The sequence below is a fragment of the Kosakonia sp. genome (genome assembly GCF_032104925.1).
GTDB lineage: Bacteria > Pseudomonadota > Gammaproteobacteria > Enterobacterales > Enterobacteriaceae > Kosakonia.
Genome location: NZ_DAMCGF010000002.1, coordinates 516,184 through 571,154 on the forward strand (window position 1 = coordinate 516,184; position 54,971 = coordinate 571,154).

Sequence of the window (54,971 nt, forward strand, 5' to 3'; positions counted from 1 at the left end):
CACGCCGAGCGTGGAACCCAGCCAGACACGATTTTCACAGCCGGGAATTTCCCGCGCCTGCGCTTTTAATTCGTCCGTCGCCGCAGGCAGTTGCTTGCCGAGCAGGATCAACTGGCGGTACTTCTCTTCCCACTGGTTAAGTGCGCCAAATGTCTGGCGCAGCGTCTCTTCGGTTATCACCGTGCCGAACGGATGTCCGGCAAAAGCAGGGCTGGTCATGCATCCCCCAGAATGTCGAGCGCGCGATCAACCGCGACTATCAGCGCATCAACATCGTGTTGCGTATTGTATGGGGCAAATGAAGCGCGCAGCGTACCACTGACCCCCAGCGCCGCCAGCAATGGTTGCGCGCAGTGTTGCCCGGCGCGCAGCGCGATACCGTAACCGGCAAGGAGCGTCACCATATCGCTGTGGTGAATGCCGTCGAAATCGAAAGCCAACAGGCTGGAATCCTGGCAGCGGAAAGAGCGGAAACCCGGACGCTGTGCCAGTTGCTCCTCCGCAAGCGTGGCTAACCCACGGCTGTAGCTCTCCGCCTGGACAATATCCATCGTGTCCAGCCACTCAAGCGCGGCGCTTAAACCAATCACCCCTGCGACGTTAGGCGTCCCGGCTTCCAGCTTGTACGGCACCGGTTGCGTGGTGAAGCCATCAAACGTCACTTCGGTAATCATCTTGCCGCCGCCGAGCCACGGTGTCATTTCATTGAGCAGTTCCGCTTTGCCGTACAGCGCACCGATGCCATTTGGTCCATACAGCTTGTGGCCAGAGAAGGCGTAAAAATCGATATCCAGACGCTGAACGTTCGCCGGGAAATGCACCACGCCTTGTGCGCCGTCAACCACCACGATCATGCCTGCCGCATGCGCCAGGGTAATGGCGCGTTCCAGATCCGGGCAGCCACCGGTGACGTTGGACATCTGTCCGAGCGCCAGAATCCGGCTACGTGGAGTAATTAATTGTGGTAACAGCGCGATATCCGGTAAGTGGTCGGCGCCCAGCGGTAATTTCACCACTTTTGCGCCGGTCTGCTGCGCGACCATCAGCCACGGCACCAGGTTCGCGTGGTGTTCCGCTTCACTGACGAGGATTTCATCCCCGGCTTGCAGACGCGGGCGGGCGTAGCATTGCGCGACCATATTGATGGCTTCTGTGGTGCCGCGCGTCCAGACGATATTTTTCCCGGAGGGCGCGTTAAGGAGGGCGGCAACCTGTTCGCGCGCCGCTTCATACCGGGCGGTGAGCTGTTGCGCCTGCGCGAACTGGCTGCGATGCACGTTGCCAGCGCTCAGGCTGTAGAACTGTTGCGTGGCGTCAATCACGGCTTGCGGCTTCAGGGCGGTAGCGGCGCTGTCGAGATAGACGCCCGCATCGGCAAGCGCCGGAAACTGCGCGCGAAAGTGCGCTGGGTTAAATGCGTTCATGCGATTCCTCATCTAATTACTCAGATCGTCGCGCAATTTTTCGGTCGTAGCAAGGCAGTTGATAACCATCGGAATTGTCTGTTTGTCCTGGCAGAGTCCGGTAAGCAGGTTATGCTGAATAGTGTTAGTTAATCGTTCGAGACTCTTCCGTGAAGAGTATTTCACAGCATTAATTGCCAGAAGGAGAAGAAGATGAAAAAGGCTGCCGCAATTATTTCTGCATGTGCTTTTGCTTTTGCCCTGAGCGCTTGTTCCAGCCCGAACTATGCATTACACACTAACGATGGTCGTACGATTATTTCGGAAGGTAAACCGAAAACCGACGATCAGACCGGCATGATCTCTTATAAAGACGCCAACGGTAACGAGCAACAGATCAACCGTACCGACGTCAAAGAGATGGTCGCGCTGGATAAATAACCCTGATTTCAGGTAAAAAAAAGCACCGCAATCTTGCGGTGCTACATTAATCACTATGGACAGACAGGGTAAATGTACAGGAAGTGAAAAAGGGGTAGCGTCGCTACCGGGGTCTGAATAGCAGACCAAATTGCAAACACAACAACACAACATCACAACCGTAAGCCAAAAGCCCTTCAGAACACACATTCCAAAAAAAGCTTCTCGTTCCGGCTCAGGAAGTGCCGCCACTATAGGTATTTGCTGGTAGAAGCTCAACGGACAATTTATAATGGCTCAGATAAAAAAAACTAATAGGTTAAACACTGTTTCCTGTTTGTTAAATTGCCTTTACATCTAAGCCTGATAACCATGTCCAAGCGATTACCACCACTAAATGCATTACGTGTTTTTGATGCCGCTGCCCGCCATCTGAGTTTTACGCGCGCCGCCGATGAGCTTTTTGTGACGCAGGCCGCAGTAAGCCACCAAATCAAGTCTCTCGAGGATTTTCTTGGCCTGAAACTGTTCCGTCGACGCAACCGTTCGCTGCTGCTTACCGAGGAAGGTCAGAGTTATTTTCAGGATATCAAAGAGATATTTTCCCAGCTCAATGAGGCCACGCGAAAACTACAAGCACGCAGTGCAAAAGGCGCGCTCACTGTTAGTTTATTGCCCAGTTTTGCCATTCAATGGTTGGTGCCGAGGCTCTCTAGCTTTAACTCAGCTTATCCGGGAATCGACGTGCGCATCCAGGCGGTTGACCGCGAAGAGGATAAACTGGCGGACGATGTCGACGTGGCGATTTTTTACGGTCGCGGCAACTGGCCAGGGCTGCGTGTTGAAAAACTGTACGCAGAATACTTGCTACCCGTCTGCTCGCCATTATTACTCACTGGCGATAAAGCATTGAAAAAGCCTGAAGATCTGGCGCATCACACCTTGCTGCATGACGCTTCCCGGCGCGACTGGCAAACTTATACGCGCCAGTTAGGTCTTAATCTTAATGTTCAGCAGGGACCTATTTTCAGCCACAGCTCTATGGTGCTGCAGGCCGCTATCCACGGACAGGGGATCGCACTGGCCAACAATGTAATGGCACAGTCCGAAATTGAGGCAGGTCGTCTGGTCTGCCCGTTTAATGATGTTCTGGTCAGTAAGAACGCGTTTTATCTGGTTTGTCATGACAGCCAGGCAGAACTGGGTAAAATAGCCGCCTTTCGTCAGTGGATCCTGGCAAAAGCGGCCAGCGAACAGGAAAAGTTCCGTTTCCGTTACGAACAATAATTCGCGCGCGTATGGCGCGTATGACTTTTAGGGTACTCACATGACCAGCCGTTTTATGCTGATTTTTGCCGCGGTAAGCGGTTTTGTGTTTGTCGCGCTGGGGGCTTTCGGCGCGCACGTGTTACGTAAATCTTTGGGCGTGGTGGAGATGAGTTGGATCCAGACCGGGCTCGAATATCAGGCGTTCCACACGCTCGCGGTGCTTGGGCTGGCGGTGGCGATGCAGCGCCGCATCAGCATCTGGTTTTACTGGAGCAGCGTTTTTTTGGCGTTCGGCACCGTGTTGTTTAGCGGCAGCCTTTATTGCCTGGCGCTCTCACATTTACGCCTGTGGGCGTTTGTTACGCCGGTCGGTGGCGTCTGTTTTCTCATCGGCTGGGTATTAATGTTAGTTGGCGCAATTCGTCTGAAACGTAGGGGCGTTGTTCATGAATAAAGTGGTATTGCTGTGCCGCCCGGGTTTTGAGAAAGAGTGCGCAGCAGAAATTACCGATAAAGCCGGTCTCCTTGAGGTGTTCGGTTTCGCGCGTGTGAAAGAGAACGCGGGTTACGTTGTGTTTGAATGCTACCAGCAAGACGACGCCGACAAACTGGCGCGCGAGCTGCCGTTCAGTTCGCTGATTTTTGCCCGCCAGATGTTTGTCGTCGGCGAGCTGCTGCGCGACTTACCGCAGGAAGATCGCATTACGCCGATCGTCGGCATGCTGCAGGGCGTCGTGGATAAAGGCGGCGATTTGCGTGTGGAAGTGGCCGATACCAACGAAAGCAAAGAGCTGATGAAGTTCTGCCGCAAGTTTACCGTTCCGCTACGCAGTGCGCTGCGTGAAGCGGGCATCCTGGCGCGTAGTGATTCAGCGAAGCGTCCGGTCGTTCACGTGTTCTTTATTGCGCCGGGTTGTTGCTACACCGGTTATTCGTACTCCTTTAACAACTCGCCGTTCTATATGGGCATCCCGCGTCTGAAGTTCCCGTCCGATGCGCCAAGCCGTTCAACGTTGAAACTGGAAGAGGCGTTTCACGTCTTTATTCCGGCAGATGAGTGGGACGAGCGCCTGGCAAATGGAATGTACGCGGTGGATCTCGGTGCATGCCCTGGCGGTTGGACCTATCAGCTGGTGAAACGCAACATGTGGGTAGCGTCGGTGGATAACGGCCCGATGGCGCAAAGCCTGATGGATACCGGCCAGGTAACCTGGCTGCGTGAAGATGGTTTCCGCTATCGACCGAACCGCAACAACATCTCGTGGATGGTGTGCGACATGGTGGAGAAGCCGGCGAAAGTCGCCGCGCTGATGGCGCAGTGGCTGACTAATGGCTGGTGCCGGGAAACCATTTTCAACCTCAAGCTGCCGATGAAAAAGCGTTACGAAGAGGTGTCAAACAACCTGGCGTATATTCAGGCGCAACTGGATGAGCATAACGTTGCCGCGCAGATTCAGGCGCGGCAGCTCTATCATGACCGTGAAGAAGTGACGGTACATGTGCGCAGAATGTGGGCTGCGGTAGGCGGGCGTCGCGACGAACGCTAGCCGCCGGTTGATCACTTCTACTGAACCCGGACGTGCGCAAAAATCTTTTCGTTTCGGTTTTTGCACACCGGTCGGGTTCGGGGGAGTTGCAAGATAACGCCAGCCATGCTGGCGTTAATTTTTGGTGGTTTTCGCCAGTTCGCTCACCAGCGGCAGCATGATGCGCACCACGTCGCGGCTGCGGCGCTCAATGCGTCCCGGCAATGCCTGATCGATATACTGCTGGTTATCCAGCCGGGCATTATGGTGGCTTACGCCTTCCGGGAAGGTTTTGGATTTGGCGCGCTGTTGGTTGCCGTCTTTCAGACCCAGAGACCAGTTTGTCGCTTCCACCGACAGCACCGGAATAGAGGCCTGATCAAACACCTGCGCATCATTAGCGCTGTGGTTGCTTTTGGTGGCTGTGACCGGGGCGCTCAGCGCCTGAATGCCGTGCGAACGGGCAATGGCCAGTGCCCGATCCCGCGTCAGTTTGCGCACTGAAGCCGGGGTGTTTTTCCCGCTGCTAAAGTAGAGCTTGTCGCCGACGATCAGGTTATTCATATTGATCACCAGCAGCGTGTTTTTGCGCTCTTTTTCGCTCATTCGTGCAAGATAACTCTCTGCGCCAAGCTGGCCTTCCTCTTCGCCGCTGGTGGCGACAAAACGAATACCGTATTGCGTTGGCGTCTGCTTCAGCGCTTGCGCCAGTTCCAGCATCACGCCTACAGCCGCCGCGTTATCATCTATACCCTGCAGCGTTAAACCGCCGAGGTTGTTGTCGACATCCGCATCGCTGCGCGGTGCGTAGGTATCGAGGTGCGCCATAATAATGATCTGCTGCGGCAGTTTGCCTTCATGCGCGGCAATCACCGTGCTGCCGGTAACGTTTTGCCAGTTCTGCTGGTTATCTTTCGCCGTATAGCGGTAACGGGTTTTGAATTTACGGATATCGCTCTGGTAGCCCATTTGTTCAAATTGTTGCTGAACGTAATCCGCAGAGAGCATTTCAGCGGGGGTGCCGGTCATTCGTCCCGGGAACAGGGTGGCAATGTGACGAGCCTGCTCAGTTGCAAAGTCGCCGGGTTGAGAGGTCCGGGCAGAAACCGGGAGGATAAAGCATACGCCGAGCGCCAGGGCAGCGGTACGGAGGCGCAATGCGGAAAACATAGGGAGTCCTTTAAGCAGCAGAATTTTTACCGCGCTTAGTATGAAACTGTGACCCGCTTTACACAATTTCATTTCTTCTTAACCTTCCGAAAATGTTGATGTTAAGCACTTTTTGATATTAGCTTTGCACAAGCGTTATTCCTTTGCGGAACTACTCATTCCAATTCGTAATTTCATTCGTTCTAAAGCGCCCCCTATAGTCCCTCTATTGCTGGCCTTGAGTGAGTTACCGCGTTGTGGATTACCTGCCGTTATTTGCTGCTGTAAAAGACCGCCCCGTTTTAGTGATTGGCGGCGGCGAAATCGCCGCGCGCAAGATTGCTTTTTTGCGTCGCGCTGGCGCACATGTGCAGGTGGTGGCGCAACGGCTGGAGCCGCAGTTGCAGCAACTTGCCGATGCGCAATCTCTTCACTGGCTGGCTACCGAGTTTGACGAATCACAGCTGGACGCGGTTTTCCTGGTGATTGCCGCGACCAACGATTCGGCGCTGAACCGCCGGGTGTTTGACGCCGCCAATGCGCGTCATCGGCTGGTGAATGTGGTCGATGACCAACCGCTGTGCTCCTTTATTTTCCCGTCGATTGTGGATCGTTCACCGTTACTGGTGGCTATCTCTTCTGGCGGTAACGCGCCGGTGCTGGCGCGGTTACTGCGTGAAAAGATAGAAGCGCTGCTGCCGGGTAATCTCGGGCGCATGGCGGAAGTGGCCGGGCGCTGGCGGACACGCATCAAGGCGTTTCGTCGTACTACCGATGAGCGGCGTCGTTTTTGGGAAACGGCTTTTCGCGGGCGTTTTGCCAGCCTGATGGCGGCGGGCGACGAACCGGCCGCGGAAAAAGCGCTGGAAGCAGAGTTAGCGCAACCGGGTTCCGGGGGCGGTGAAATCATTCTGGTCGGTGCCGGGCCAGGCGATGCCGGATTGCTGACGTTGCGGGGTTTGCAGGTTATCCAGCAGGCAGACGTCGTGTTTTATGACCACCTCGTGAGCGATGCGGTGCTGGAACTGGTGCGGCGGGACGCAGAGAAAATCTGCGTGGGCAAACGCGCTGGTTCGCACGCGGTGGCGCAGCATGATACCAACCGCATGTTGGTGGACGCGGCGCGCGAGGGGAAAACGGTGGTGCGCCTGAAAGGTGGCGATCCGTTTATCTTTGGACGCGGCGGCGAAGAGCTGCAGGCGGCGGCTGTAGCGGGCATTCCCTTCCAGGTGGTGCCGGGCGTTACGGCAGCATCGGGTGCGACAGCCTATGCCGGCATCCCGCTGACGCACCGGGATTTTGCCCAGAGCGTTACTTTTGTTACCGGCCATTATAAAGCCGACAGCGCGCCGTTTGACTGGTCGCAACTGGCGCAGAGCCGCCAGACGCTGGCGATTTATATGGGCACGATGAAGGCAGCTGAAATCAGCGAACAGTTGATTACCCACGGGCGGGACAAAACCACGCCGGTGGCGGTGATTTCCCGCGGTACGCGCGCGGATCAACACGTTGCTACCGGCACATTAGAACAACTTGAGGAACTGGCGAAAGCCGCCCCGATGCCTGCCCTGCTGGTGGTGGGCGAGGTGGTCGGGCTGCATCGCGAACTCGCCTGGTTCCGGCATACGACAGCGACGGAGGCGTTCGGCGCCGCCGTGATTAATCTGGCTTAAGGAATGGTTATGGATCAAAAACGACTCACTCACCTGCGACAACTGGAGGCGGAAAGCATCCATATTATCCGCGAAGTGGCCGCCGAATTTTCCAACCCGGTGATGATGTACTCCATCGGCAAAGATTCCAGCGTGATGCTGCATCTGGCACGCAAAGCCTTCTACCCAGGTACGCTGCCGTTTCCGCTGCTGCACGTGGATACCGGCTGGAAATTCCGTGAGATGTACGAATTCCGTGACCGTACCGCAAAGGCCTATGGCTGTGAGTTGCTGGTGCATAAAAACCCGGAAGGGGTGGCGATGGGCATTAACCCGTTCGTACACGGCAGTGCCAAACACACTGATATCATGAAAACCGAAGGGTTGAAGCAGGCGCTGAACAAGTACGGTTTTGATGCGGCATTTGGCGGCGCGCGGCGTGACGAAGAGAAATCGCGTGCCAAAGAGCGCATTTACTCCTTCCGCGATCGCTTCCACCGCTGGGATCCGAAAAACCAGCGCCCGGAGCTGTGGCACAACTACAACGGCCAGATCAACAAAGGCGAAAGTATTCGCGTGTTCCCGCTCTCTAACTGGACCGAGCTGGATATCTGGCAGTATATCTTCCTGGAAAATATCGACATCGTTCCGTTGTACCTGGCGGCGGAACGCCCGGTGCTTGAGCGCGACGGTATGCTGATGATGATCGACGATGACCGTATCGATCTGCAGCCGGGTGAAGTGATCGAAAAACGGATGGTGCGTTTCCGTACGCTTGGCTGCTGGCCGCTGACCGGCGCGGTGGAATCAAACGCGCAAACGCTGCCGGAAATTATCGAAGAGATGCTGGTTTCAACGACCAGTGAACGTCAGGGGCGCGTGATTGACCGCGACCAGGCCGGCTCCATGGAGCTGAAAAAACGTCAGGGATACTTCTAAGGAGCCGCCATGAACACCACGATTGCACAACAGATTGCCAATGAAGGCGGCGTCGAAGCGTATCTGCATGCCCAGCAGCACAAAAGCCTGCTGCGCTTTTTAACCTGCGGTAGCGTTGATGACGGCAAAAGTACGCTGATTGGCCGACTGCTGCACGATACCCGCCAGATCTACGAAGATCAGCTCTCCACCCTGCACAACGACAGCAAACGGCACGGCACCCAGGGCGAAAAGCTCGACCTTGCGCTGCTGGTTGATGGCCTGCAAGCGGAGCGCGAACAGGGCATTACCATTGATGTGGCGTATCGCTATTTCTCTACCGAAAAACGCAAATTTATCATTGCCGACACGCCAGGGCATGAGCAGTACACCCGAAATATGGCGACCGGCGCGTCGACCTGCGATCTGGCGATTTTGCTGATCGATGCGCGCAAAGGCGTGCTGGATCAAACCCGCCGCCACAGCTTCATCTCCACGCTGCTCGGCATTAAACACCTGGTCGTGGCCGTCAATAAAATGGACCTGGTAGACTTCAGCGAAGAGACGTTCGACAACATTCGTCAGGATTACCTGACTTTTGCCGGGCAACTGCCGGGCAACCTCGATATCCGCTTTGTGCCGCTGTCGGCGCTCGAAGGGGATAACGTTGCCAGCCAGAGCGGGAAAATGCCGTGGTACAGCGGCCCGACGCTGCTGGAAATGCTGGAAACTGTTGAAATCCAGCGCGTGGTGGATACGCAACCGATGCGCTTCCCGGTGCAGTACGTTAACCGCCCGAACCTCGATTTCCGTGGTTTCTCCGGCACGCTCGCCTCTGGCGTGGTGAAAGTTGGTCAGCGCATCAAAGTGCTGCCGTCTGGCGTCGAATCGACTATCGCCCGCATCGTGACGTTTGACGGTGATTTACAGGAAGCCGCAGCGGGTGAAGCGATTACGCTGGTGCTGAAAGATGAGATCGATATCAGCCGTGGCGACTTGATTCTGGATGCACAGGAAACGCTGCCTGCCGTGCAGGGCGCATCGCTGGATGTGGTGTGGATGGCGGAACAGCCGTTGCAGCCTGGCCAGAGCTATGACATCAAAGTGGCAGGCAAAAAAACGCGCGCCCGTGTGGATGGCATCCACTACCAGGTGGACATCAATAACCTGACGCAGCGCCAGGTGGATACGCTGCCGCTTAACGGTATTGGGCTGGTGGATCTGACGTTTGACGAGCCGCTGACGCTGGATGCATATCAGCAGAATCCGGTGACCGGCGGCATTATCTTTATCGATCGCCTGAGTAACGTGACCGTTGGCGCAGGAATGGTGCGTGACGTTCATATCCAGCAGCAGGCCATTACATCCGGGTTCAGCGCATTCGAACTGGAACTGAATCAGCTTATTCGTAAGCACTTCCCGCACTGGGGCGCACGCGATCTGCTGGGGGGCAAGTAATGGCGCAGCATGACGAAAACGTCGTCTGGCACGCGCATCCGGTGACGCCTGATGCGCGTGAGCAACTTCACGGTCACCGTGGGGTTGTGCTGTGGTTTACCGGCCTTTCCGGTTCGGGGAAATCGACCGTCGCGGGGGCGCTGGAAGAGGCGCTGCACCGCGCGGGTGTCAGCACCTATTTGCTGGATGGCGATAATGTGCGCCACGGGCTGTGCAGCGATTTAGGCTTTAGCGACGCCGATCGTAAAGAGAATATACGCCGCGTGGGCGAAGTGGCTAAATTGATGGTTGAAGCCGGTCTGGTCGTGCTCACCGCCTTTATTTCGCCGCACCGCGCCGAGCGGCAAATGGTGCGCGAGCGCCTGGGAGCAGGGCGGTTTATCGAGGTATTTGTTGATACGCCGCTGGAGATCTGCGAAGCGCGCGATCCTAAGGGGTTGTATAAGAAAGCGCGTGCGGGTGAACTTCGCAACTTCACCGGCATTGATTCGGTATACGAAGCGCCGCAATCCCCGGAAGTGCATCTGGACGGCGAACAATTGGTAACAAATTTGGTCAGCCAATTATTAGACCTCCTCCGGCAGGGCGATATTATCAGATCCTGAGACGGTACTGGCGATACACGCCATCTTCAGCTTTCCCGGCGTTAATGTTGGCGCCGCCTGAACGAGGGTGTGTATTTCCGTTACCGGTCGTACAGGCAACAGGATCAGATATGCGCAACAGTCAGAACATCACCATTCCACGGTCGCAGTCGATGACGACCACCACCGATGAAGCCACAACATGGTCGTTCCCTGGAGCGGTTGTGGGCTTTGTCGCATGGCTGCTGGCGCTCGGCATCCCGTTCATGATTTACGGCTCCAATACGCTGTTTTTCTTTCTCTACACCTGGCCTTTTTTTCTCGCCCTGATGCCCGTATCCGTTGTGGTCGGCATTGCGCTGCATTCGCTCCTCGATGGCAAGCTGGTTTACAGCAGCGTGGCGACACTGTTGACGGTAATCGCCATGTTCGGCGTGCTGTTTATGTGGCTGATGGGGTAACGCAATCCCTACGTCAAACCGTAACGCTCATTAAGGCAATGTGTCCGGCTACGGATCGACAGACATTTATGGTAAAGTCTGGCGCTTGTGCGGCATCACCCGGCTGGAGTGGAGTCTGACGAAAAGTTATGGGATGATGATGCCGTTTTTCAGGGGGCAGGATGGGTAAACTAACGCTGCTATTGCTGGCTTTGCTGGTCTGGCTACAGTATTCGCTGTGGTTCGGCAAGAATGGTCTGCATGATTACGGCCGCGTCAGCGAAGATGTGGCGGCACAGCAGGCGACAAACGCCAAATTAAAATCGCGTAACGATCAGCTTTTCGCCGAAATTGACGATCTCAATGGTGGCCAGGAAGCGATTGAGGAACGCGCTCGCAACGAATTAACCATGACGAAGCCGGGCGAAACATTTTATCGTCTGGTGCCGGACGCCTCCAGGCGCGCGTCGGGCTCAGCGCAAAACACGCAAAATACACAAAATACGCAGAACAGACCTTAAATAATCCCGGACTCACGACATGTCAGCAATGATCCCGGACGTCTGTGCCGTGGTGCCGGCCGCCGGATTTGGCCGCCGCATGCAAACGGAATGTCCTAAGCAGTATCTCTCCATCGGTGATAAAACCATTCTTGAGCACGCGGTCGCCGCGTTGCTCGCCCATCCGCGCGTTAGTCGCGTGATTATCGCGGTCAGCCCTGGCGATGAACGTTTCGCGCAATTACCCCTTGCCAGCCATCCGCAAATCACCGTGGTAAACGGTGGCGCAGAGCGCGCGGACTCCGTGCTGGCGGGCTTGAAGGCCGCCTCGGGCGCGCAGTGGGTGCTGGTGCACGATGCAGCACGGCCTTGTCTGCATCAGGATGATTTAAACCGTCTGCTGGTGCTGAGTGAAACCAGCCGCGTGGGCGGAATTCTTGCCGCCCCGGTGCGTGACACCATGAAGCGTGCCGAACCCGGTAAAACCGCGATTGCTCACACCGTTGAGCGCAACGATTTATGGCATGCGCTGACGCCGCAGTTTTTCCCGCTGCCGCTGCTGCACGGCTGCCTGACCCGCGCGCTGAACGAAGGCGCTGTCATTACTGATGAAGCCTCAGCACTGGAGTATTGTGGTTTTCACCCGGAGCTGGTCGCCGGACGCGCGGATAATATTAAAGTCACCCGCCCCGAAGATTTACGACTTGCAGAATTTTACTTGACCCATGCAGACCTCCAGGAGAAAGCATAATGCGCATTGGACACGGTTTTGACGTACACGCCTTTGGAGGCGTTGGCCCGATTATCATTGGCGGTGTGCGCATTCCCTTCGAAAAAGGCCTGCTGGCTCACTCTGATGGCGATGTTGCGCTGCATGCGTTGACCGACGCGCTGCTGGGCGCGGCGGCGCTTGGCGATATCGGCAAATTGTTCCCGGACACCGATCCGGCGTTCAAAGGAGCAGACAGCCGCGAGCTGCTGCGTGAAGCCTGGCGGCGCATTCAGGCGAAAGGCTATACGCTTGGCAATGTCGATGTCACCATCATCGCTCAGGCACCGAAAATGCTGCCGCATATTCCGCAGATGCGCGTGTTTATCGCTGAAGATCTCGGTTGCCATATGGATGATGTCAACGTCAAAGCCACCACTACCGAGAAACTGGGCTTTACCGGCCGCGGCGAAGGTATCGCTTGTGAAGCGGTGGCGTTGCTGGTGAAGGCGGCGAAATGACAGATTTTGAGAACCTGACATTTTTGCACGGCAAACCGGTGGCAAGCGGCGTTCTGAAAGCCAATCCGGAAGATTTCGTGGTGGTGGAAGATCTTGGCTTTGAGCCTGATGGCGAAGGCGAGCATATTCTGGTGCGCATCCTGAAAAATGGCTGCAACACGCGTTTTGTCGCTGATGCGCTGGCCAAATTCCTTAAAATCCACGCGCGTGAAGTGAGCTTTGCCGGGCAAAAAGATAAACACGCTGTCACTGAGCAGTGGCTGTGTGCCCGCGTACCAGGTAATGCGATGCCCGATCTCAGCGCATTCCAGCTTGAAGGTTGCAAAGTGCTGGAATATGCCCGTCACAAGCGCAAACTGCGTCTCGGTGCGCTGCAGGGCAATGCGTTTACGCTGGTACTGCGCGAAGTTAGCAACCGTGCGGATGTTGAGGCGCGCTTGCAGGCAATCGCGGAGAAAGGTGTACCGAATTATTTCGGCGCTCAGCGTTTTGGCATCGGCGGCAGCAACCTGCAAGGCGCGCTTCGCTGGGCGCAGAGCGATGCGCCGGTGCGCGACCGTAACAAGCGCAGTTTTTGGTTGTCGGCGGCGCGCAGCGCGTTGTTTAATCAAATCGTCAGCGAGCGGTTGAAAAAAACAGACTTTAATCAAGTTGTTGACGGCGATGCGCTACAATTAGCGGGGCGCGGCAGCTGGTTTGTTGCAACCCGTGAAGAGCAGGCGGAACTGCAAACGCGCGTTGAGGCGAAAACGCTGATGATTACCGCGTCGCTGCCAGGCAGCGGTGAGTGGGGCACACAGCGTGACGCGCTGGCGTTTGAACAACAGGCGGTTGCGGATGCGCCGCAGCTACAGGCGCTGCTGGTGCGGGAGAAAGTCGAAGCAGCGCGCCGCGCGATGCTGCTCTACCCGCAAAAATTGAGCTGGAACTGGTGGGATGACGTCACCGTCGAATTACGGTTCTGGCTTCCGGCGGGCAGCTTTGCCACCAGTGTCGTCAGGGAACTTATCAACACATCGGGTGATTATGCGAATATTGCTGAGTAACGATGACGGGATCCACGCGCCGGGTATCCAGACGCTGGCAAAGGCTCTTAGAGAGTTTGCCGATGTTCAGGTCGTCGCTCCCGATCGTAACCGCAGCGGCGCGTCTAATTCGCTGACGCTTGAATCCTCGCTTCGTACTTTTACGTTTGAAAACGGCGATATCGCCGTCCAGATGGGCACACCGACCGATTGCGTTTACCTGGGCGTAAATGCGCTGATGCGCCCGCGCCCGGATGTGGTGGTGTCTGGTATTAATGCCGGGCCGAACCTTGGCGATGATGTTATCTACTCCGGTACGGTTGCCGCTGCGATGGAGGGGAGACACCTGGGATTCCCGGCGCTGGCGGTGTCGCTTAACGGCCATACGCATTATGACACTGCCGCAGCGGTCACCTGTTCCCTCTTACGCGCGTTAAGCCGCGAACCGCTGCGAACGGGCCGTATTTTGAATATTAACGTCCCGGATCTGCCGCTGGATGAGATCAAAGGCATTCGCGTTACGCGTTGTGGTAGCCGCCATCCGGCGGATCAGGTGATTCCACAGCAAGATCCGCGCGGTAACACGCTGTACTGGATTGGCCCGCCCGGTGAGAAATGCGATGCCGGGCCGGATACTGATTTCGCCGCCGTTGATGAAGGCTATGTTTCCGTGACGCCGCTACATGTAGATTTAACCGCTTACAGCGCGCATGATGTGGTGTCGGGTTGGTTGGATCGTGCCGGGGTGAACAGGCAATGGTAAGCAAACGCGTACAAGATCTTCTCAATCAATTACGCGCGCAGGGCATCAAAAACGAGCAGGTGCTTGAGGCGTTGTCACAAGTGCCGCGCGAGAAATTTATCGACGAGGCGTTTGAACACAAAGCGTGGGATAACGTCGCGTTGCCTATTGGTCAAGGGCAAACCATTTCTCAGCCTTACATGGTGGCGCGAATGACCGAGCTGCTGGAGCTGACGCCAGCCTCGCGGGTGCTGGAAATTGGCACCGGTTCGGGGTATCAGACCGCGATTCTGGCGCGCCTGGTGCATCATGTTTGCTCGGTTGAACGCATCAAAGGGTTGCAATGGCAGGCACGTCGCCGCCTGAAACAGCTTGATTTACATAATGTTTCTACGCGTCATGGTGATGGCTGGCTGGGGTGGCAGGCTCGTGCGCCGTTTGACGCCATTATCGTGACCGCTGCACCGCCGGAAATCCCGGCTGCGCTGATGTCGCAGCTTGATGACGGCGGTATTCTCGTTTTGCCCGTGGGCGACGAACTCCAGCATTTAAAGCGGGTTCGTCGGCGGGGAAGCGAATTCATTATCGATACCGTTGAAGCCGTACGCTTTGTGCCGCTGGTGAAAGGCGAACTGGCCTGAGAAACAGAGTTTTCCTGGGTTTTTCAGGCAATAACAGCGTATGGTGAGCACATTTGCCGTAAACGTTCACGGTTATCTTTAAGTCATTGGTAATTTACATATTGTTGGGGGATAAATGAGCGCGGGAAGCCCAAAATTAACCGTAAGCCGTGTTGCGGCATTATCACTGGTTTCACTTTGGCTGGCAGGGTGTTCAAATTCCACTAATGCTCCGGCCCCGGTTAGTTCCGTTGGCGGCATGAAGAGCGCCAGCAGTAATAATTCCAGTTCCGGTATGTTAATCACGCCGCCGCCAAAACTTGGCACGTCCGCGCAGCAACCGCAGATTCAGCCGGTACAGCGTCCTGCCGTTCAGCCGACGCAGATCCAGCCCGTCGCACAGCAGCCCGTTCAGACGGTGAACGGCCATATCGTCTATAACCGCCAGTATGGCAATATTCCTAAAGGCAGCTACACCGGCGGCAGTACCTACACCGTTAAACGTGGTGATACGCTGTTTTATATCGCGTGGATCACCGGGAACGATTTCCGTGACCTCGCGCAGCGTAATCACGTTGCCGCGCCGTATAGTCTGGAAGTCGGACAAACATTGCAGGTTGGCAATGCATCCGGTACGCCAATCACTGGTGGTAACGCCATAACTCAGGCTGATGCTTCTGCGCAAGGAATCGTCTCAAAACCTGCACAAAATTCAACCGTAGTGGTTGCTTCGAAACCGACAATTACGTATTCTGAAGATTCAGGTGAACAAAGTGCTAACAAAATGTTGCCGAACAATAAGCCTGCGACTATCGTCACAGCGCCTGTTACGGCTCCTTCTGTAAGCTCAACCGAACCGACTGCCAGCAGTACCTCAACCAGCTCGCCAATTGCTTCATGGCGCTGGCCGACTGATGGCAACGTTATCGACAACTTCTCTGCGACCGAAGGTGGCAACAAAGGCGTCGATATTGCGGGCAGTAAAGGGCAGGCTATCGTCGCGACCGCAGATGGGCGCGTTGTATATGCCGGTAACGCACTGCGCGGTTACGGTAATTTGATCATCATAAAACATAACGATGATTACCTGAGTGCCTACGCCCATAACGACACAATGCTGGTCCGGGAACAACAAGAAGTTAAGGCGGGGCAGAAAATCGCTACCATGGGTAGCACCGGAACCAGTTCTACACGCTTGCATTTTGAAATTCGTTACAAGGGGAAATCCGTAAACCCGCTGCGTTATTTGCCGCAGCGATAAATCGGTGCAAAGTGAATGAAGTGCTCCCCATTTGAGTCGTTGCAGCGTGCGCAGATGCCGCTGCAGCCGGCAAAATGAGTAGTCTTCAGGTGCTTTGCCCAGGGATCACGGGTAGGAGCCACCTTATGAGTCAGAATACGCTGAAAGTTCATGATTTAAATGAAGACGCGGAATTTGATGAGAACGGAGTAGAGGCTTTTGATGAGAAAGCCTTAGTAGAAGAGGAACCCAGTGATAACGACCTGGCTGAAGAGGAGCTGTTGTCGCAGGGTGCAACCCAGCGTGTTTTGGACGCGACTCAGCTGTACCTTGGGGAAATTGGGTACTCCCCGCTCTTAACGGCCGAAGAAGAAGTTTATTTCGCACGCCGTGCGCTACGTGGTGATGTAGCCTCTCGCCGTCGCATGATCGAAAGTAACCTGCGTCTGGTGGTGAAAATTGCCCGTCGTTATAGCAATCGTGGTCTGGCGCTGTTGGATCTGATTGAAGAGGGTAACCTGGGGCTGATCCGCGCCGTTGAGAAATTTGACCCTGAACGTGGGTTCCGTTTCTCAACATATGCCACCTGGTGGATCCGTCAGACCATTGAACGGGCAATCATGAACCAAACCCGTACGATTCGTCTGCCAATCCACATTGTTAAAGAGCTGAACGTCTATCTGCGTACTGCTCGCGAGTTGTCCCATAAACTGGACCACGAGCCGAGCGCGGAAGAGATTGCCGAACAGCTGGATAAACCTGTTGATGATGTCAGCCGTATGCTGCGCCTCAACGAGCGCATTACCTCAGTAGATACGCCGCTGGGCGGTGATTCTGAAAAAGCGCTGCTGGATATCCTGGCCGATGAGAAAGACAACGGTCCGGAAGACACCACGCAAGACGATGATATGAAACAAAGCATCGTTAAATGGCTGTTCGAACTGAACGCCAAACAGCGTGAAGTGCTGGCGCGTCGTTTCGGTCTGCTGGGTTATGAAGCTGCAACACTGGAAGATGTGGGCCGCGAAATTGGTCTCACTCGTGAACGTGTTCGCCAGATTCAGGTTGAAGGTCTGCGTCGTCTGCGTGAAATCCTGCAAACGCAAGGGCTGAATATCGAAGCGCTGTTCCGCGAATAAGCACCATTTCACGACAAAAAGGCCGCTCGCAGATGACGCGGCCTTTTTTCTTTGTTCTCAATCCACCGTCACGCTGCCTGCGCCGTTTCATGCAAATGACGCCACAACACGCGTCCTTGCTGAAATTGAAACACCACTGTCGAACAGCGCACATGTTCGCCCTGTGTTTCCCGGTAGCCTATTACCGCGCCATCCTCCCACTCCGCCAGCGGTTCGATGTTATCGACCACGATCTTCAGCCCTGCTCGACTACCGCACTGCGCCTGGAAAAAACCGGTAAGGGCCGCGTAGTCCAGAGATGCACCGGAAAGCGTCACCATGGAAAAGTTTCCGGCAAAGCGCGCCATCAATGCCTCCAGCTCGCCTTCACCCCGGCTGAGCCAGTTTTCGATGGCGATATGCGCGTCAATAATTTCAGTAACATAGGCTTTCATGGTTTCTCCTGATACAGATAGTGCAGAGTTTGTTGGTTATTCAGTCGCAGGGCGGCCACCAGCGGTAACAAGGAAAAGGCGGCAGCGGTAATAAACGTGCCGCGCCAGGCCAGTAAAGGGGAAAACAGGTGCTGCAATGCGCTCAACACGCACGCCAGCAAGGTTGTCCCGAGGAAGAAGCTCAGTTGCCGGTTAAGATTCCACAGCGCGCTGGCATCGGGCATCTCATGATGGGGAATCGTCAAAAAGGCACTGCTCTGCGCGGTGCTGCTGCACAAACTCCCACCCGCACCCATCAGGGTAAATGCTGCGGTAACGACGCTGGCAGGCGTCTCTGGCGTAACGCCCGTCAACATCAGCATTCCGACAGCCTGAAATAAACACCCGGTGATGATGAATGGTCGCGGGCCAAGGCGGTTGAAATAACGGCCGCTAAAACAGATCGCGGCGAAAGACGCCAGCGACCACGGGATCATTAACGCACCGGTCATTGCTGGCGACATCCCGGCGATGCGCTGCAAATAAAACATGCCCACCACACTCACACCGATGAACATCCCCGGCACACAGAGATAAATCAGCATGGCGAAGCGCAGCAGTGAATTGCGCAGTAAGGGTAAATGCAGCAGGCGCGACGACCCGCCTGCCACAGGCTCGTCTTTTAGCCACAGGCTCGCGAGCAGCAGCGTTAGCAGCGCAACAGGTAGCGTGGCGAAGAAAATCCAACGCCAGCTAAAAGACTGTACCAGCACGCCACCGATCGCGGGCGAACAGGCGGGAGCCAGCAGTGCGACCAGCATCACGGCGGAAGAGACTTTGGCGCGTTCATGAGGCTCAAATTGTTGCCAGGTTAACGCTTGTCCCACCGGGATCAGCAGCCCGCCGCCTGTGCCTTGCAGCACGCGCCAGAAAATCAGGCTGCCAGCGGAGTTAGCGCAACCTGCCGCCATCGCCGCTGCGCTAAATACAAGCAGTGAAAAGATAAAGACGCGTCGAGCGCCAAAACGTCTGGTTAGCCGGGCGCTAAACGGGATTGCCAGCGTTAAACCGGCCATATAGCCGTTGCTGACCCATGCCAGCGCAGAAACCGACGCCTGCAGGCTAACCGCCATCGCCGGAAACGCTACGCTGGCAATAAACATGTTGATTACGTCGAGAAAAAAGCCCAGCAGATATACCACCGCGACCTTGTTGCGATACACCATTTTCTGCCCTCCTGTGTGGAGGCGTAATGTAGCGGAGCCATGGGGCGGGATAAACGGCGCGCCGGGCGATATACTGTCAAAATTATTTTTACAATGATGGAACCCCGATGCTCAATTTATCGCGTATGGCTATCTTTGTTGCCGTGGTCGATACCGGCAGTTTCACCGCGGCTGCCGTTGCACTTGGGCAAACCAAAGCGGTGGTCAGCTTTAATATCCGCCAGCTTGAAAATGAGCTCGGCGTAACCTTGCTGCTGCGCTCAACGCGGCGGCTAACGCTAACCGATGCGGGGCGTGTGTTTTATCAGCGCGGCGTTGAGTTGCTCAATGCCGCAGAGTCCTTGCAAGATGACGTCCGGGCAAGCCACGTAGGTTTATGCGGTGAGCTGCGGATCACCAGCACGCCGGAGTATGGCGCACAGGTTGTGGTTCCGGTGCTGGCGGCGTTCGGTCAGGATCATCCCGGTTTACGCATCCGCCATGTGGCCTCGTCTCAGCATAATGATTTGATTTCAGAACGTTTTGATGTGGCGATCCGCTTAGGATCGCTGGCGGATTCGCGCTACCACGCCGCGCTGATTTCACGCTTCGCGATTGTGCCAGTGGCAACGCCCGAATGGCTGCGCGCCCATCCTGTGACCTCGCTGCAATCGCTGGCGAAGGCGGAGTGGATCATTCATGAGCGCTTAAACACACCGCTGCGCTGGCAGGTTACCGATGCCAGCGGGCGCAGCGAAACGCTGGAAATCACCACGCCAGCGCGGCTATCCGCCGATAGCGCGCAGGCGTTAATGGCATTCGCGCTGGCCGGTTGCGGTGTGGCGTTGTTACCGCTATGGCTGGTGCAAACGGCGCTGGACAGTCACCGGCTTGTTCATCTGTTGCCGGAATACCGCTTCGCGCAGCAGGGAGTTTATGCCGTGTACGCGGATGCGCAGCATCAGCCGGCCAAAGTCCGCGCGTTTGTGGATTTTTTGCGTGCTCGTCTGGCTTAGTGCTGCCCCGGCTTTTTAGCTCATCAGGCACGCTTAAAAGACCTGATAATGTGGCATCCAGAGGCTCTGCGGAAAACAGACCGGCACCGTTAATAAAGTGCGAGACACCCTATGTCCATCCAGGCAAGTGATTACCGGTAAAAGGCGGCTGAATGCATGGTCATCGCGAACCGCTGCGCCGTTGCAGACGTGCGTTTTGCATGACACAGCTAAGGTTTGATACTGAACCGGAGATGTCGGCATGGCTGACGAATAAGGGAAAATCCCTCTCCGAGCGGGAGAGGGAAGAGGGGTTACAGCAGATTTTTCAGACGGTAGATCCACTCCAGTGCCTGGCGCGGCGTTAAGCTGTCCGGATCGAGGTTTTCCAGCGCTTCAACCGCCGGATTTGTCTCTTCCGGTGCCGCCAGCAGCGACATTTGCGTGCCGTCGATCTGCGTAGCTGCCGCGCTCGGCGACAGGCTTTCCAGCTCGCGCAATTTACCGCGCGCGCGCTTGATCACCTCTTTGGGCACCCCCGCCAGCGCGGCGACTGCCAGGCCGTAGCTCTTACTGGCAGCGCCATCCTGCACGCTGTGCATAAAGGCGATGGTATCGCCGTGCTCCAGCGCATCGAGATGCACATTCGCCACGCCTTCCATTTTTTCCGGCAGTTGCGTCAGCTCGAAATAGTGGGTGGCAAACAGCGTCAACGCTTTGATCTTATTCGCCAGATTTTCCGCACACGCCCACGCCAGCGACAGGCCATCGTACGTTGATGTCCCGCGGCCAATTTCGTCCATCAGCACCAGGCTGTTTTCCGTGGCGTTATGCAGGATGTTAGCGGTTTCGGTCATCTCCACCATAAACGTGGAACGCCCGCTGGCCAGATCATCCGCCGCGCCGACGCGGGTAAAGATGCGATCGATTGGCCCGATCTCCACCTTTTGCGCCGGAACAAAGCTGCCGATATAGGCCAGCAACGCAATCAGCGCGGTCTGGCGCATATAGGTACTTTTACCGCCCATATTCGGACCGGTAATGATCAACATCCGGCGCTGCGGTGACAGGTTCAGCGGGTTGGCGATAAACGGCTCTTTCAGCACTTGCTCCACCACCGGATGGCGGCCTTCGCTAATGCGAATGCCCGGTTTTTCGCTGAAGGTCGGGCAGCAGTAATTCAGGGTATAAGCACGCTCCGCCAGGTTGACCAGCACATCCAGCTCGGCCAGCGCGGCGGCGCTCTGCTGCAAATCCGCCAGATGCGGCATCAGCAGATCAAACAGTTCGTCATACAGCTGTTTTTCCAGCGCCAGCGCTTTGCCTTTGGAGGTCAGAACTTTGTCTTCGTACTCTTTCAGTTCCGGAATAATGTAGCGCTCAGCGTTTTTCAGGGTCTGACGGCGCACATAGTGAATCGGTGCCAGGTGGCTCTGCCCACGGCTGATCTGAATGAAATAGCCGTGCACCGCGTTATACCCCACTTTCAGCGTATCCAGCCCCAGCCGCTCACGTTCGCGGATCTCGAGGCGGTCGAGATAATCGGTCGCGCCATCTGCCAGCCCGCGCCACTCATCCAGCTCGGCGTTATAGCCCGGCGCAATCACGCCGCCGTCGCGCACCAGCACCGGTGGCGCTTCAATGATGGCGCGCTCCAGCAGTTCGCGTAACTCGACAAATTCGCCCATTTTTGCACGCAGCGCCTGTACCGGTGCGCTGTCGATGTCCGCCAGTTGGCTGCGCAGTTCCGGTAATTGCTGAAAAGCGTAACGCATGCGCGCCAGATCGCGTGGACGGGCAGTGCGCAGCGCCAGACGCGCCAGAATACGTTCCAGATCGCCCACCTGACGCAGCACCGGTTGCAGCTCACTGGTGTGTTCCTGCAACGCGCTGATGGTTTGCTGGCGCTCGGTCAGCACTTTCGTATCGCGCACCGGCATATGTAGCCAGCGTTTGAGCATACGGCTGCCCATCGGCGTGACGGTGCAGTCGAGCACCGAGGCCAGCGTGTTCTCGACACCGCCCGCCAGGTTCTGGGTGATCTCCAGATTTCGGCGCGTCGCCGCATCCATAATGATGGTGTCCTGCTGGCGTTCCATGGTGATGGAGCGAATATGCGGCAGGGCGGTACGCTGCGTGTCTTTCACATATTGCAGCAGGCAACCGGCGGCGCACAGACCGCGCGGTGCGTTCTCGACGCCAAAACCGACCAGGTCCCGCGTGCCGAACTGCATATTTAATTGCTGGCGCGCGGTGTCGATTTCGAACTCCCACAGCGGGCGGCGGCGCAAACCACGACGTCCTTCAATCAACGCGGTTTCCGCGAAATCTTCCGCATAGAGCAATTCCGCCGGATTGGTGCGTTGCAGTTCGGCGGCCATGGTGTCGCGATCCGCTGGTTCGCTAACGCGAAAACGCCCGGAACTGATATCCAGCGTCGCATAGCCAAAGCCTTTGCTGTCCTGCCAGACGGCGGCGAGCAGGTTGTCCTGGCGCTCCTGCAACAGCGCTTCATCGCTGATGGTGCCAGGTGTGACAATGCGCACCACTTTGCGTTCTACCGGCCCTTTGCTGGTGGCGGGATCACCGATCTGCTCGCAAATCGCCACCGATTCACCCAGGCTCACCAGCTTCGCCAGATAGTTTTCCACCGCATGATGCGGCACACCCGCCATCGGGATCGGCTCACCGGCAGACGCACCGCGTTTGGTCAGTGAAATGTCCATCAGTTGCGAGGCGCGTTTGGCGTCGTCGTAAAACAGCTCGTAGAAGTCGCCCATACGGTAGAACAGCAGAATATCCGGGTGCTGTGCTTTCAGTTTCAGATACTGCTGCATCATTGGCGTATGCGCGTCGAAATTCTCTAGTGTACTCATCAGTTTATGATGTCCATTTTCTTAAATTTTAATGAGTTAGTGATGTTTGTTGTTCTCATTGAGTTTCACTTTGTCTCATTGGATCTCATGAAATCCTGCATTTCGCTTCATAAAGGCGTGGGGAGCATGATAACGGAGTCTTTATGGCAGGAAAACAAGAGGCAAAGCCACTGTCGTTTAAAGCGATAGAAATGATGAAGCCAGGTGACAAAGATAATGCGGATATTGGCGAAAATCGTGGTTTACGTGTCGCCAGCCGTACGGTATGTATCCCGCCCAGGCAGATCTTGCGCTTTTAGCTCTCTGTCCGGTTCATGCCATAACTTTTTATCTATCCGCGGCCATAGCGATCGACTGGAAAGCATCATGCATGCTATGAGCGGGAAACAACTATTCGCGCATATTTTCATAAGACCGAACTGATCCTCAGCAGCGAAACCCGCTCTCAGCAATTTACAAAGCTGGGTAAGCTGTTTTTTTATGCCAGTGGATGGGGCTTATGGCGTTTGCGGTGTTTACGGGTTCTGGAGGATGGTTTTTCAGATAGCGTGACGCTTGATAACCAGGCATCCGCAAACGTCACCGCAAGAGAACCAATAATCGATTCAGGCATTAAAAAATGCTGATGACAGACAGGAGAAACGATAGATCCCACCCGGAGTGGAATCTATCCCCGTGAGATTAAATCGACTGCCCGCCGGAAACTTCAATGCGCTGTCCAGTGACCCATCGGTTGTCCTCACCCAACAGGCTGGCAATCATCGGACCGATATCATCAGGCAGTCCCACGCGACCAAGCGCAGTCATGCCTGCAAAGGCTTTGTTGTAATCGGGAATGTCACGTACAGCGCCTCCCAGGAAGTCCGTTTCGATAGCACCTGGCGCAATGGCATTGACGGTAATGCCGCGGCTGCCCAACTCTTTAGCCATATAAACGGTGAGCACTTCCACCGCGCCTTTAGCCGCCGAGTAGGCCGAGAACCCAGGGAATGACACCCGCGTCAGACCCGATGAGAAATTAATGATCCGTCCGCCATCGGCCAGGATCGGCAGAAGTGACTGCGTCAGGAAAAATACGCCTTTCACGTGGACGTCAAAGAGCGCGTCAAACTGCTCTTCTGTGGTATTCACGAAGTCGGCCATTTCACCATGCCCGGCGTTATTGATCAGATGGTCGAACGTATCGCGCCCCCAAGTGTCTTTCAATGCTGCGCTGACGGCGGCCACGAAATCGCGAAAGGAGGACACGTCGCGCATGTCCAGTTGAAGGGTAATTGCCTTACGACCAAGGGACTGGATATCAGCCGCCACGGCATCCGCAGCTTCTTTACCATTACGATAGGTGATGATCACATCGCCGCCATGGCGGGCAATGTTCAGTGCAGTATTACGACCAAGGCCCCGACTGGCACCGGTCACAAGAGAAATGGTTGTCATAAAATATCTCCTGATATGTGGAGATAAAATACTATCCATCACAGCGCATTTTAGGTTGCCCGATAATCGCGAAAATTTGCCTGATAATTTTGAATTTTCTCTTCTTCCAGAATTGCACTAAGATTAGCGCACGCTAAAATTACATTTATTAGCCTAAAAATATGACAGCGATGACCCGATTACCTGAAGAATGCGTCTCTGGCACTGACGAATCTGACGGTGCAAAGACGATGGCGGCGCTCCTGCGGGTGGCGCGGATATATGCCGACGCGCACCTCAATAAAGACGGTGTGGCAACAACCCCCATTCCGGGGGTGTTTATCTTAAGCGAGGCCGCACCTTCCTTGTTGCAGTTCGCCATTACTAAGCCGCTGGTGGCACTTGTGCTGCAAGGGCGCAAGCGCGTGACGATGGGCAGTCATACGTTCGATTTCGGCGCGGGGGAGTCTTTGCTGGTTACTATGGATGTGCCGACAGTCAGCCAGGTTATCACCGCCAGCGCTGCCGCCCCATATTATTCACTGGTCGTGGAACTTGACGCCGCTGTGATTACCGAACTGGTTGGCGATATGGAAAAACTGGAGGTAATGCCGGATTTGCCTGTAAGGGTTGACCAGATCGAAGAGGACGTTGCAGACGCTGCGTTACACCTGCTGAAATTGCTCGACAGACCGCACGCGTTGAAAATGCTGGGTCGCCAGTTAGTGCGCGAGTTGCATTACTGGCTGCTGTCCGGCCGCTATGGCAAATCTATGCGCGCCTTGGGAAATATTGATAGCCATGCCCGCCGGATCGCCCGGGCTATCGAGATTATCCGGACTAAGTACGATCAGCCGTTGCGAATCAAAACACTGGCCGATGCAGCGGGGATGAGTATTTCGGTATTTCACACGCATTTTCGCAACGTCACTACGCTCACTCCACTGCAATTTCAAAAACAGTTGCGTCTGGTTGAAGCTCGCAGACGTATGCTTGCGCAAGGCGCCGCGATCAGCACCGCTGCCCACGGCGTGGGCTATGAGAGCGTGACGCAGTTTACACGTGAATATTCGCGCATGTTCGGTCAGCCACCGGCTCGCAGTATCCGTGAAGCGCGCAAAAGTGAGTAGTTGGTGAAGCCCGTTGAACCTACGGGTGACAGTAGCCCGGCTTTAACAGGCGGCATCGTTTTCACGGCACGCCTCTGCACCCGCAGCTTATTCAGGCATCATCAGGAATAACCGCTTTCGCCTGCCATTTTCGGCAGGCTTAAAATAAGTGCTGGTGTTTAATGAAATATCCCAACCCTTGCCCTACTGCCTGACAGCATCATCCTTCCCCGGCAGCCATTTACAACGCACCCAGTTGTTTCATCAGGGTCAGATTATCTTCAAGATGCCAGTTCGCGATAATTTTATTGTTCCTGACCTGGTAGATATCCGTCGCGATAAAATCCACCTGCTGGCCTTTACCTTTCAGTTTGCCGAAGGTTCCCGTGAAATGTCCGCGGAAATGAAGGTGCGATACGACTCGATCGCCTGCAACGATCATCTGCTCAACCTCGCAACGCAGATCCGGGACGGCGGTGCGGAAGGCGCGGGAAGCCAGAAGCGCGCCTTCCGGTCCCTGTTTGCGGCCTTCAGGCGGTGTCTTATCGACAAAATTATCGGCCAGCGCCTCACGGGCCAGGGCTTCATCGCCGGTATCCCAGAATGTTGCGTAACGCCTTGCAACGGTTTCAAGCGCGGCCACGCGGGCGGATGATAAGTGGCTTTCCGCAATCAATTCATGGGGTTTGACCAGCTCAAGCGGTGCAGAAAACACAGCGCTGGTCACAGGAAGCAGCATAAGCGTCGCCAGCCGGGAAGAGTAAAACCTTAACTTATTCATAAAAAGATCCTTTATTTAGCCTCAGAGAAACAGGTGATTCGGGCGCATTTCAGCCGCCCGCAGATAAACGTGAGGTTTAGTTAATTAGCGCGCCGCCTTCGATATCCAGCAGGGTTCCGGTGACAAAGGGATTGTCCATCACGAACAGATAGCCTTTTGCGATGTCCTCCGCCCGCCCGAAGGCTTTTGCCGGCAGATTTTCAGCGGCAGACAGCAACATTTTTTCGCGGGCAGCAGGCTCCATGCCTGCATGCGCCTCGGTATCTGTCAGCCCCGGGCTCACCGCATTTACGCGCAGCGGAGAAAGCTCTTTCGCCAGCACCTTAACGGCTGACTCCAGCGCCGCGTTCATGGTGGTTTTGACGATAGCGCCCGCAACAGTGCGGCGGGAAACAAAGCCGCTGGTCAGCGTCAGGGTGCCCCGGGCGTGGATATTTTTACTCAGATGCCTGGCAACATGGATGCTGCCCCAGAATTTGGTGTCGAAAGCCAGCCGGGCCTCGTTCAGATTCAGTGACGTGAGCACCCCGCTTGGTGCATGCGATCCCGCCGTCACAATAATGTTATCTACCTCTCCGAGCGTCTGGCTAAGCTGGATCACCTCCTCCTCTTTGCTGATATCAAGGACGACAGTATCCACAGATGCGCTTTTCTGGCTCAGCAATTCTCTGGCTCGCGCCAGCTTTTCACTGTTCCTTCCGGCAAGGATCAGGCTTCCTCCCTGTTCAGCCAGCGCGCGGGCCACAGCAAAGCCAATACCGGAAGCCCCGCCGATGATTAATGTTTTTTTCGCCATCACTTTACGCCTCGTCGGTTTTGTAGATCGGATAATCGGTATAGCCTGCGCTGCTGCCGCCAAAGAGCGTGGCGGGATTGTTTACGACCGCTAAGGGAAGGTGATTCCTGAGCCGGTACGGCAGGTCAGGGTTGGCAATGAACGGACGGCCAAAGGCAATCAGGTCGGCCAGACCCGCCTTAAGGAGTTTGTCCGCTTTGTCCTGGGTATAATTTCCGGCGACGATAAGCGTGCCGCTGAAGGTGGCGCGTAATGTTTGACGAAAATCATCAGGCACCTGCGGGGCATCGTCCCAGTCAGCCTCTGCCAGGTGGATATAGGCGATACCTCTCTTTTCACACCATGCCGCCAGCGCGAGGATCGCGTCAATCACCTGCGGATCGTTCATTCCGCGCTGGGTGATGAACGGGGAAAGGCGTATGCCCGTGCGCGTATTGCCGATAGCGTCGCTGATGGCTTCCAGCACCTCCTGTGCGAAACGGATCCGGTTAGCCAGGCTGCCGCCATACTCATCGGTACGTTTGTTTGATGTCCGGCGAAGAAACTGATCGATCAGATAACCATTACCGCCGTGCACCTCAACACCATCAAAACCGGCGTTAATGGCGTTTACTGCGGCCTGCCGGTAATCAGCAATGATCTGCTGAATATCGGCATGCTCAAGTGCCCGCGGCACCGGACAGTCGACCATATGTCCTTCACCCTGCTCATCCACCACCCATACCTGGGCATCGGGCGCGAGCGCAGACGGCGCGACCGGTTTGCCGTCTTTATGGAAACCCGCATATGACATGCGCCCAACGTGCCAGAGCTGGGAGAAGATAATCCCGCCTGCACGGTGAACGGCTTCGGTGGTGAGCCGCCATCCTTCAACCTGCTCAGCGGAGTGCAGACCAGGTGTCCAGGAGTACCCCTGTCCCTGAGGTGAAATCTGCGTGGCTTCGGTAATGATCAATCCCGCGCTGGCACGCTGCTGGTAGTAAGCCGCCATTAATGCGGAAGGAACGTTTCCCGGCTGTAACGCCCGCGCCCGCGTCATCGGCGCCATCACGATCCGGTTTTTCAGGCTGAGCGCCTTCAGGTGGTAGCTCTCAAAAAGTGTACGATTTCCCATTTTCTGTCCCCCGTAATGAATCTTTAAAAGCACTTTACGCGGCGTCAGATATTTTGATAATGGCATTAAAATATGATTCTCTTTTCAGGATTACTGAATAATGGGAAAGCTTGAAGATATGGCACTGCTGGTTACCGTGGTGGAGGCGGGCGGGCTTTCGGCCGCCGGTCGCCGGATGGGGCTTTCGCCGGCAACCATGACCGCAAGGCTGAAGGCGATTGAAGAGCGTTATCAGACCCGGCTATTCCACCGCTCCACCCGCGCTATTACCATGACGCGTGCGGGTGAGGAGTTCTATCACGCGGCACTGCGCGTACTGGATGAAATGAACCATGCTGAGTCACTGCTTACGCAAAAAGAAGGGGTGCTCAGCGGTAATATCCGCATTTCGGCCCCCTCCGATTTTGGCCGACAGTATCTCAGCCCGGCCCTGCTTGATTTTTCCCGGCTGCATCCGGCAGTGAAAAGCTCGGTATACCTGGGCGAAAATGTCGCCGATCTGGTCGCCAATCGTCTGGACATGAGCATTCGCTTCGGAAACCTGCCAGACAGCAGCCTGGTCGTCAGAAATATCCGCCCGAATCACAGGGTACTGGTCGCTTCCACTAACTATCTCCGGACGGCAGGCACACCAGCGGCTATTGAGGATTTGCACAGCCACCGATGCCTAGCGCTGGAACTGCGCGGAATGGCCATGAACGAATGGCGTTTTGAGCATGACGGTAAACAGAGCGCAGTACGCTTTACCCCAGCCATGGTATGCGACGATGGCGCGCTACTCCGCCAGTGGGTGTTGGCGGATGCGGGGATTGCCAGCAAGTCATGGTGGGATGTAAAGCGCGATGTGGAACAGGGGAGGCTGCACCTGCTGTTTGCTGAAAGTTTTATTGGGTTCAGCCGCTTTGATAAAAAAAATGTCGGGCTGCAATTTGTCTATCCACAGCGACGGTTGCAGTCGCTGCCGGTTACCGCCTTCACCCAGTTCTTCATTGACTGGCTGGAAAATGAGTAAAACTCGCCGACCAGCTCCCGGTTTTTTAACTCGCCGTTGCGTTAGTCATGGGCGTTTTTGCACTCAGCAGATGATCGCATAACGTACATCGTGCTCATTGGTCAGGGATGTTCATTATCGCGAAAGGTATGAGTGAGTCTTTTGTGGTTGTGGTTCGCGATCGCTCTGCCAGGGCGGCATGATAACGACGTATGGGGCCGGGAAACGGGAAGAAAAACCAGGCTTCCCGCATAATGGGGAAGCCTGGCTGAGCGTTACAGTGCGGCGGCTTGCGGGAAATCCACCACCGTGTCGTTGACGCGGTTAATCATATTGGTAAACAGAATGGCGCTGATGGCGCTGATTATCTCGACAATCTGACGATCCGCGAAACCGGCGCTGCGCAGTGATTCAACCTTTTCTGCCGGCAGCGTGCCGTGCGCGGTGACCACGGTTTTTACGAATTTCAGCAGCGCGTCAATGTGCGCATCTTCAGGGAATTCACCACGGCGCAGCTGTTGCGTTTGTTCCACGCTATAACCCGCCATTTTTCCTGTTAACGTATGCGCGGCCAGGCAGTAGTCACAGCCGGAAATTTCACTGACCAGTAAGTTGATTGCTTCCAGCTCTTTTTTATTCAGCGAACTTTTTGCCAGTGCGGCATTATGTTGTAACGCCTGAGCAAGCATATCCGGGGCAATGCCAATGGTCTGGTAGGCATTAGGTACTTTACCCATCGCTTTCTTAATGGCACCGAAAAGATCGGCGGTTTTATCGGTAGCGTTTTCGGGTTGAATGGATGTTAAACGGCTCATGATTATCTCCTGTCAGTGTATGGGTTCCGCCGTATCGGCGATGTGCTCATCATAGGGAGATAGCTTGCGGGTAACTGTTATACATCGTCTCTATTTTTTGTCTTATCGTCTCAGAGGGAAGTGTGGATAGCCTCAGCCAACTGCTTGCGATGCTGGCGCCACTATGCGCTGTAAACCTCCACTGCCGCTTTGCCGGGCGGTGGGAAGCCGACCATCAACAACTCGCGCCTGGCGTGGTGCCCTGGCATGTGGTTTTGCACGGCGAAGCGAGGCTGGTGGTAGAAGGCAGAAATGTGGATGTGTGCGCAGGCGATGTGCTCCTGCTTCCCCACGGTTCGCCGCATCTGCTTCAGAGCCTGGTCGAGTGGGGGCAGATTGTTCCGGCGCTAAAGCATGACAACGGCATCCTGACAGAAGTCCGAAGCCCGGCGAAGGGCGCGGCGGTGGAAGTGCTGTGCGGTGAATTTGATTTTGGCCCGCACAGCGGCTGGTTGTTTGCCCATGAAAGCCACCTTATCCATCTGCAAACAAACCACTGGCAGGCGTGTCCTGAACTGGAAATGTTGCTGATGATGCTGGTGCGGGAAAGTCTCGGTTCGTTGCCGGGGAATGCGACGATTGCCAAAGGGCTGGCCGATACGCTGCTGGCGCTGATCTTGCGTCTGTTGCTCGCACTACATGAGCCGCCCGCCGGTCTGCTCAGGCTGATGAGCAATAAACGGCTTGCTCCCGCGTTGCTGGCCGTCATCGCCGATCCTGCGCACCCGTGGACTCTGGAAACCATGGCCGAACGATGCTTTTTATCCCGCGCGACATTTGCCCGCTATTTTGCCCGCAGCTATCCGCTTACGCCGCAGGCGTGGCTTTCCCGGTTGCGTATGGCGATGGCCTCGCAGTTACTCATTACGCACGCGGGTTTAACTATCGACGCCATCGCCGAACGATGCGGGTTTCTTTCGCTGTCCTCGTTTTCGAAAGGGTTTAAGCGGCTGTATGGTGTGAGCCCCGCGCAATACCGAAAACGCCGAACCCATCTGCTAACGCCTCAGCCATAGCGGCTGTGCATGCAAAAACGGGCTGGCAAAAATCGCCAACCCGTTTAAAGATTTTGCTCACTGAAAACCATCAATGATTAAGCACCGCTGCTCAGGGTCATGACGTTAAGATCGGCGAGCCCGTCAATGGCGCTGACTAACGCCCTGAATGGCGCGGCTTGGCTGTGTTGCTCGAGCATTTTTGCCGATGCCCAGCGCTCAATCATCACGAACTGGTGGTCGTTTTCACGGTTGACGTGTAGCTGATAAGAGAGACAACCCGGTTCGCCCTGCACATCGCGTTCAACGGTTTTAAGCGCCCCGGCCACCTTTTCACGGCTACCGGCATGGGCGGTAATGGTCGCAACAACCGTTACGGTATCGTTCATTTTATACTCCTGATTTCATGAGAAAGTTCAGGTTAGTCTACGCCGCCTGGCAGCATAAAAAACCCGTTTCTGGCATTAGCTCTTTCACCGCAGGAATGAAAATCGGTATGAAACCTCAGCGGCCGGTGCGCAGCGACTGCGGCGGGATACCGTAACCACGCACGAAAACTTCCCGCATATGGCGACGATCGCGAAAACCGGCTTCACGGGCAATCGTATCCAGCGAAAGCCGGCTTTGCTCAATCATCAGCCTCGCCGCTTCCAGCCGTAATCCTTCAATCGCTTTCGCTGGCGATTTACCCGTCTCCTGGCGAAACAGGCGGCTGAGCTGGCGGGCGCTCACGTGAACCGCATCGGCCAGCAGTTCCACCGTCAGCGCTTTTTTTAGATTATTGCGGGCGTACTCCAGCGCGCTTTGCAGCCGATCCGAGCGCGGTGCCAGCGCCAGCATTTCAGAGTGTTGCGTCTGCCCGCCGGAGCGGCGTTGATTCATCACCAGCCGGTGCGCGACGACACGGGCTGCCTCAGCACCCAGATCTTTTTCTACCATGCCGAGCGCCATATCCAGCCCGGCCGTCATTCCGGCGGACGTCCAGATACGATCATCAATGATAAAAATACGATCGTCTTCAAGCTGAACGTCAGGATGTTGCAGCACCAGGCTTCGGGCATGCGCCCAGTGCGTGGTGGCGCGCTTTTTCTCCAGCAAACCTGCCTGCGCCAGCACAAATGCGCCGGTGCAGATCCCCGCGATGCGGCGCGCCTGTAACGCGGTGGTTTGCAGAAAGTGAACAATGCCAGCGCTGGCCGGTTCATCCACGGGCGACAGCACACCCGCGACCAGCCAGGTGTCGATTTGCGTGACGCTTTCCAGCGCTCGGGACTCGACGCCAATACCGGATGAGGAATAAACAGTGCCGCCGAATTCTGAGTAGACCGTTGGCTGATAAAACGCTTCACCGGCAACCATGTTGGCGAACTCAAACACCGTCAAGGTGGACAGCGCCAGCATCTGAAAATGGTCGGAAATAAGTAATCCAATTTTGTGCATCGCGACACCCTTTAACATGCGCTGGCGGCCTGCAAAGCCTGGCTCCGAACGCGTAATCGTTCAGAGATCCATAAACTGATAAGCGCCAACAGTAAAAACAGGACTGCGCTTAGCATCACACCATAAAAGCCGAACAGCGGATAGAGCCATGAAGCGACCGCCGAGCCAAAACCAATGCCGCAAAACATAAATGCGCTGGTCAGGGCGAGCGAGATCCCGCGTGTCGCCGCCGACGCGATCTCGACAATCCGCCGCTGCTGGGTTGGCCACAGAAGATCGGTAGAAAACGCCCACAGCACCAGTAACAAATAGAGCAGCGCCAGCTTACCGGGCAGGATCATAAGCAGCAGCATATCCAGCACCAGCATAGTGATGCCAGTGACCAGTAACCGTTCGGCGCTATAACGGCGTGCGGCGCGGCCAACAAACAAGTTCCCCAAAATCCCGGCAACACCAATCACCGTCAGCGCAACCGAAACACTGGCGGTATCGCCCTGCCAGCGATCGCGGATCATCGGCGAAATAAAGGCATACATGTCATACACGCCGGAGGTAATGAAAAAGACCACCAAAAATGCCGCCAGCGATTTGCCATCCATTAATACCTGTCCCACCTGGCGTAAACGGATGTCCACCCCTTTAACGATGTTCGGCACCGAGAACCAGACGGCCAGCGCGGTCAGCACACTCACCAGCGCGACAAGGGCAAATAACGTTCTTGCCCCCCAACCATTTGCGATCCACGCCGCCAGCGGAATGCCGACCATACTCGCCATGGAGACGCCGAGCAGGATCGTGGCAATAGCGCTGCCGCGTTCATGTTGTGTGACGAGTTCCGCGCCGAGCGCCACCAGCACCGGGCCAATCAGCGATGCGCCCAGCCCCATCACCACACGGGAGATAACCAGCGCGGTGTAATCGGGGGCGATGGCGAAAATAAACGCCCCGAGGCCGAACACCAGCATCCCGGCCAGCACCTGGTATTTGCGCATCATATGACCCAGAAACACCTGCGCCAGCGGTGCGCTGATGGCAAAGGTCAGGCCGAAAATAGCGAGTAAACGCGCGCTTTGACCATCGCTTAACCCCCATTCATGGGAGATGGCGGCCAGGCTGCCCGCTACCGATAGCGCCCCTGTGGCCTGAATAAAATACGCCAGGCTCAGCGCCCACAGCGCGCGTCGTTGCGCCAGAGATAACCGATTATTCATCATTCACTCCCGCTGCGGGGCCCAGGCCCCGCAATTCGATTACGCCACAGGGATCGGGTTGTCCACCATCGCCTGGTTAAAGGCGTTGACCATCTCATGTTCGTTCGCACCAGGGTTGGTGCGCGCGGGCAGCACACTATCGACAATGGCTTCAATGGTATCGGTGCCCAGCTTGTCGAAGGTCTGCTGGATAAAGTCCGGCAGCGGCATCGCACGGGTGTCGCCACTTTTATAGATCAGGTCGGTATCCACCCACGGCGGCGAAATTTCAATAACCTTGATGCCAAAATCCTTCAACAGGAAGCGCTGGGACAAGGTGTAGGAGTGGATCGCGGCTTTGGTCGCTGAATAGAGCGCGTTACTGACGAGCGGTAAGAACGCCAGAATCGAACTGTTATTGATAAGTACCGCGTCCGGCTGCTTTTTCAGATGCTCAATAAACGCCGCGCTTACCCGCACCGGGCCTAACAAGTTGGTGTCTAACAGCGTGGTGGCCATCGCGTCATCAAGTTCCCCGGCGGGGTTGTCGAACGGCATAATGCCCGCATTGTTGATAACCACGTTCAGCGCCGGGTAGCGCGACAGCACCTCATGCGCCGCCGCTTTGATGCTTGCGGCCTGCGTGACGTCCAGCACCACGGAATCCATGCCTGGGTTGGCTTCTGTGACGCTATCCAGCAGCGCTTTTCGCCGTCCGGAGATGATCACTTTATTGCCCAACTGGTGAAATTTTTCCGCCATCGCGCGGCCAATGCCTGAAGTGCCGCCGGTAATAAAAATCGTATTGCCTGTCAGTTTCATAAAGAAAGCCCTCGGTTTGAAATGGATGTTCAGTGCGTGGTAGCCGGGCGGTAGCGCTCAGCCGGTACGTTGCTGGAGAGGTTGGGCAGCATGGCCTGTCGGCGCTGTTCCATTGCCTGCCAGTCCGCGTCGTTGTGCAGTGAGGGGATGGTGACAAGCTCACCCTGGGCGAAGCCAACCAGTGCGGCGTCGACCAGATCGTAAGCACTCATCACAATGGATTTATCCAGCTGTTCCAGCGGCAAACCGCCGTTGTCCCAGAAAGGCGTTGCTGTTGCGCCGGGTAACAGGGCCTGGATCTGAATGCCTTTCTCCGCCAGTTCATGATGCAGCGACTGGCTAAACGCCAGCACAAAGGCTTTCGTCCCGCCGTAGACCCCGTTCAGCAGTTCCGGTGCGATGCCGACAATCGAGGAGATATTGATAATGGCGCCCGCGCCGCGTGCCACAAAACCGGGAACGACCGCGTATGTGAGGCGGGTCAGGGCAGTAACGTTGAGGTTAATCATCGCCTCCATCTGATCAACATCGCTGGATAACAGCGGCGTGTGTGTCCCAACGCCGGCGTTGTTCACCAGCAGCGTGATGCTGGCATCCTCACGCAGCTTCGCTTCCAGCGCCCGCAGTTGTTGGGCATCGTTTAAATCGGCGGCGACGGCTTCCACATTGCGGGCGGTATCCGCCGTGATGTGGCTGGCCATCTGGTTCAGGCGGTTTTGGTTACGGGCGACGATAATCAGGTCATAGCCCATTCTGGCCAGGCGGTTGGCGTAAATCGCGCCAATACCGGTTGATGCGCCGGTGATAACAGCCGTGCCTTTGTGCGGTTGTGTAGCGATGGTCATGAGAGACTCCTTGGGTTCAGCAATGAATGCGATGGAAGCATCATAAGCAAACCCTGCATGTCTTAAATGACGTTTATAGGCGTGATTTGGGACATCTGGTGACGTCTGTCACCGTGTTGTTTTCACTGCAAGCCTCAGGCTTGTCGCGTGCGCTTTTCAAAGGGCGGGCGGAGAGTTGTCTACGCTTAAAAGAAACAGCATGGTGAGGAGCGCGGATGAGCAAGAAGATTATGCAGGAGTACCTGGTGCTGGGTGGAAAGCATCATGGCGAGGTGTGGCGCGGTGTTTACCCGGCCATGGGGCTGAACTTATCAAAGCATGATGAGCGTTACGGGCAATTTTTCGACCGGGAAGGGCAGCAGAAAATCGAGCTGTCACGCAAGGAGCAATATTTCATCTCTGAATGGATCTCCCCGCAAGGCCAGACTTTTTTGTTAGCCACGGCGGAGGATCTCACAGAATTTGATATTGAAGAGGAGATTGAACGGATTACGCCGCCGCTGCGTCCGCTCGATGGCGCGGTAGAGGACTGGATTTAAGCGTTGGCGAAAAATCCACGGTGGCACGTGGATTTTTTCAGGATGGTTATATTGGCCGCAACGCAGTTATCCCTGTTTTTTATTCCAGTACGCTGCTTATATTTCCTGATATTTCATAAAGCCTCTATAAATCCTTCACGTTACGTAATCCATTTATCACTATTATTAGCTGAGTCTTTTAAATGACAGGTTAATAATAAAATAAAACTTTAGGATTATATTATTTCCTGTTAGGAATGCCGTTTACAGAACAATGTAATATCCTTTTGTTTTCGCATTAATTTTGCGAGATAGATCAAATAGAGTGGAATTCACAGTGGACACCCATATTCGCTCTGCATGACTATTGTTATCGATGTAGCACCTCTGCGTCATCTCCAGGGAATATTTGAGATAATAATTAGAATTTTGCTTATTAAGCGTTCTCCCGCTTCTTCATGGTTTTTATTTATGAAGAAGCGGATTTATTCACGTAACGCATGCCACTCACTTATTTGCTTGCTATTTACAAAGGGAATTTTCAATGAAGAAAACATTGCTTGTGCTGTTTATCCCGGCCATCTGCGGTAATGCCTGGTCGCAAAGCCTGACGGTTGAACAGCGCCTGGCACAGCTGGAAAAACAGTTACAGGAAAATGCCGTTGAATTATCACAGACCAAAGCGGCATTAAAACAGTATCAGGAAACTGAATCCGAAAATAAAAGTAATAAACCTGTAACGACGGTCGTTAATAAACAAATCACAAACAATACCGCAGCGGAAAAAACAGCGCCAACGTTGAAAGAAATTAGCAACTTTGTCAAAGAAGATATCGGTTTTACCTATTCCGGCTATCTTCGTTCCGGTTGGGGCGCTGCCAGTCATGGATCGCCACAACCTTATGCCGTTGGATCCGTCGGACGATTTGGGAATGAATATTCCTCGTGGTTCGATCTGCAATTCAAACAACGCGTCTACGACCAGAATGGAAAAACAGCCCATGCGGTGGTGCTGTTCGACGGCAATGTGGGTGAGCAATATGGCGACGCCTGGTTTGATAAAGATGCAGAAAGCCGACTGCAATTTTCTGATATTTACCTGACCACAAAAGGGTTTCTCCCCTTTGCGCCGGAAGCGGACTTTTGGGTCGGTAAACACAACTTACCGAAATATGAAATCCAGATGCTGGACTGGAAAAGCCACCTCACCGAGAGCGGCGCGGGTGTGGGCATTGAAAACTGGCAACTTGGCGTAGGGCAGATCAATGCCGCGCTGGTGCGTCAGGATTTGAATGCCCATGCGGTGAACTATCCTGCCGCCAGCGAGGCGCTGCAGGTGAATACCAATACGCTTGATGTGCGCTACAACAACATCCCGCTGTGGGATAACGCGACGCTGGCTCTGCTTGCCCGTTATTCGGTGGCAAACAAATCCGACACCTATAAAAACCGTGAGGATAACGGCAGTTACTACAGCATTAAAGACGCGTGGCTGGCCGGTGTGGTTGTTCGCCAGGCGCTTAGCGCGGGCGGTTTTGAGGAGTTTACCGTACAGGCGGCGGATAACTCGCTCGCCAGCGGCTTTGCTCAGCCATTTGGCCCCAGCCCAACGTATGGTTATGGCGACAACTACTATGGCGAGCACAGCTACGGTAAAGCGTTTCGCCTGATCTCGCAGGGCGAAGCGTACCCGTTCTCCCACGTGGTAATGGCGCATGCGCTGATCTACTCGGCGGGTAACGATATTTACAGTTACGATACCGGCGCGCATACGGATTATCACAGCTTCCGTGCGGTGGTGCGCCCGGCGTGGATTTGGGACAGCTATAACCAGACCGGGGTGGAGCTGGGATGGTTTACGCAGACCAACAAGCAGCAGGGCGTGAACTATCATGAGCAGGGTTATAAAACCACGCTCTACCACGCGCTGAAAGTCGACACCAGCCTGCTGGCTTCGCGACCGGAGATCCGTTTTTATACGACGTATCTTCGCGCGCAGGATAATGGCATCAGCCATTTCCAGTTTGGCGACCAGAAAAAAGATCAGCTAGCGGTGGGCGTTCAGGCCGAAGTGTGGTGGTAACAGCTCAACGTTGCGGCGCAAAAGTGCGCCGCAACGCGTGGGTTAAATATCGAGAAAGCTCCCCAGCCGGTAGCCGCGCTCGGCAATCGCATATTTCAACGACTGTGAGGTCAGTACTTCCAGTTCCGTTAAGCGCGGGTAACAGTAGCTACTCTGGCGCACGGTGTTATCGATAAACGCCGGGTGGCACATGATCTCCAGCGAGCTTTCCCCTCGTGCGTTAGATGCATCCAGAGCCTGTAAAAAGAGCGCTTCGGAAATCGCTTCGCCGTAAAACGCACTGCTAAAACCCTGGGTCGTGCGCAGTGAGGCGGGTAGCCCGAAATCTGGCGGCAACGCAGGGCGATCGATGCGCAGTGCCACGCCGCGCTGTGCGGCGAACGCTGCGACGATGGGCAGGATCTGCGGGATCATATGCACATGGTGATGGCTGTCCAGATGCGTCGGTTCCCGGCCAAACAGGGCGATAAACCGTTGATACTGTGCTTCCAGTTCACCGGCTATCTCTTCCAGCGGTAGCGCATCCGCCTGCGCCATCTGCCAGATCCATTTCCCCAGTTGCCCGTCACGCGTAAGTCCGGGCATGGGCGTCAGCGGTTTACCTAACGTCAGCGCAAAGTGCAAGCCGACGCCGAGCAAGGGCTCGCGCTGGCTCAGCCCGGCGGCATGCTCCACCGCATCGCCGTTGACCAGCGCGGTCGTTGAGGTGACAACACCATGGCGAAAGCTGTCGATAATGCCGTAGTTTTGCCCTTTGCTGAGACCGAAATCATCCGCGTTAACAATCAATAAGCATTCCATAGCCCGTCCCGGTTAATGATGTTCAGCTTTCAGTTGCGCAAGGGTACTGGCAAAGTTTGGCAGCCATTTTTCGTGGGCGAGCAGCATTTCACGCGCCAGAATTTCCGCGTCGCGATCGGAGTGGATCAGCGGGCTAAGGCTCAGCGCCAGCAAGACATCGTTCAGCTCGCCGCTGAGTGCCGCTTTGCTGGCCGCCACTTCAAAACCTTTAATGGTGTAGATAAGCCCCAACACTTTCTCATCAAAGTGGGTGACGCGCGGGTGCGGTGTTGCGCCGTTGCGCCCCAGCGTACAGGTCATCTCTACCGCCCAGTCCGCCGGGATATTGTCGATATGCCCGTGATGCGGAATATTCACATAGTGCTCGGTTTGCTTGTCGTTATAGATAGCGTTGATCACTTCACAGGCCGCATCGGAATAGTACGCGCCGCCGCGCTGCTCAAGCTCTTTCGGTTTCACCTTCAGCTCAGGATCTTTGTACAGCTCAAATAGCTGTTTTTCGACTTTCTGTACCACCTGCGCCCGCGCGCCGCCTTTGTAGTACTCGCCCATCTCAATCGCCAGCATCTCTTTTTGCTTAAAGTAATAGAGCAGATAAGAGCAGGGCAGCAGGTTGAGTGAGCGGATCAACCCTTCGCTAAACGGCAGGTCGAAAATGTTCTTCACCGAGGAGGCTTTCAGCCTGCCGGAGGCCACACCGTCGAGCAGCTCCGCAAAACGCGATTCACCATTAACCAGCACATCTTTAATAAACACCATGTGGTTAAGGCCAAACAGATCCATGGCAACATCATCGCTACTGCTAAGACCCAGCACGTCATGAATAAACATCTTCATGCCGACCGGAATATTGCACACGCCGATAAACTTTTTAAAACCGGTGTGGCGATACACCGCTTCTGTGACCATTCCCGCCGGGTTGGTGAAATTAATCACCCACGCATCCGGGCAGATCTCCTCGACATCTTTGATGATGTCGAAGATAACCGGAATGGTGCGCAAGCCTTTAAACAGCCCGCCCGCCCCGTTGGTTTCCTGGCCCAGATAACCGTGACTTAGCGGAATACGCTCATCCAGCTCACGGGCTTTAAGCTGGCCGACGCGCAGTTGCGTGGTGACAAAATTTGCCTCGCGCAGCGCTTCGCGGCGGTCCAGCGTTTTAAACAGTGTTAGCGGGATGCCGGCTTTATCAATCATGCGCTGGCAAAGATCGAAAATAATATCCAGCTTCTCTTTTCCGTCCTCAACATCGACCAGCCATAATTCGGTGACCGGCAGTTCGTGGTAGCGCTTAATAAACCCTTCCAGTAATTCCGGGGTGTAGCTGCTACCGCCGCCGATGGTGACGACTTTTAATTTCTGCTTCATGATTTCTCCCTTCGTGTCAGACACGGTGGTGTAAAACGTTCAGCCCGCACGCCGTTACTGGTTGATTTCCGTTAACCTTTTTCGGTAGCTATTGGGGGTGAATGAGGTCATTTTCTTGAATGTTTTAATAAACAGGCTTGGGCTGCTGTAACCCGACTCATAAGCAATATCGGTGACCGAATAGTTGGTCATTTCCAGCTGCTTCTTCGCGAAATCTATGCGGATTTCATTGATGATCTGCATCGGCGTTTTGCGGTAATAACGCCGGGTGGCGCGGGTCAGATACTCCTGCGATTTCGCCGCCAGCTGCACCATATTTTCCATCGCGTTTTCGCCAAACTGCGTTTTATCGTGCATTGATTCAATGGTGGTTTTTAACCACTGCGGTGTGTCATCCACCACCTGCTCTTCACGGTAGTGGCGCAGGCGGTTAATGACATAAAAGGTCACCGCCTCGATAAATTCGTCCAGCCCGGTTTCGCGGAAATTGAGTGAGGCGATAACGGTTTCCACATAGCTCAGAAAAGCGCTGCTGGCGCGGTAGGCCTGCGAGGCGACAAAACAAAATGGCAGCAGGGCAAGATAATGCTGTTCAAAAAAGCGTTTACTGATCCCCACATTGAGTATCCGCGTCGCGCCAAATTCATAGAAACTTTGGTGGTGCGAACCCAGCGGGATAAAAACGAAATCACCGCGTTCAAGCAGCACGCGCTTACCATTAATCTCCTGGTAATAGCGGCCGGTTAATACCAGCGTGAATTCGTAGTAGTCGTGCTGATGCAGCCCGCTGGCGCTCTCCGTCTTGTTGTAGATAAACACATGGAAATTTTTACCGTTAAACAACTGCTGTTCGTGAACGGTTTTGATCCCCAGCGTGTTGATCGAAGGCTGCATTATTCACTCCTTGTTATTTCAGTTTTTCGTGAAGCTCAATCAGTTCCGTTATCAGCTCGCGCGCCAGCATTGATGTCATCAGATGATCCTGCGCATGCACCAGCACCAGGCTCACTTTCATCCGGCCTTCGCCCTGATCGCCCTCAATCAGTTTAGTCTGCACCAGGTGTGCTTCGTTGAGCGCCAGCCTTGATTGCTCCATCAGCGCTTTTGCGCCGTCAAAATCACCCTGTTTAGCCTGTTTCAGCGCGGTGTAGGCCAGGCTGCGCGCGTGCCCTGAGTTAATGATTAAGCCCATCACCACTTCTTCCAGCTCATCGGCCGGGGTGGTGCTCTCCAGGACGGTATCGAAATCGAACATCGTTGCTCCTCGCGTGGTTTCCGGCGGGGGCCACCCGCCGGGTTCGGTCAGAATTTCAGTGCATTAGCGATATCTTCTTCGCTCTCTTCCTGCTCAATGGCGTTCTGCGCTTTGTTGGCGACCATCACGAACGGCAGGTAAACCAGCGTCGCAATGCCTAAGTTGAACAGCGCGAGCAGCAGCGCGGCGATACTGCCGTTGGTGTTAAAGAATGCGCCCAGCCCGGTTGGCATTGTCCACGGTGCAATGTTGGTGATCGGTGGAATAAAGCCGGTGTAGTAGGCCAGCAGCGTAATGGCGGCAAGTATCGGCTGCACCAGAATGAAGGGGATAAACATCACCGGGTTCATGATGATCGGCAGGCCGAACAAAATCGGTTCGTTAATCTGGAACAGGCCGGAAGGCAGACCCAGCTTCGCCACCTGGCGGTAATCCGCGCGACGTGAAGCGAGGAAGATGGCGATAATCAGCCCCAGCGTTGCGCCGCTGCCGCCCAGGAAGATATACGAGTCGAGCATCGGTTTCGCCCAGACATGGAACGTTTTACCCGCTGCCAGCGCCGCTTCAACCGAGCCATATTGTTGATAGACAGAAATATTTTCCAGCGCCCATGGCGTCATGATGCCGCTGTCCAGCGCGGTCAGCGCCAGCGAACCATGGATGCCGAAAAACCACAGCAGCGGCACAAACAGTACATATGCCCAGCCGACCACACTGCCCAGCGAAGCCAGCGGCGTGGAGATGGTGTCCATGATAATTTGATGGAAATTGGTGCCGTAGTGATTCAGCGCCCAGGCGATAATGCCCATAATCGACAGAATAATAAAACCGGGGATCAGCGCGGAGAACGAGCGCGCCACCGAAGCCGGTACACTGTCTGGCAAGGTGATCACCCAGTTGCGTCGCACAATAAAGGTGAACATTTCCGCCACGGCCAGGCCAATGATAATCCCGGAAATAATATTCGCCCCGCCTAACCAGTTGGCGCCAACGGCGTAAGATTCACCGACGCTATACGGCGTGACGGTCATAAACGCGGCAATCGATAACAACCCGGCGGCCAGCGCATCCACTTTGCGCTCTTCCGCCAGCGCCATGCCGATAAAGAAGGGGGCCATCAGCGACATAATGCCCAGCGTGCCGTTATAGACGTTGCCGCCGATGCCTTTAAAACTGTTCAGCGTTTCAATGGTTGAGGCATCCAGCCGAATGCCCAACGAATAAAAGAACGATCCTTCGCCAAAACTCAGGAACACGTTATTAATTAAGACAAACATCGCCCCGGCGAGGGTCAACGGCATTAAGCGGATAAAGCCGTTTTTAATGGCGTTAACATGTGGCTGTTTGCCGATTTTTACCGCAAAAGGCACCAGTATCTTTTCAAGTGAAGCAATGGCATTACTCATAGAAAATACCCTTAAATACCGCAATGCAACATTGCGGTGAATGTGTGGGATCACTGTGTGATAAGCGAACGCAAAACGTTTAGTTGGCGGCGGCTTTTTTTATTGCCGCCACGGCGGCCTTCAGAACACCTAAACCATCGACTTTGCCGTACAGCGAGGCGTCGATCACTTCGACAGGCTTATTGGGAAGCAGACGCTGGATATCCGGTAACATCCAGGCGATTTGTGGACCTAATAAAACAACATCGGCCTGCGGGCCTTTTTCACTGGCGAGTGTCTCGGGAAATGCTTCAATAATGACCGGGACTTCATATTTTTCCGCCTGGGTGCGCATCTTCGACACCAGCAATGACGTCGACATGCCCGCAGAACAAAACAGGTAAATATGTTTCTTTTCCATAAAAACGACCCTCATTGTCCGATGATCCGCCAGCCGGACTCGTTTCTCTCTCTTCGTACTGGCGGTGCGCCTAACCAAAATGACTTTTTTCTTCGGTTGAAACAAGTATACGGGAGGGTTATCGGTGCGGGTATTTCATAAGGCTCCAAAATTGTCTCTGGTTGACCTGGTGCTTTGCGGGCCTTCACATTTTGGGCAATTTATCGTTAAAGAGGTGGGGCAGGCGGGGATAAGTACGGTTCAACTATTTCTGGATGGCACTGCGTAGCTGCGCAAAAAGGGGCTGCGAGGCGCCGCCATTACGCTGCGGGTAATGGCGGCAACACGCATTATCTCAGCATGGCGACTAACGCTTTCGCCACGGCTTCGGAACTGGCCGGGTTTTGCCCGGTGATCAGTTTCCCGTCTTCGACGACGAACGGTGCCCAGTTCGGCCCTTTGTCATACTTCGCGCCGAGCGATATCAATTCGTCCTCCACCAGAAACGGCACTACGTTGGTCAGCTCAACATCCGCTTCTTCGCCGTTAGTAAAGCCGGTCACTTTACGTCCTTTCACCAGCGGATCGCCGGCGGCGGTTTTCACATGACGCAACACGCCCGGCGCGTGGCAGACAAAACTCACCGGTTTACCGGCACGTTCAAATGCTTCAATCAGCGCAATCGAGGTGTCGGATTCGGCCAGATCCCACAGCGGGCCGTGGCCGCCGGGGTAAAAGAGAGCGTCAAAATCCCCGGCGCGTATGCTATCGAGTTTAACGGTGTTAGCCAGCGCCTGCTGGGCCGCCGGGTCGGCTTTAAAACGGTGGGTCAGTTCGGTCTGAAAATCCGGCAGATCGCTTTTCGGATCGAGCGGTGGCTGACCACCGGCGGGCGAGGCGAGCACAACCTCGGCGCCCGCGTCTTTGAATACGTAATAAGGGGCGGCGAACTCTTCAAGCCAGAAACCGGTTTTTTTACCGGTATTACCCAGTTCGCTGTGGGATGTCAGCACCATTACTATTTTCATGTTACCTCCGTCGTGATGCGTTATCAGCGGCATTACCGTTGCCATACTGAATGAAAAAGTCGTTCAGTAAGCATAGCGATGAATATCGGCTTTACCGGGATTGTCGGAAAACTCCAGGCCTAAGCGTTACAGTATTCACACTTTATTACACGTCGCTACACCACTAATTACTTTCTTTAATTCGTTTCGCTATGGGTGAATGTTTGATTATGCATTGCGGTCCGTTTTTTCTTTTATTCAAAGAAATGTCTAATCCTGTAAATAACGCCAGTCTGACAAAGTTGTTATAAAACTGTCAGCCGTTGGTCAGCATGCGCTGCGTAATATCGCTTACGTTGAAACATGATTATTACCCCCTCTTTTATGCGGAGCTTTATTATGAAAACCATTATTAACACCGTGCTTGCTGCAACACTGTTTAGTGCTATCTCTTTCGGCGCGTTTGCCGCGCAACCAGTCACCGACGATAGTGGCCTGGTGCCGATGGGCACCATTTCAATTGCCAAAGCCGATACGGTTGCGGATCTCGAAGCGCAAGTTCAGCAAGCCGCTGAAAAAGATAATGCGAAATACTATAAAATCATCTCCGCCGGTGGCGATGAGTATATTTATGGTAATGCGATTCTGTATAAATAATCGCGTGCAATTACCCCCGATCTTTCATTTGCTAAAGACCGGGGGTAATTATTCAGATATTGAAAAAGGCGCCGTGCAAGGCGCCTTTTTGCTGGCTATGATTTTTGTGGTTCGCGCGCCAGCAGGTAGAAACAGAGCAGACCGGCGCAAATACTCATGTTTTTGGTGAATTGAATCACTTGTCCGGCTTGCTGGGGGCCACTTGCCGCCCAGAATTGATGGAACATAATACTGGTGAGAAAAATATAGAAGATCCACAACAGCGATATTTCTTTTACCCGATAACCAACAATAAATGCAATGCTGCCACCCAGCTCAATGGCAATGGCAAAAATAATCATCAGTCTGCCAATAAGCATATCGCCAAACGGCGTTTTTAACACGTTATCGGTGAAGTTGATTATTTTCCCGCTGCCGCTATATAAAAACAGCGGGGTGATTAAGATACGGGCAATGATAATAATCGTGTGGTTGTTCATGCGCGGTTCCTTGAAGAAGAAAAAACCAATGAGTGGGCATGAGCAGTATATTGGCGGAACCCTGACGGCCGAATGACGCCATTCTGTCAAAGCTGTCAGGGAATAGCTGGCGCTATTTATTTAGCGCCAGCGTAAAGCCAAAGGTATTTTCGCCGTTCTGGCTGGTGGCAAAGACATCACCGCCATGCATTTGCGCCACCGCTTTGACAATCGACAGCCCAAGCCCGTGGTTGGTATCGCTTTGCGTTCTGGCGTGATCGGCGCGGTAAAAGCGCTCAAACAATCTTTCCAGATGGTGGCTTTCAATGGCATCGCCGTAATTTTTAACGCTCACCGTCGCATGCTGATCATTACGACTCAACGTGACCGTGACCTGGCTATTTTCGTAGGCGTAGCGGGCGCTGTTTTCCAGCAAATTGGCGAGCGAGCGGGTAAATAAGCGCCTGTCGACGCAGATCGTCACATCACCTTCGATCAGTAATTGCAAATGGCGATCGGTGAATGAAGGTTCGGTATATTCGGCCGTTTTTAACGCCTCCTCGCGCAGCGACACTTCCGCAAGCTGCGCCGGATGTTTGCCGGTTTGCGCATGGGACAAGAACAGCATGTCGTTGACGATCGACGTCATGCGGTTTACCTCCTCAAGGTTTGATTCGAGGCAGGCTTCGAGTTCCTCATGGCTGCGTTTGCGCGAGAGGGCTAGCTGCGTCTGGCCGAGAATGCTCGAGAGCGGCGTTCTCAACTCGTGCGCCACATCGGCGTTAAAACTTTCCAGTTGTCGCCATGCAATTTGCTGGCGGGCGAGCACGCCGTTAAAGGCTTCCGCCAGACCCTGCAACTCCTGCGGTAGCGCGGTGGCGTCCAGCCGCTGGCCGTCAATCCCTGGCGCAAGTTCACGCGCCTGCTGGCTGAGGAGTTCCACCGGTTGCATCCCCTGGCGGGAGATAACAAAGCCTAAAAAGGTCACGAACAGCACGCCCATGGTGGTGATAAAAATCAGCACCTGGGTAAATTCATTCAGCGTGCCCATATACGGCGTGGAGTCGATAGAAACCACAAAATGCAGCGGCGTCACGCCATCGCGGTAGCGAATGGTTTTCGTCAGAATAAACAGCGGACACTGGTCGGTTTTTTCCCGGTTAATGCGGCTGAAGCCATCGGTAAGGGCGTTGAGATCGATCTCTTTTGGCGGCTCGCCACCCACTTGTAGCGCCGGATCGCTGCTTAAAATCCAGTAGTGAACGCGCCCGCCTTCCGAGTTACTCAGGCTCATCAGCTTGGTTTTGAGTTCATCGAGTTCATGGTGATTAAACTTGGAAACGATCAACGGCTCCACCAGCGAGTAGCGGAACATCAATTCGTTATGCATCTGTTTATTCAGCGATTCGCGCAGCGATTCCCGCAGGCAAAGCGCATAGGCGAGGGCAATACATAAGGTGACCACCGCAAACGTCAGCGCCAGCTTGCGGGAAATAGAACGTTTAAACATACGCACTCATCTTGCCGGGATCTTCGTCGCGATACTCAAGGATGTAACCCATGCCGCGCACGGTGTGCAGCAGCTTCTCTTCAAACGGGGAGTCGATTTTGGCGCGTAAACGTTTGATCGCGACTTCGACAATATTGGCGTCGCTTTCAAAGTTCATATCCCAGACCTGCTCGGCAATCATCATTTTCGACAGCACTTCCCCCTGGTGCCTGGCGAGCAGACTTAGCAGGGCAAACTCCTTTTGCGTCAGGTCGATGCGCGTACCGTTGCGGTACACTTTGCGCGCGAGCAGATCGAGCTGCAGGTTGTGGACCTGCAACTGTGAAATATCAAGCCCATCGGTCGGTCGGCGGCGCAGCAGCGCCTGAATGCGCGCCACCAGCTCAATCAGCGAAAACGGTTTGGTCAGGTAATCATCCGCGCCCAGTCGCAGCCCTTTAACCCGCTCATCAAGTGAACCGCGCGCGGAAAGCATCAGCACCGGCGTCTGTTTCAGTTTGCGCAGGCTGGTGATGACGGCATACCCGTCCATTGACGGCAGCATGACATCCAGGATAATGGCGTCGTAGTCCATCTCCGTTGCCAGGAATAACCCTTCGCGCCCGTCGGCGCAGACATCGACGTTGTAACCTTGCTCGCGAAGCGCGGTGTTGATGTAAGACGAAATTTTCTCTTCATCTTCGATTAAAAGGAGTTTCATGACCCAGGCCCTGATGATTACCTATAACTGACGTCAATAATATAAAGCGTTGCCGCTAACAATTGCCTGACCGTTAACTGACAATTTTGTAAGCAAAAGACGTTATAACGAATAAAATTCCCGCCTGGTGCGTTTACGGGATATCTGCAATCCGGAGAATCCATTTATGAAACGCATCATTCCAGCCATCATGATTGGCCTTTTAAGCGCGCCGGGAGCACAGGCGATGCCGCTCAGCTACCGTATCGCCACGCCGGCAACCACGGTTGCGCTCTCCTGGCACGCCTTTGGCGGCGTGTCACAGGCGCATCTTGATGGCGTAAGTGGCGACGTAACGCTGAATCCGGCGCAGGAGAGGGAGGATCGCATCAACGTGACGATCCCCGTTGCGACACTTATCGCCTCTAACAGCCTGCTGACTTACCAGTTGAAAAGCAGCCTGTTTTTTGATGCGGAGCACTACCCGACAATCGCCTTTAGCAGTAGCCGGGTGGTGGATTTAGGCGACGGGCATTTCCGGGTTTTTGGCTCCCTGGCGGTAAAAAATATTCGCCGCCCGGTGATCCTCGACGCCACGCTGCAAAAACAGGGCCGGGCGGATTCGGGACAACTGTCACTCCATGCCACCACCGCGATCTCCCGTTCGGCATTTAACATGGATAAGTTCGCCATGCTGGTGGACGACACGGTAACGATAAATATTGAAATCCATGCGCAGGCCCAGGCCCAGGCCCAGGCCCAGGCCCAGGCCCAGGCTCAAGTCCAAGCTCAAGCTCGCCAGCCAGCGTAAACCGTGGCGGGCGCGACTTATGACAGCGCAGCGTGCAGCGCCTGCGCGTGTAGGGACAATTGCGGCGGTGGGTTTCGGCCTATCAGCACAAATTGATAGCCGCGTTGTTGCCACCAGACGAGGTGCATATCGTGGCGATGTTCAGGCGTTAAGGCGCGCGTTTGGGCATGTCGTTCAGGCGAAATACACAGCGCCATCGGGCCATATTCCGCATCCATCCACGCGATTTGCGCAATCGAGGTGCTGTCATAACGCAGCATGCGCACCATCTTCAGTTCTGCGCCGGTCAGGGCAAGTTGCGCCATCTTCACGTTTAAGCCAATATCCTGCGCTGTGCGCGCCAGCCCGCGTTGCAATGCCGTGGGCGAGCTGTCTGCATCCAGCAGCGTTTCCGCGCTATACAGCGACATATATTGCGCCTCAAGATCGCGGATTTTCTCGCTCTCATCACGCGCCAGCGCCAGTGGCCTTGCGAAATAGCCAAGCCCGCCGCCAATGACCAGAAAACTGAGCGACGCGGCAATCAGCGAACGGCGGCTGATGCCTGTGGATGAGCGGGGCGAAGCCAGCAGCTCGTTCAACCGCGCCTGCATGCGCGCTTCGGGAGCCTCATGAAGCAGCGGTGCGAAGGCCTCGGCGAAATCCGCACGATCCTGTTTTAGCGCCTCGGTACGGCTGGCGAGCTGTTCGTCTTGTGCAAGCTGGCTCTCAAATTGTTGCGCATCCGCTTCACTCATCTCGCCATCGAGCCAGGCGACAATCGCGTCATCCTGATAGGGCGGTGTAAACATGCTGGGTTTCACGAGCGTTTCTCCTGGGGTTTTGGCGGCGTAGTGGCTTTTTTCGCCAGCGTCGCGCGTGCGCTCGCCAGCCGGCTCATGATCGTGCCGATAGGCACTGCGAGCGTGTCTGCCGCTTCCTGATAGGTAAACCCTTCGACATAAACCAGAAATACGGTATTGCGCTGCGCCTCCGGCAGCGCGCTGACGTGCTGCATAACTTTCGCGTAATGCCGCCGCGCGTCATCCTGAGCGTGGGTATCCGCCACCAGCAGTTCATCACTCTCCACAAAACCTTGCCCCATCCGCACACGACGCGCGCGCAGATCGGAGATCCAGATCGAGTGCAGAATGGCGAACAGCCAGCTGTCTATGCGCGTGCCGGGGGTAAATTGCGCACTCTTTTCGAGTGCGCGAACGCAGGTCGACTGCACCAGTTCTTCGGCAACCTCGCGGTTGCGCGACAGAACCAGCCCATAGCGCCACAGGCGTGTCAGATGTGCAGCAAGTTGCTGGCGAACGTCACTGGTGGTGATTTTACGCTCCTCGCACCGGTCGTCAGGACTCAGGGTGACCATTAATCGCCGCCTGCAAATCGCGATACTCTTCGCATTGCACACCGCAAAGCGTGGCGATGGTTTTCAGTTGCTCTTTTGCCAGATCCGGGCGGCCTTTCACCAGCCACGCTTCACCGAGATATTCCCGCACTTTCGCATACTGCGGGTTGAGCGCCAGCGAACGCTGATAATAGCCAATGCCTTCATCGGTGCGACCCAGTTTGCGCGTGGCGTAACCCCGGTAGTTCCAGGCTTCGGCGGTATTGGCGTTTTTCAGCGTATCCAGCAGATTCAGCGCCGCCTGATACTCCCCTTTTTTCGCCAGATGATAAGCGTAATGGGTTTTATCGTCGTCGCTGAGGCGGCTGCTTTTTTCCGCCACACACTGTTTGAGCGTGCTGTCATAAACCTGCCCGCTCGGGCAGTCTGGCGTTTTACTGTTGGTATTATCGTCTCCGGCGGCGAAAACCTGCGCGGCAGGCAACAAAAATAGCGACAGCAACAGCGGGGCGAGCGTTTTCATTTTGAGTTCCTTCGGTAGCGTGAGTAGTGAGTTAACGCCGCAATGGCGATTTCTATTCGAAAAAAATCACGTTTCCCGCCAGGCGCTGCTGATGCTGGCGACATCACCGTCACGTCATACATCCGGTTTATAATTTGATACGGCGTGTCGCGGGAGTGTGAGTCTCTGATTCGGCGGAGGGTAAACCATGCGTGTTAGCGGGCAGCAAGGTGAGTTAACGGCGTTAGCGGTGGCGGGCAGCTATGTGGTGTTGCTGGGCTGGGATATGCCCGAGCAGCATATCCTCGCCGGTAATATTCTCGGTTTCGCCATTCAGCGCACGCGAAAAAGCGACGGGGAGGTTATCTGGCTAAACGGTATGAAAACCTTCGCCAGCGTCGAGCCGACGCCCGCGCCGGGCGTGCCGGTCTCCTCGTTCAGACACCCTTTCCAGACCTTTCAATGGTCTGATTACAGCGTTGCGCCCAACGCGGAATATCGCTACGAAATTGTCGCCATGCGCGGGCCTGCCGGGGCGTTAACGCCGGGCGATGCGGTGCAACTAACGGTACTAACCGAGCCGGTGGATAACGGCGAGCACGCGATTTTCTTCAACCGCGGAGCGATTGCCTCACAGGAGTATGCCCGGCGCTTTCATAATGCCAGCCCGGCGGAGATTGGCGATGCGGCCTGGAAGTGGCTGTCGCGCGGCCTGCTGGAAGGGCTGGAGCGGTTTATCGGCCAGGCTGATAAAGGTGATGAGCTGCACGGTGCCTTTTTTGAATTCAAAAACAGCCGCATCTATGACGCGTTAAAAAGCGCTGCCGCGCGCGGCGTGACCGTGAGCGTGATTTACGACGGCGACTCGCAGCGTGAGTCCAATGAAAAACATCTGGCGCACAGCGGCATCGAGGCGCTGACGCACCCGCGCATCCACTCCGGTCGCTATATGCATAACAAGTTCTTTGTTTTGCGGCGCCAGGGTGTGTCGCAGCAGGTCTGGACCGGTTCCACTAATCTCAGCGAAAACGGCATTTTCGGTCACTCGAATAATGCGCACATCGTTCGCGATCCTCGCGTGGCGGAGCAGTACGAAACCTACTGGCAACTGCTGTTGCAGGATTTAACCCGCGCGCCAACGGCGAAAAAAGTCGAAACGATCACCGCCGCGCCGCCGGTTCCGTGGCGCGATGAAGTGAGCACCGTCTTTTCGCCGCGCACCTCGCTCACCGCACTGGAGTGGTACGCCCAACTGGCTGCGGGCGCGCAACGCGCGTTGTTCGGCACTTTCGCTTTTGGCATGAACAAACTGTTTGTCCCCGCCTGGGATCGCACCGACGAGGTGTTACGCTTCGCCTTGCTGGAGAAAAAAGGTTCCGGCAGTCAGTACAAGCAACAAGCGGCGGAAATCGACCGTATCCGCAAACATCCAAATGTCACCATCGCCGTTGGGCAGAACCTGGTGCTGAACGCCTTTGACCGCTGGCTGAAAGAGATCGAAAGCCCGGTAGAAGAGACGCACGTCACGTACATTCACACCAAATATTTGTTGATCGACCCGCTTGGCCCGGAGCCGATTGTGATTGTCGGTTCGGCGAATTTTTCCGCCGCGTCCACCGACACCAATGATGAAAACATGCTGGTGATCAAGGGCAACGCTGCCGTGGCAGATGTTTATCTTGGGGAGTTTATGCGTCTGTTCACCCACTATGCGTTTCGTGAATCGGTGGCGCGCTCGCAACAACGCATCGTTGCAGGCGCGGTGTCGCCAAAATACCTGTATGAAACCACGCAGTGGATTGATGCTGCATCCGGGTATTTTGTCGCCGGTAGCGACCGCGCTCTGCGTCGCCGCTACTTTTCCGGTCAGTAAGCGGCGGCAAAATGGTGGTTGCAGGAGATAATTGCCGATGGCGATAGTTTCGCCGTCGGGCATTTTTTCCGCCTTTGTTCGGCAGGATAAAAAGAGAAATAACCGCTAATAACGCGTACCGGCATGGCTATTTTGCTTAAGGTCGATAAAAAGCAATGTAACGCAGTGCTGGTTCTTTGGTGCGTGGATAACGGTGCCCTTTTAAACCCGCCTGGGTGGCGGGTTTTCGCGGGTAAAGTGTGAGTTTTACTGCTGGTGAGTAAATATTCGCTCGCCAATTTTTTGCGCCTCACGTAATAACGCTTCCGGTGTGCCGAAATCAGGCAGCATCAGCGTGGCATTGGTGAGCACAGGCGCGCCGCAATAATCAAAAATGCCGTGGGCGATCTGCGTCTTCCAGGATTGTGCATAGCCATGCTTTTCAAAGGTTTTCATGTCTGCGCCGCCCAGGGCGATAAGGTGGACAGGTAAATGCCCAAGTTTGCCGGAGACCTTGCCGTTTGCGCCCTCTTCATAGGCCCATCCGTTGGAAAACACCCGGTCAATCCAGCCTTTTAACTGGCCGGGCATGGTCCACCAGTAAATGGGGAACACCAGCACCAGCGCATCGGCTTTCTCAATGCGCGCCTGCTCGGCAAGCACATCGGCGGGCAGCGGCGCGCCTTCGGCAAAGGCGGTGTAATCTGCCGCATTAAACACCGGGTTAAAGCCTTCTTGCGTCAGATCGGCAAATTCTGTGCTATTTTCCCCATTTTTATCCGTTATCCCCTGTGCAACAGCTTTCGCCACGCTGTGGGTTAACGAGCTTGCTAAAGGGTGCGAAACCACGATTAACGCATGCATCTGAACCTCCTGGATTGCCATCCGCCGTTAACGGACGTAGTCTTATATACGAACAGTAACCTACCATTAGTAAGTTACTTTTAGTATATAAGCCTGTCAAGGGAGAAACATCATGGCGGAAACGCGTGTGCGTCAGCGCTTGTCGCGGGAAGATCGCTATTTGCAGCTTGTGGATGTCGCGTGGCACATTATTCGCCAAGAGGGCACCGAAGCGCTGACGCTCGGCCATCTGGCGGAGCTAGCCGGTGTCACAAAGCCAGTGGTGTACGATCATTTCACCAGCCGTTCCGGGCTGCTGGCGGCGCTCTATCGCGAATATGATCAACGCCAGAACCGCAAAATGGATGATGCGCTGGCAAAGACCGCGCCGGAACTTGCCGCGCGCGCGTCGGTTATCGCCACCGCTTATATTGAGTGCGTGCTGTTTCAGGGCCGCGAAATGCCAAGTTTACTGGCGGCGCTCGCCGGTACGCCGGAGCTGGAAACTATCCGCCGCGAATACGCCGTCGATTTCATCGGCAAGTGCCGCACTCTGTTTGCGCCATTTTGCGGTGAACCGCTGCGCGATGCGCCGCTGTGGGCCATGCTGGGTGCCGCCGAAGGGCTCGCCTGGGCGGCGGTGCAGGGTGCGATTAGCGAGTCGCAGGCGAAAGAGGAACTTTGTGCGGTCATCATCGCCATGGTTCGGGCGACGCTGCCGCGCGGCTAAAGCCGTTCTACCTGGCGCGCGCCTTGCATCAGGGAAGCAGGACTTCCCTGGAGCATACGCATGATAGCCAATTCATCGACCACCATCCGTTTCCTGCTCGCCTCGCGCCAGTGTGAGCTCAACAGCCTGCGTTATCTGCTGCAAAGCGGCGAGCTGGTGGGCAAGATCAGCCAGCTTGTGCACATGCTGCAACGCGAGCGCGGAACCTCCAATATGTTCCTTTGCTCAAGCAAGGGGCAATTTGCTGATGAGTTGATCCTGCGCGAACAAGAGGTGGCGCAGGCACAAGCACCGCTGATGGCGCAACTCGACACGCTGGAGCAGCAGATTGCCGCGCTGCCGCAGGCCAGCCGTCTGTTCAGCCACGTCGCCAGCGTCGTGTACGCCCTCAGTTTGCTGCCTGCGTTACGCCAGCAAATCCGCCAGCGCACGCTGCGTTTACCGCAGGCGATGAGCTTCTTTAACGACATCATTCGCCATCTGTTGTCGCTGGTGTTTGAGCTGTCTGACACCGCCGCCGAACCGGCCATCTCCAGGCATTTGATCGCCATGTTCAGCTTTATGCAGGGCAAAGAGTACGCAGGTCAGGAGCGGGCGACCGGTGCGGCGGCCTTTGCCGCTGGTACATTCAGCGAAGAGACGCAGCAGAAATTGCTCAGCCTGATTGAACGCCAGGAGCGCTGTTTCGCCACCTTCGCCGATTTCGCCGACGATGAACACCGCCTGCGCTGGCAGCAGATGGCGACCGACAGCCAGTTTGAACGGCTGCGGCGCATTGCCTGCACCGGGCGTGAGCTTTACGACGCCGACAGTTGCCTGCGCTGGTTTGCCCTTGCCACCCAGCGCATTGACGAGATGAAAACCCTGGAAGATGCGCTGGCGCAAACGCTGATGGCGCACTGCCGGGCACGCATTGCCGCCACCGAGCAGGCCAATAATGAGCAACTCGCCGATATCGAAAGCCTGATGCCCGCATACGAGAACGAAGAGAGCAGTTACTCAGTCTTTAGCGACGCCCACGGCTGGCTGGAGAGCGGCGGCGTTCGCCCGCAGCTTGGCCGTTCACTGCTGGTGCTGGTGCAGCAGCAGTCTCGGCGCTTGCAGGCGCTGGACACAGAACTGGCGGCGCTGCGCGAAACGCTCAACGAGCGCAAGCAGATTGAGCGCGCGAAGAGCATGTTGATGCAGCACCGGCAAATCAGCGAAGAAGAGGCCTACAAAACCCTGCGGCGTATGGCGATGAACCAGAACAAAAAGCTGATAGAAATCGCCAGCGCCATGCTGGCGGTGGCCGATGTTTTTCAGGCTAACCCTTAAGGAGTAGCTGCACATTGCCAGTGCGAAAAGTGCCCTTCCGCAGTGCGCCGCGCTGGGTTGTTAGCGGCAATGTGCCGCGAAATCCGCCGCTTTCAATTCTGGCACAGCCTTTGCTTTAACCTTCCAGGACAGAAAAAATCACAACGCGCACCCGGCCAACGGCGGTCGGTTTAGCGTTAAGCGGACAACGGCGTCCATAAGCGTGCAGCTTTGCACAGGCTTATGGACGCCGTTTTTTTTGCATCCCACAACGGTGAGCAGCGCGAGGGTGGCATGAGTGATAACAACACGAAAGGTATGAC

59 protein-coding genes and 1 pseudogene (2 of these 60 only partly in view) are annotated in these 54,971 nt (G+C 55.3%); 30 read left to right on the forward strand and 30 right to left on the reverse strand.

What is annotated here, in order from left to right; all coding sequences use genetic code 11:
• Window positions 1-219: the start of a cysteine desulfurase sulfur acceptor subunit CsdE gene (gene csdE, locus RT644_RS05480; protein WP_020455039.1), read on the reverse strand. The gene continues 231 nt to the left of window position 1, outside the view; only the first 219 of its 450 coding nucleotides appear in the window; the start codon lies at window positions 217-219; its stop codon lies off the left edge, out of view.
• Complete coding sequence (gene csdA, locus RT644_RS05485) at window positions 216-1,424, reverse strand: cysteine desulfurase CsdA (protein ID WP_313626092.1); 1,209 nt, start codon at window positions 1,422-1,424, stop codon at window positions 216-218. Before csdA ends, csdE begins: the two co-directional genes overlap by 4 nt.
• Before the next feature lie 192 nt (window positions 1,425-1,616).
• On the opposite strand from csdA, the gene RT644_RS05490 reads away from it, so the two are divergent.
• The 4 genes from RT644_RS05490 to rlmM all read left to right on the forward strand — a co-directional run bounded on the left by RT644_RS05490 (window position 1,617) and on the right by rlmM (window position 4,639).
• A complete protein-coding gene (locus tag RT644_RS05490) occupies window positions 1,617-1,844 on the forward strand; it encodes a YgdI/YgdR family lipoprotein (protein ID WP_020455037.1) in 228 nt (75 codons plus the stop codon).
• Between the two features lie 351 nt (window positions 1,845-2,195).
• Window positions 2,196-3,110, forward strand: a complete 915-nt coding sequence (gene gcvA / locus RT644_RS05495) for a glycine cleavage system transcriptional regulator GcvA (RefSeq protein ID WP_017457703.1) — start codon at window positions 2,196-2,198, stop codon at window positions 3,108-3,110.
• Between the two features lie 40 nt (window positions 3,111-3,150).
• Complete coding sequence (locus tag RT644_RS05500; RefSeq protein ID WP_313626093.1) at window positions 3,151-3,546, forward strand: DUF423 domain-containing protein; 396 nt, start codon at window positions 3,151-3,153, stop codon at window positions 3,544-3,546.
• Window positions 3,539-4,639 carry a 23S rRNA (cytidine(2498)-2'-O)-methyltransferase RlmM gene (gene rlmM, locus RT644_RS05505; RefSeq protein WP_313626094.1) on the forward strand — a complete coding sequence of 367 codons (1,101 nt, stop codon included), beginning with the start codon at window positions 3,539-3,541 and terminating at the stop codon, window positions 4,637-4,639. The genes RT644_RS05500 and rlmM overlap by 8 nt, the downstream gene beginning before the upstream one ends.
• 114 nt (window positions 4,640-4,753) lie before the next feature.
• Here rlmM and RT644_RS05510 read toward each other — a convergent pair whose 3' ends face one another.
• Complete coding sequence (locus RT644_RS05510; RefSeq protein ID WP_044489721.1) at window positions 4,754-5,788, reverse strand: aminopeptidase; 1,035 nt, start codon at window positions 5,786-5,788, stop codon at window positions 4,754-4,756.
• Between the two features lie 236 nt (window positions 5,789-6,024).
• Here RT644_RS05510 and cysG point away from each other — a divergent pair, with 236 nt between their 5' ends.
• The 13 genes from cysG to rpoS all read left to right on the forward strand — a co-directional run bounded on the left by cysG (window position 6,025) and on the right by rpoS (window position 17,315).
• Window positions 6,025-7,440 carry a siroheme synthase CysG gene (cysG, locus tag RT644_RS05515; RefSeq protein ID WP_313626154.1) on the forward strand — a complete coding sequence of 472 codons (1,416 nt, stop codon included), beginning with the start codon at window positions 6,025-6,027 and terminating at the stop codon, window positions 7,438-7,440.
• A gap of 9 nt (window positions 7,441-7,449) precedes the next feature.
• Window positions 7,450-8,358, forward strand: coding sequence for a sulfate adenylyltransferase subunit CysD (cysD, locus tag RT644_RS05520; RefSeq protein WP_017457708.1), 909 nt, complete (start codon window positions 7,450-7,452; stop codon window positions 8,356-8,358).
• Between the two features lie 9 nt (window positions 8,359-8,367).
• Window positions 8,368-9,795 (forward strand): sulfate adenylyltransferase subunit CysN, encoded by a 1,428-nt coding sequence (gene cysN, locus RT644_RS05525; protein WP_313626095.1) that lies wholly within the window; start codon window positions 8,368-8,370, stop codon window positions 9,793-9,795.
• Window positions 9,795-10,400: an adenylyl-sulfate kinase gene (cysC, locus tag RT644_RS05530; RefSeq protein WP_020455031.1), complete on the forward strand. Its 606-nt coding sequence runs from the start codon at window positions 9,795-9,797 to the stop codon at window positions 10,398-10,400. Before cysN ends, cysC begins: the two co-directional genes overlap by 1 nt.
• Window positions 10,401-10,510: 110 nt before the next feature.
• The gene (locus RT644_RS05535; protein ID WP_020455030.1) at window positions 10,511-10,840 is read left to right on the forward strand and encodes a DUF3561 family protein; all 330 of its coding nucleotides are present in this window, start codon (window positions 10,511-10,513) and stop codon (window positions 10,838-10,840) included.
• A 161-nt stretch (window positions 10,841-11,001) separates the two neighbouring features.
• Window positions 11,002-11,340 (forward strand): cell division protein FtsB, encoded by a 339-nt coding sequence (ftsB, locus tag RT644_RS05540; RefSeq protein WP_313626096.1) that lies wholly within the window; start codon window positions 11,002-11,004, stop codon window positions 11,338-11,340.
• 19 nt (window positions 11,341-11,359) lie between these two features.
• Complete coding sequence (gene ispD / locus RT644_RS05545) at window positions 11,360-12,070, forward strand: 2-C-methyl-D-erythritol 4-phosphate cytidylyltransferase (protein ID WP_313626097.1); 711 nt, start codon at window positions 11,360-11,362, stop codon at window positions 12,068-12,070.
• Window positions 12,070-12,549 (forward strand): 2-C-methyl-D-erythritol 2,4-cyclodiphosphate synthase, encoded by a 480-nt coding sequence (ispF, locus tag RT644_RS05550; protein ID WP_017457714.1) that lies wholly within the window; start codon window positions 12,070-12,072, stop codon window positions 12,547-12,549. The genes ispD and ispF overlap by 1 nt, the downstream gene beginning before the upstream one ends.
• Window positions 12,546-13,595, forward strand: coding sequence for a tRNA pseudouridine(13) synthase TruD (truD, locus tag RT644_RS05555; protein WP_313626098.1), 1,050 nt, complete (start codon window positions 12,546-12,548; stop codon window positions 13,593-13,595). Before ispF ends, truD begins: the two co-directional genes overlap by 4 nt.
• Window positions 13,576-14,337, forward strand: a complete 762-nt coding sequence (gene surE / locus RT644_RS05560; RefSeq protein ID WP_044489474.1) for a 5'/3'-nucleotidase SurE — start codon at window positions 13,576-13,578, stop codon at window positions 14,335-14,337. Before truD ends, surE begins: the two co-directional genes overlap by 20 nt.
• Complete coding sequence (locus RT644_RS05565) at window positions 14,331-14,957, forward strand: protein-L-isoaspartate(D-aspartate) O-methyltransferase (RefSeq protein ID WP_020455026.1); 627 nt, start codon at window positions 14,331-14,333, stop codon at window positions 14,955-14,957. The genes surE and RT644_RS05565 overlap by 7 nt, the downstream gene beginning before the upstream one ends.
• Before the next feature lie 166 nt (window positions 14,958-15,123).
• Entirely contained in the window at window positions 15,124-16,197 is a 1,074-nt protein-coding gene (nlpD, locus tag RT644_RS05570; protein WP_233500430.1) for a murein hydrolase activator NlpD, read from the forward strand.
• Window positions 16,198-16,322: 125 nt separating this feature from the next.
• On the forward strand, window positions 16,323-17,315 hold the full coding sequence (rpoS, locus tag RT644_RS05575) for an RNA polymerase sigma factor RpoS (RefSeq protein ID WP_002442472.1): 993 nt from the start codon (window positions 16,323-16,325) through the stop codon (window positions 17,313-17,315).
• 68 nt (window positions 17,316-17,383) lie between these two features.
• On the opposite strand, the gene RT644_RS05580 is transcribed toward rpoS, so the two are convergent.
• Window positions 17,384-17,749: a DUF4440 domain-containing protein gene (locus RT644_RS05580; protein WP_313626099.1), complete on the reverse strand. Its 366-nt coding sequence runs from the start codon at window positions 17,747-17,749 to the stop codon at window positions 17,384-17,386.
• Window positions 17,746-18,954, reverse strand: a complete 1,209-nt coding sequence (locus tag RT644_RS05585; protein WP_313626100.1) for an MFS transporter — start codon at window positions 18,952-18,954, stop codon at window positions 17,746-17,748. The genes RT644_RS05580 and RT644_RS05585 overlap by 4 nt, the downstream gene beginning before the upstream one ends.
• Window positions 18,955-19,061: 107 nt before the next feature.
• Between RT644_RS05585 and RT644_RS05590 the strand changes: the two genes are divergently transcribed.
• Window positions 19,062-19,949, forward strand: coding sequence for a LysR family transcriptional regulator (locus RT644_RS05590; protein ID WP_313626101.1), 888 nt, complete (start codon window positions 19,062-19,064; stop codon window positions 19,947-19,949).
• Between the two features lie 293 nt (window positions 19,950-20,242).
• Here the strand turns inward: RT644_RS05590 and mutS are convergent, their stop codons facing one another.
• The gene (gene mutS / locus RT644_RS05595; protein WP_269231838.1) at window positions 20,243-22,804 is read right to left on the reverse strand and encodes a DNA mismatch repair protein MutS; all 2,562 of its coding nucleotides are present in this window, start codon (window positions 22,802-22,804) and stop codon (window positions 20,243-20,245) included.
• 143 nt (window positions 22,805-22,947) lie between these two features.
• On the opposite strand from mutS, the pseudogene RT644_RS05600 reads away from it, so the two are divergent.
• Window positions 22,948-23,058 (forward strand): annotated as a pseudogene (locus RT644_RS05600) (DUF4102 domain-containing protein); the annotation flags it as partial.
• 427 nt (window positions 23,059-23,485) lie between these two features.
• On the opposite strand, the gene RT644_RS05605 reads toward RT644_RS05600, so the two are convergent.
• Window positions 23,486-24,241, reverse strand: coding sequence for an SDR family NAD(P)-dependent oxidoreductase (locus RT644_RS05605; protein WP_313626102.1), 756 nt, complete (start codon window positions 24,239-24,241; stop codon window positions 23,486-23,488).
• A gap of 230 nt (window positions 24,242-24,471) precedes the next feature.
• On the opposite strand from RT644_RS05605, the gene RT644_RS05610 reads away from it, so the two are divergent.
• Entirely contained in the window at window positions 24,472-25,350 is an 879-nt protein-coding gene (locus RT644_RS05610; protein ID WP_313626103.1) for an AraC family transcriptional regulator, read from the forward strand.
• 220 nt (window positions 25,351-25,570) lie between these two features.
• Here the strand turns inward: RT644_RS05610 and RT644_RS05615 are convergent, their stop codons facing one another.
• The 3 genes from RT644_RS05615 to RT644_RS05625 all read right to left on the reverse strand — a co-directional run bounded on the left by RT644_RS05615 (window position 25,571) and on the right by RT644_RS05625 (window position 28,020).
• Window positions 25,571-26,110: an ester cyclase gene (locus RT644_RS05615; RefSeq protein ID WP_313626104.1), complete on the reverse strand. Its 540-nt coding sequence runs from the start codon at window positions 26,108-26,110 to the stop codon at window positions 25,571-25,573.
• 76 nt (window positions 26,111-26,186) lie between these two features.
• Window positions 26,187-26,906, reverse strand: a complete 720-nt coding sequence (locus tag RT644_RS05620) for an SDR family oxidoreductase (RefSeq protein ID WP_313626105.1) — start codon at window positions 26,904-26,906, stop codon at window positions 26,187-26,189.
• 4 nt (window positions 26,907-26,910) lie between these two features.
• Window positions 26,911-28,020, reverse strand: a complete 1,110-nt coding sequence (locus RT644_RS05625; protein WP_313626106.1) for an alkene reductase — start codon at window positions 28,018-28,020, stop codon at window positions 26,911-26,913.
• A gap of 100 nt (window positions 28,021-28,120) precedes the next feature.
• Between RT644_RS05625 and RT644_RS05630 the strand changes: the two genes are divergently transcribed.
• Window positions 28,121-29,032 carry a LysR family transcriptional regulator gene (locus RT644_RS05630; protein WP_313626107.1) on the forward strand — a complete coding sequence of 304 codons (912 nt, stop codon included), beginning with the start codon at window positions 28,121-28,123 and terminating at the stop codon, window positions 29,030-29,032.
• Between the two features lie 254 nt (window positions 29,033-29,286).
• Here RT644_RS05630 and RT644_RS05635 read toward each other — a convergent pair whose 3' ends face one another.
• Complete coding sequence (locus tag RT644_RS05635) at window positions 29,287-29,826, reverse strand: carboxymuconolactone decarboxylase family protein (RefSeq protein WP_313626108.1); 540 nt, start codon at window positions 29,824-29,826, stop codon at window positions 29,287-29,289.
• A gap of 122 nt (window positions 29,827-29,948) precedes the next feature.
• Between RT644_RS05635 and RT644_RS05640 the strand changes: the two genes are divergently transcribed.
• Window positions 29,949-30,881 (forward strand): AraC family transcriptional regulator, encoded by a 933-nt coding sequence (locus tag RT644_RS05640; RefSeq protein WP_313626109.1) that lies wholly within the window; start codon window positions 29,949-29,951, stop codon window positions 30,879-30,881.
• A gap of 77 nt (window positions 30,882-30,958) precedes the next feature.
• On the opposite strand, the gene RT644_RS05645 is transcribed toward RT644_RS05640, so the two are convergent.
• From RT644_RS05645 to RT644_RS05665, 5 genes are all read right to left on the reverse strand, one after another.
• Window positions 30,959-31,249 (reverse strand): putative quinol monooxygenase, encoded by a 291-nt coding sequence (locus RT644_RS05645; protein WP_017459230.1) that lies wholly within the window; start codon window positions 31,247-31,249, stop codon window positions 30,959-30,961.
• 115 nt (window positions 31,250-31,364) lie between these two features.
• Window positions 31,365-32,300 carry a GlxA family transcriptional regulator gene (locus tag RT644_RS05650; protein WP_020455009.1) on the reverse strand — a complete coding sequence of 312 codons (936 nt, stop codon included), beginning with the start codon at window positions 32,298-32,300 and terminating at the stop codon, window positions 31,365-31,367.
• A gap of 11 nt (window positions 32,301-32,311) precedes the next feature.
• Window positions 32,312-33,511, reverse strand: coding sequence for an MFS transporter (locus RT644_RS05655; RefSeq protein ID WP_313626155.1), 1,200 nt, complete (start codon window positions 33,509-33,511; stop codon window positions 32,312-32,314).
• 39 nt (window positions 33,512-33,550) lie between these two features.
• Window positions 33,551-34,312, reverse strand: a complete 762-nt coding sequence (locus tag RT644_RS05660) for an SDR family oxidoreductase (RefSeq protein WP_313626110.1) — start codon at window positions 34,310-34,312, stop codon at window positions 33,551-33,553.
• A 29-nt stretch (window positions 34,313-34,341) separates the two neighbouring features.
• The gene (locus RT644_RS05665; protein WP_313626111.1) at window positions 34,342-35,157 is read right to left on the reverse strand and encodes an SDR family oxidoreductase; all 816 of its coding nucleotides are present in this window, start codon (window positions 35,155-35,157) and stop codon (window positions 34,342-34,344) included.
• Between the two features lie 215 nt (window positions 35,158-35,372).
• On the opposite strand from RT644_RS05665, the gene RT644_RS05670 reads away from it, so the two are divergent.
• Window positions 35,373-35,696 carry a hypothetical protein gene (locus RT644_RS05670; protein WP_017459235.1) on the forward strand — a complete coding sequence of 108 codons (324 nt, stop codon included), beginning with the start codon at window positions 35,373-35,375 and terminating at the stop codon, window positions 35,694-35,696.
• A gap of 523 nt (window positions 35,697-36,219) precedes the next feature.
• Entirely contained in the window at window positions 36,220-37,758 is a 1,539-nt protein-coding gene (locus RT644_RS05675) for a carbohydrate porin (RefSeq protein ID WP_313626112.1), read from the forward strand.
• A 42-nt stretch (window positions 37,759-37,800) separates the two neighbouring features.
• On the opposite strand, the gene chbG is transcribed toward RT644_RS05675, so the two are convergent.
• The 7 genes from chbG to RT644_RS05710 form a co-directional block, all read right to left on the reverse strand.
• Entirely contained in the window at window positions 37,801-38,559 is a 759-nt protein-coding gene (chbG, locus tag RT644_RS05680) for a chitin disaccharide deacetylase (RefSeq protein ID WP_313626113.1), read from the reverse strand.
• Between the two features lie 12 nt (window positions 38,560-38,571).
• Window positions 38,572-39,927, reverse strand: coding sequence for a 6-phospho-beta-glucosidase (locus RT644_RS05685; protein WP_020455003.1), 1,356 nt, complete (start codon window positions 39,925-39,927; stop codon window positions 38,572-38,574).
• Between the two features lie 54 nt (window positions 39,928-39,981).
• Window positions 39,982-40,821, reverse strand: coding sequence for a transcriptional regulator ChbR (chbR, locus tag RT644_RS05690; RefSeq protein ID WP_017459239.1), 840 nt, complete (start codon window positions 40,819-40,821; stop codon window positions 39,982-39,984).
• A gap of 13 nt (window positions 40,822-40,834) precedes the next feature.
• On the reverse strand, window positions 40,835-41,182 hold the full coding sequence (gene chbA, locus RT644_RS05695; RefSeq protein WP_160268850.1) for a PTS N,N'-diacetylchitobiose transporter subunit IIA: 348 nt from the start codon (window positions 41,180-41,182) through the stop codon (window positions 40,835-40,837).
• A gap of 47 nt (window positions 41,183-41,229) precedes the next feature.
• Entirely contained in the window at window positions 41,230-42,588 is a 1,359-nt protein-coding gene (gene chbC / locus RT644_RS05700; protein WP_020455001.1) for a PTS N,N'-diacetylchitobiose transporter subunit IIC, read from the reverse strand.
• A gap of 79 nt (window positions 42,589-42,667) precedes the next feature.
• The gene (locus RT644_RS05705; RefSeq protein ID WP_071925221.1) at window positions 42,668-43,003 is read right to left on the reverse strand and encodes a PTS sugar transporter subunit IIB; all 336 of its coding nucleotides are present in this window, start codon (window positions 43,001-43,003) and stop codon (window positions 42,668-42,670) included.
• A 314-nt stretch (window positions 43,004-43,317) separates the two neighbouring features.
• A complete protein-coding gene (locus tag RT644_RS05710) occupies window positions 43,318-43,995 on the reverse strand; it encodes a type 1 glutamine amidotransferase domain-containing protein (RefSeq protein ID WP_045511097.1) in 678 nt (225 codons plus the stop codon).
• A 378-nt stretch (window positions 43,996-44,373) separates the two neighbouring features.
• Here RT644_RS05710 and RT644_RS05715 point away from each other — a divergent pair, with 378 nt between their 5' ends.
• Window positions 44,374-44,631: a YdgH/BhsA/McbA-like domain containing protein gene (locus tag RT644_RS05715; RefSeq protein ID WP_020454999.1), complete on the forward strand. Its 258-nt coding sequence runs from the start codon at window positions 44,374-44,376 to the stop codon at window positions 44,629-44,631.
• A gap of 95 nt (window positions 44,632-44,726) precedes the next feature.
• Here the strand turns inward: RT644_RS05715 and RT644_RS05720 are convergent, their stop codons facing one another.
• The 3 genes from RT644_RS05720 to RT644_RS05730 form a co-directional block, all read right to left on the reverse strand.
• The gene (locus tag RT644_RS05720; RefSeq protein ID WP_045511094.1) at window positions 44,727-45,110 is read right to left on the reverse strand and encodes a DoxX family protein; all 384 of its coding nucleotides are present in this window, start codon (window positions 45,108-45,110) and stop codon (window positions 44,727-44,729) included.
• A gap of 112 nt (window positions 45,111-45,222) precedes the next feature.
• Window positions 45,223-46,599 (reverse strand): heavy metal sensor histidine kinase, encoded by a 1,377-nt coding sequence (locus tag RT644_RS05725; RefSeq protein WP_020454997.1) that lies wholly within the window; start codon window positions 46,597-46,599, stop codon window positions 45,223-45,225.
• Window positions 46,592-47,299 carry a heavy metal response regulator transcription factor gene (locus RT644_RS05730; RefSeq protein ID WP_020454996.1) on the reverse strand — a complete coding sequence of 236 codons (708 nt, stop codon included), beginning with the start codon at window positions 47,297-47,299 and terminating at the stop codon, window positions 46,592-46,594. The genes RT644_RS05725 and RT644_RS05730 overlap by 8 nt, the downstream gene beginning before the upstream one ends.
• Before the next feature lie 166 nt (window positions 47,300-47,465).
• On the opposite strand from RT644_RS05730, the gene RT644_RS05735 reads away from it, so the two are divergent.
• Window positions 47,466-48,089 (forward strand): YceI family protein, encoded by a 624-nt coding sequence (locus RT644_RS05735; RefSeq protein ID WP_313626114.1) that lies wholly within the window; start codon window positions 47,466-47,468, stop codon window positions 48,087-48,089.
• A 17-nt stretch (window positions 48,090-48,106) separates the two neighbouring features.
• Here the strand turns inward: RT644_RS05735 and RT644_RS05740 are convergent, their stop codons facing one another.
• The 3 genes from RT644_RS05740 to RT644_RS05750 are packed head-to-tail and all read right to left on the reverse strand — an operon-like array spanning window position 48,107 to window position 49,948.
• Complete coding sequence (locus tag RT644_RS05740; protein WP_313626115.1) at window positions 48,107-48,892, reverse strand: hypothetical protein; 786 nt, start codon at window positions 48,890-48,892, stop codon at window positions 48,107-48,109.
• Window positions 48,889-49,446, reverse strand: a complete 558-nt coding sequence (locus RT644_RS05745) for a sigma-70 family RNA polymerase sigma factor (protein ID WP_313626116.1) — start codon at window positions 49,444-49,446, stop codon at window positions 48,889-48,891. The genes RT644_RS05740 and RT644_RS05745 overlap by 4 nt, the downstream gene beginning before the upstream one ends.
• Window positions 49,427-49,948 carry a tetratricopeptide repeat protein gene (locus tag RT644_RS05750; protein WP_020454992.1) on the reverse strand — a complete coding sequence of 174 codons (522 nt, stop codon included), beginning with the start codon at window positions 49,946-49,948 and terminating at the stop codon, window positions 49,427-49,429. Before RT644_RS05750 ends, RT644_RS05745 begins: the two co-directional genes overlap by 20 nt.
• A gap of 187 nt (window positions 49,949-50,135) precedes the next feature.
• Here RT644_RS05750 and RT644_RS05755 point away from each other — a divergent pair, with 187 nt between their 5' ends.
• Complete coding sequence (locus RT644_RS05755) at window positions 50,136-51,800, forward strand: phospholipase D-like domain-containing protein (protein ID WP_313626117.1); 1,665 nt, start codon at window positions 50,136-50,138, stop codon at window positions 51,798-51,800.
• A 246-nt stretch (window positions 51,801-52,046) separates the two neighbouring features.
• Here the strand turns inward: RT644_RS05755 and RT644_RS05760 are convergent, their stop codons facing one another.
• Complete coding sequence (locus RT644_RS05760) at window positions 52,047-52,643, reverse strand: NAD(P)H-dependent oxidoreductase (RefSeq protein ID WP_313626118.1); 597 nt, start codon at window positions 52,641-52,643, stop codon at window positions 52,047-52,049.
• A gap of 112 nt (window positions 52,644-52,755) precedes the next feature.
• Between RT644_RS05760 and RT644_RS05765 the strand changes: the two genes are divergently transcribed.
• The 3 genes from RT644_RS05765 to RT644_RS05775 form a co-directional block, all read left to right on the forward strand.
• Window positions 52,756-53,352 (forward strand): TetR/AcrR family transcriptional regulator, encoded by a 597-nt coding sequence (locus RT644_RS05765; RefSeq protein ID WP_313626119.1) that lies wholly within the window; start codon window positions 52,756-52,758, stop codon window positions 53,350-53,352.
• 60 nt (window positions 53,353-53,412) lie between these two features.
• The gene (locus tag RT644_RS05770) at window positions 53,413-54,669 is read left to right on the forward strand and encodes a nitrate- and nitrite sensing domain-containing protein (RefSeq protein WP_313626120.1); all 1,257 of its coding nucleotides are present in this window, start codon (window positions 53,413-53,415) and stop codon (window positions 54,667-54,669) included.
• 273 nt (window positions 54,670-54,942) lie between these two features.
• On the forward strand, window positions 54,943-54,971 hold the beginning of the coding sequence (locus RT644_RS05775; RefSeq protein WP_313626121.1) for a CmpA/NrtA family ABC transporter substrate-binding protein. 1,231 nt of this gene lie beyond the right edge of the window; the window shows 29 of its 1,260 coding nt (coding positions 1-29); the start codon lies at window positions 54,943-54,945; the stop codon falls past the right edge of the window.

What these genes read in the sequence shown, in the direction of transcription:
- RT644_RS05655 (WP_313626155.1), bottom strand. Translation starts at nt 33,511, where the DNA reads ATGAATAATCGGTTATCTCTGGCGCAACGACGCGCGCTGTGGGCGCTG.
- RT644_RS05500 (WP_313626093.1), top strand. Translation starts at nt 3,151, where the DNA reads ATGACCAGCCGTTTTATGCTGATTTTTGCCGCGGTAAGCGGTTTTGTG.
- RT644_RS05580 (WP_313626099.1), bottom strand. Translation starts at nt 17,749, where the DNA reads ATGAAAGCCTATGTTACTGAAATTATTGACGCGCATATCGCCATCGAA.
- RT644_RS05665 (WP_313626111.1), bottom strand. Translation starts at nt 35,157, where the DNA reads ATGACCATCGCTACACAACCGCACAAAGGCACGGCTGTTATCACCGGC.
- rpoS (WP_002442472.1), top strand. Translation starts at nt 16,323, where the DNA reads ATGAGTCAGAATACGCTGAAAGTTCATGATTTAAATGAAGACGCGGAA.
- RT644_RS05685 (WP_020455003.1), bottom strand. Translation starts at nt 39,927, where the DNA reads ATGAAGCAGAAATTAAAAGTCGTCACCATCGGCGGCGGTAGCAGCTAC.
- RT644_RS05565 (WP_020455026.1), top strand. Translation starts at nt 14,331, where the DNA reads ATGGTAAGCAAACGCGTACAAGATCTTCTCAATCAATTACGCGCGCAG.
- RT644_RS05670 (WP_017459235.1), top strand. Translation starts at nt 35,373, where the DNA reads ATGAGCAAGAAGATTATGCAGGAGTACCTGGTGCTGGGTGGAAAGCAT.
- RT644_RS05755 (WP_313626117.1), top strand. Translation starts at nt 50,136, where the DNA reads ATGCGTGTTAGCGGGCAGCAAGGTGAGTTAACGGCGTTAGCGGTGGCG.
- chbA (WP_160268850.1), bottom strand. Translation starts at nt 41,182, where the DNA reads ATGTTCGATTTCGATACCGTCCTGGAGAGCACCACCCCGGCCGATGAG.
- ispD (WP_313626097.1), top strand. Translation starts at nt 11,360, where the DNA reads ATGTCAGCAATGATCCCGGACGTCTGTGCCGTGGTGCCGGCCGCCGGA.
- ftsB (WP_313626096.1), top strand. Translation starts at nt 11,002, where the DNA reads ATGGGTAAACTAACGCTGCTATTGCTGGCTTTGCTGGTCTGGCTACAG.
- RT644_RS05590 (WP_313626101.1), top strand. Translation starts at nt 19,062, where the DNA reads ATGCTCAATTTATCGCGTATGGCTATCTTTGTTGCCGTGGTCGATACC.
- RT644_RS05605 (WP_313626102.1), bottom strand. Translation starts at nt 24,241, where the DNA reads ATGACAACCATTTCTCTTGTGACCGGTGCCAGTCGGGGCCTTGGTCGT.
- mutS (WP_269231838.1), bottom strand. Translation starts at nt 22,804, where the DNA reads ATGAGTACACTAGAGAATTTCGACGCGCATACGCCAATGATGCAGCAG.
- RT644_RS05635 (WP_313626108.1), bottom strand. Translation starts at nt 29,826, where the DNA reads ATGAGCCGTTTAACATCCATTCAACCCGAAAACGCTACCGATAAAACC.
- cysD (WP_017457708.1), top strand. Translation starts at nt 7,450, where the DNA reads ATGGATCAAAAACGACTCACTCACCTGCGACAACTGGAGGCGGAAAGC.
- RT644_RS05630 (WP_313626107.1), top strand. Translation starts at nt 28,121, where the DNA reads ATGGGAAAGCTTGAAGATATGGCACTGCTGGTTACCGTGGTGGAGGCG.
- RT644_RS05765 (WP_313626119.1), top strand. Translation starts at nt 52,756, where the DNA reads ATGGCGGAAACGCGTGTGCGTCAGCGCTTGTCGCGGGAAGATCGCTAT.
- RT644_RS05730 (WP_020454996.1), bottom strand. Translation starts at nt 47,299, where the DNA reads ATGAAACTCCTTTTAATCGAAGATGAAGAGAAAATTTCGTCTTACATC.
- gcvA (WP_017457703.1), top strand. Translation starts at nt 2,196, where the DNA reads ATGTCCAAGCGATTACCACCACTAAATGCATTACGTGTTTTTGATGCC.
- RT644_RS05510 (WP_044489721.1), bottom strand. Translation starts at nt 5,788, where the DNA reads ATGTTTTCCGCATTGCGCCTCCGTACCGCTGCCCTGGCGCTCGGCGTA.
- RT644_RS05760 (WP_313626118.1), bottom strand. Translation starts at nt 52,643, where the DNA reads ATGCATGCGTTAATCGTGGTTTCGCACCCTTTAGCAAGCTCGTTAACC.
- RT644_RS05610 (WP_313626103.1), top strand. Translation starts at nt 24,472, where the DNA reads ATGGCGGCGCTCCTGCGGGTGGCGCGGATATATGCCGACGCGCACCTC.
- csdA (WP_313626092.1), bottom strand. Translation starts at nt 1,424, where the DNA reads ATGAACGCATTTAACCCAGCGCACTTTCGCGCGCAGTTTCCGGCGCTT.
- RT644_RS05710 (WP_045511097.1), bottom strand. Translation starts at nt 43,995, where the DNA reads ATGAAAATAGTAATGGTGCTGACATCCCACAGCGAACTGGGTAATACC.
- RT644_RS05770 (WP_313626120.1), top strand. Translation starts at nt 53,413, where the DNA reads ATGATAGCCAATTCATCGACCACCATCCGTTTCCTGCTCGCCTCGCGC.
- surE (WP_044489474.1), top strand. Translation starts at nt 13,576, where the DNA reads ATGCGAATATTGCTGAGTAACGATGACGGGATCCACGCGCCGGGTATC.
- RT644_RS05625 (WP_313626106.1), bottom strand. Translation starts at nt 28,020, where the DNA reads ATGGGAAATCGTACACTTTTTGAGAGCTACCACCTGAAGGCGCTCAGC.
- RT644_RS05675 (WP_313626112.1), top strand. Translation starts at nt 36,220, where the DNA reads ATGAAGAAAACATTGCTTGTGCTGTTTATCCCGGCCATCTGCGGTAAT.
- RT644_RS05735 (WP_313626114.1), top strand. Translation starts at nt 47,466, where the DNA reads ATGAAACGCATCATTCCAGCCATCATGATTGGCCTTTTAAGCGCGCCG.
- RT644_RS05715 (WP_020454999.1), top strand. Translation starts at nt 44,374, where the DNA reads ATGAAAACCATTATTAACACCGTGCTTGCTGCAACACTGTTTAGTGCT.
- RT644_RS05650 (WP_020455009.1), bottom strand. Translation starts at nt 32,300, where the DNA reads ATGCACAAAATTGGATTACTTATTTCCGACCATTTTCAGATGCTGGCG.
- RT644_RS05490 (WP_020455037.1), top strand. Translation starts at nt 1,617, where the DNA reads ATGAAAAAGGCTGCCGCAATTATTTCTGCATGTGCTTTTGCTTTTGCC.
- cysC (WP_020455031.1), top strand. Translation starts at nt 9,795, where the DNA reads ATGGCGCAGCATGACGAAAACGTCGTCTGGCACGCGCATCCGGTGACG.
- RT644_RS05535 (WP_020455030.1), top strand. Translation starts at nt 10,511, where the DNA reads ATGCGCAACAGTCAGAACATCACCATTCCACGGTCGCAGTCGATGACG.
- RT644_RS05745 (WP_313626116.1), bottom strand. Translation starts at nt 49,446, where the DNA reads ATGGTCACCCTGAGTCCTGACGACCGGTGCGAGGAGCGTAAAATCACC.
- RT644_RS05750 (WP_020454992.1), bottom strand. Translation starts at nt 49,948, where the DNA reads ATGAAAACGCTCGCCCCGCTGTTGCTGTCGCTATTTTTGTTGCCTGCC.
- RT644_RS05615 (WP_313626104.1), bottom strand. Translation starts at nt 26,110, where the DNA reads ATGAATAAGTTAAGGTTTTACTCTTCCCGGCTGGCGACGCTTATGCTG.
- cysN (WP_313626095.1), top strand. Translation starts at nt 8,368, where the DNA reads ATGAACACCACGATTGCACAACAGATTGCCAATGAAGGCGGCGTCGAA.
- RT644_RS05645 (WP_017459230.1), bottom strand. Translation starts at nt 31,249, where the DNA reads ATGAACGATACCGTAACGGTTGTTGCGACCATTACCGCCCATGCCGGT.
- RT644_RS05720 (WP_045511094.1), bottom strand. Translation starts at nt 45,110, where the DNA reads ATGAACAACCACACGATTATTATCATTGCCCGTATCTTAATCACCCCG.
- chbG (WP_313626113.1), bottom strand. Translation starts at nt 38,559, where the DNA reads ATGGAATGCTTATTGATTGTTAACGCGGATGATTTCGGTCTCAGCAAA.
- RT644_RS05725 (WP_020454997.1), bottom strand. Translation starts at nt 46,599, where the DNA reads ATGTTTAAACGTTCTATTTCCCGCAAGCTGGCGCTGACGTTTGCGGTG.
- truD (WP_313626098.1), top strand. Translation starts at nt 12,546, where the DNA reads ATGACAGATTTTGAGAACCTGACATTTTTGCACGGCAAACCGGTGGCA.
- chbC (WP_020455001.1), bottom strand. Translation starts at nt 42,588, where the DNA reads ATGAGTAATGCCATTGCTTCACTTGAAAAGATACTGGTGCCTTTTGCG.
- ispF (WP_017457714.1), top strand. Translation starts at nt 12,070, where the DNA reads ATGCGCATTGGACACGGTTTTGACGTACACGCCTTTGGAGGCGTTGGC.
- RT644_RS05705 (WP_071925221.1), bottom strand. Translation starts at nt 43,003, where the DNA reads ATGAGGGTCGTTTTTATGGAAAAGAAACATATTTACCTGTTTTGTTCT.
- RT644_RS05620 (WP_313626105.1), bottom strand. Translation starts at nt 26,906, where the DNA reads ATGGCGAAAAAAACATTAATCATCGGCGGGGCTTCCGGTATTGGCTTT.
- chbR (WP_017459239.1), bottom strand. Translation starts at nt 40,821, where the DNA reads ATGCAGCCTTCGATCAACACGCTGGGGATCAAAACCGTTCACGAACAG.
- rlmM (WP_313626094.1), top strand. Translation starts at nt 3,539, where the DNA reads ATGAATAAAGTGGTATTGCTGTGCCGCCCGGGTTTTGAGAAAGAGTGC.
- RT644_RS05660 (WP_313626110.1), bottom strand. Translation starts at nt 34,312, where the DNA reads ATGAAACTGACAGGCAATACGATTTTTATTACCGGCGGCACTTCAGGC.
- RT644_RS05585 (WP_313626100.1), bottom strand. Translation starts at nt 18,954, where the DNA reads ATGGTGTATCGCAACAAGGTCGCGGTGGTATATCTGCTGGGCTTTTTT.